Genomic DNA, 57671 nt, shown 5'->3' with positions numbered 1-57671 from the left:
TGCTCGCTTGAGATATCAAGGTTTGCATTTCTTGGCTTTTGTAAATGAAATCATCCGCGGGCTTTTGATTGCTCACGCTTTGATTGTTCTTATCTTGGTTTATCTTGGAGTTCAGGCTATATTTTGCCACTAAATCTAGCAGTTTTACATCATCCCAAGGTTTTTGTAAGTAGTCCGTTGCGCCACTTTTCACCAACGATATGGCTGTTTCTAATTGAGTCCACGCGGTAATTAGGATGATAGGCAAATCACTATTTAGTGCTTTCAAAGCAGTAAATAGTGATTTGCCTTCTTTTCCAGAGGTGATACCTTGCGCGAAATTCATATCTTGAATAACTAAATCAACACGTTGATGAGATACAGCCAACAATGCTTGTTTCTCATTCTCAGCCGTCAGCACAGCATAACCATGCAAACTTAATAACAACTCAAGGGCTTCGAGTATATCGGGGTTATCATCAACGATTAATATTTGTGGCATTTCGTTCCTTTAAAGATGGTTACCAGCTAAGCTTTTTGATTATCATTTCCTAAGTATCTTGTCAGACGTGGTATGGATGTTACTTATTAGAGAATGCATACCTCAAAAGCTGGTTCTTCGATATTAACAACCTCGAAGATGACGACCTACAAGTACCTAAGCAGTTTTCCGTCATTCCCGAAGTTATTGTCGGACGTAGCATGGATGCTACTTATTAGAGAATGCAGGATGCACATTCTCCTGAATCCAAGGTTCAAGAACTGGATCTTCGACAAGAAAACTCGAAGATGACAACCACCTACACTGTTCTAGTCGCAATCACTGGTGGAATATTACTGGTCTTTATTGCGGGGATCAAAGTTGCGATTGTACCTGCGATAAAAATGACCACACTCGCTAATATAAACAACATAATATCTGGTTTACTCAAGCTAATATACTGACTTAATAAAATATTAAACCCAAAAGCCATCACCAAACCTAACGCACAACCAATACTGTATACCAGCCAGTTTTCCGTGAGCACATATAAAAGAATATCTTTTTTACGTGCACCTAACGCACGTCTAATACCTATGTATTTTTTCTGACGCGAAATATGAAATTGTGAGTAAGCATAGCTGCTAATAGCAGTAACAAATATCATTAGCCCACAAAGCAGCAAGAACAACTCAGCTAAACCTTTATCATGGCTATAAAAGCGTTTCATATGCTCTGCCATAGTCATTATTCTGTAGATATCACGCTCGGCTTGGACTGCTAAAATGGTATCACTAACTTTATTACGCACTGCCTCCACTTGACCTGGAATCACCCTTAGTAAGTAATATCGACCAGTGAAGATAAACTCCATTACTCGATTACCAAAAACACCGTATTGCTTGTCTATGGGTAACGTCGGGTCAAGCATAATATCTTTTACCACGCCTACAATGCGACCATTATTAGTTTCTTGTCCTAGTGCCGAACCTTCACCATATAGCGCTTTTTTAAGTGACTCAGTAATCAGTACATTACCATTTTCATCACTACCAAAATCAAGTTGATCATCTTTCGTTAAAAAACGACCTTCAAGTAATGCCAATGCTAGCGTATTGCTAAGCTCCTCATTAGTGAGAAAAATCTTTGAATCTTGCAGATATAGATCACGACGAACAATTTCTGGGTCATCTAGATCATATACATTACCTAACATGCCTCTTGTATTTATGGGTAGTTGATTCATGAGTGAAACACTTTCAACACCTGAAAGTTGATTTAATTGGTGTAAATCTTGACTCACAATTGATCGATAATAGTCCAAGTTACGGTATTCACCCGATGTCGGATGCAATGAAACAATCAAGGTATTGTCTATATCTAGGCCCGTATCTTGGGCCAATTTATTGTTAGTATCCACGGCTAAAATAACACTGTTAATCAGCAAACCTAACGTTATCGCTAATTGTAAGATTAATAACCCCGTAGTAAATTTTCTTAATAATAAGGACTTAAGTAGTGCTTTAATATTCATAATTTTTCCCTATTTACTTGGTTACTTAAGTTCAGCAGAAATACTGTAACGATTAGCGCGATATAACGGGTACAGAGCACTGGCAATTGAAGTCACTAATGCCAACAACATCCCTAGTACGAGTAACTTGGGTTCTAAAACAGCGATATTTGCTAAGCGTGGTAAAAATTGCACTGATAACTTTAGAAACAACCAACTCAACACTAACGCTACCGCACCAGTAAATAAGCCTAATAACACACTCTCAGTTAAACCCTGCACCAGCATATGTCGGTTACTCGCACCAATAGCACGTCTTAAACCCACTTCAAATTTTGCTGCATGAAAGCGTGAAAGTAATAAACTACTGGCATTGAAAATACAGACAGACAAAAACAAAACCGAAGCTAAAGTAAATGCCAATACCTTTTGATCTACAACCTTATTCACTTTTAGCCACTCATTAACATTATGTAGTTCATTTTTTATTGCTAAAGGATGTTCCCCAGCATCTTTAAGTTGTTGGCTATAGTTATCTAAGTAGCTTTGCAATGCTGGCTTTTGATTCACATTTTCCAACTCAACCCACGCTTGTAAGTAATAAACATCTTTATCACGCGTTTCTTCAATGCCAGTATAATCAACTGCAGAGGAGCTGCGCGCATGTATCGACCAACCTAAATCTATTGCGGTTTCAAGTGGCGCAAATATATCATCGGTTAAGTTAAAGGCTCGTCGCTCTGTCGGATGGTAAAACAAGGGACGTAATACCCAAGGTTTCAAAACACCCACAATCGTAAGTAATTCACCATCAAGCTCGAGTGTTTTACCCACACTGTTTTTACCAGCAAATATCTTTTGGTTTAATTCATCACCAATAACTATTTCCATACCTCTACTTTTTTCAAATGCCGCTCCATAAGCAAAAGGTGCATTAGTGAGTTCAAAGAAACCTGGAGTAGTGGCTCTCACATCTGAATCAAAACGTTTCATACTATTGGACTCTGCATCCCTAGCATAAACGCCAGAGGCATAAAATATTGCGCTGCCTTTAGTTAGATTTGATTCAGCGATCGCCATAGCATCTCTATAGCGCAATATATGCATAGGCTCATCAGGTGGTTGATCATCAGGCCAAGTATTCATATTAATATGAAATAAATGAGCACTTTTTTCTGGTATGGGATCACTTGCCATAGAGTTAACTAAAGCAAGGTTTGCACACAATACGCCAACACCAATAGACAAGGTCAGAATGATTAAAAAATACAGAGTAGGAGCGCGCTTGAAGCTTTGCATTGCCAAAGTGAGGTTATAAACAAATAGACTATCACTACGCATTTTCCATCTCCTCGGCTACTGATGCACTCACCGCAGCAGAGATTGTTTTACCCTTGGTTTCTGTAGCTCGGTCTAACGGTGCGTAAATTTTGAAATCAGCAAGTTGACCATCAATCACTTGTACATTGCGATTTACTTCGCGTGCTTGGTCTGGATCATGGGTAACCATAATGATGGTAGCGCCACCTTTGTTTAGATCGTGCAATATTTCCATCACTTGGCGTGCCATTAATGAATCAAGGTTACCTGTTGGTTCATCGGCTAGTAATATTTTCGGTTCACCTGCTAACGCTCTAGCGATAGCAACGCGCTGTTGCTGACCACCTGACAACTGACTTGGCAGATACTTAAACCTTGAAGCTAAGCCAACTTTTTCTAAGGCTTGCTCAACTCTGCGCTTTCGCTCACTCGCGCTGAAACCACGGTAACGCAAAGGCATATCAACATTATCAAAAATACTGTAATCAGGGATAAGATTGTAGTTTTGAAAAATGAAACCTATTTTTTCATTTCTTAATCGCGAAAGTTCATCATCTTTTAGTCCCTGTACGCTAACACCATCTAACTCATACTGGCCTCGGTCAAAGCTATCAAGTAATCCTGCGACATTCAGAAAAGTTGATTTTCCTGACCCTGAAGGACCCGTTACCGCAACAAACTCTCCTGCTTTTACATTCAATGAAAAGTCTCTTAAAGCATGCGTTTGAATAGTATCACTTTGATAAATTCTGGAAATGTTGTTCATATTTAGCATGGTAGTTCCTTTTTATATTTCGTTTTATTTAAAAAAGATTCATCAAATGAACACTTCTTTAATTTAGTCAATTATCAATTAGTTACGCTATGATGTTCAGCCACCAAGGTAAATTTGTTCTGCTTTATTGAAATCTACATAATCCGAGGTAATAACTTGCTGGCCAACGTCAATACCCGATGTGATCTCAATATATTCAACACTACTCGTTCCAGTCGTTATAGCTGTCTTGTCTGCATAATTATCTTCACTAAGTTTGAAGATAAACTTACCACCTAAAGATCCCATAAAAGCACCGCGTTTAACCATGAGTACATTTTCTTTTTTCTCAAACTCTATACGTGCATTGATACGTTGATTTTGTCTTAATTGAATATTCTGTGAATTCTTTATTTTAGCTCTCACCGTTACTTGGTTACCTTTCACCTCAGGCGAAATGGCAATGATTTCACCGCGTACTGAAACCCCTGATATTTTCATTGAAACTTCTAAACCAATACCTAAATCATCTGCATAAAACTCTGGAACACTCAACTCCGCTTCATATTCAGATAAGTCGACAATTGTCATAATTGCAGTATTAGCGGCAATAGTGTTTTTCTGTGCAACAAGCCAATTACCTACTACACCTTTGACTGGTGCTTTGATTGCTAATTCATCATGACGACGTGACAGCTCTTCCAAGATAAGCTTTTCTTTTTGTACTAGAAAGTCTCTATGCTGTTTCTCAAATTGTAATCGCTCTACTGAAAACGATACTCTTTTTTTAGCATGCTCAAATAATCGTTTTGCATCCGCGACCGCATCTTGGCTTTTCAACCAATCAACCTCACTGATGATTTGTTTACCATATGAAATTTCTGCGCGCTGAAATTCACGCTTAGCTACATTCAACTTTGATTGTGCTGCGTTCATATTACTTTCAAGGTCAAGTTGTGCTTCTTTATCTGCTAATACACCACGATTAGCATTGATGCTCAGTTGCTCTAGTGTTGATTGTTGTTGTTTAATTAAAGCATCTAACTCAGGACTCATTAAACGAGCGACTATTTGATTTAACGCCACAGCCTCACCCGGTTTCGCTAATAACGTTATCTTGCCAATCTCAGTGCTATAAAGTTGTGGTGCATTTGCTGCCACCGCTTTACCAGAAACAACGATATCTCGAATTAAATCACCTAAGATCACGGTTTCAATATTGATGCTTTTACGATCAATGGTCGGTATTGATGAATACCACTGAGACAACGTTGGAAAAGTAACGTATGACAAAGCACATATCAGTGATAGGGTCAGCAGTATCTTCTTCAGCGCTACCTTTTTAGGGTTTGCTATAACCTCATCCTGTCCGCTTGTTCCTTGAATCATAGACTTCTACTTAATTATTTAACAATGACCAAGTATTGCAGATTCAATGCCACAAATTAAAGCAGCTTAAGTGACTGTAATTATTATGTTAAATATCTATTAAATATCCCTGAGTGTCCGAACGGACGCTGGATGTGTCCGCGACTGTCCGTATGACATAACACGGACACTAACTATAGAGGTGATAAATGGATTTGATGGTGAGGAGAGAGTCTACTAAGGTGTGATTAACATATGGAAGTTAATAACTACAAGACTAGGTTTTGATATTAATGCAGTAGACAAAAAAAGGATAATAGCTAAGCTGCAAATTATCCTTTTCAGAGTATTGTTCAGCAGTGCAGTAGCGATCGGACTAATTTATTAAGCACTAAGCGGGAATTAATCCGTTTGTAATAACTACCAATTTTTTCTGTTAATGAATTCTCTCGCTTTTTTATCTTGGTTAATTTGATTGTAAGTTTTAATCGCTCTATTTTTACCAATTAAAATTTTGATTTGATAAAAAGATTCTCTCAGAAGGGCAAATCCAGGTTTGCTCCACCAACTTCTGTTATAGAGTTTTTTAGTTGCTGCTATTGAATCTGGTGACTGCTGAGATATTATTTCGGCTAGCTTTATCGCTCTCTCAAAAGGTTCATCGTCTACATGGGTAACTAAGCCATATTCAAGCGCTTGTAATCCAGTAATAACTTCTCCTGTCATCGCAAGCTCTTTAGCTTTATCCAGTCTTAACAACTCTTTTAATGCTAGTGTTCCTCCCATATCGGGTATCAAACCCCAACGAGATTCCATTATAGATATTGAGGCGTCCGGTGTAGATATTCTAAAGTCTCCACCCAAGGCAATTTGCAATCCTCCTCCCCAACAACGACCTTTGATGACCACGATTACAGGCGCTGGTATTTCTCTCCAACCCGTTGAAACATACTGAGCTAAGTTAGCTCGCCAAGGTAACAATTTAAGGAGTAATTCAAGCGGCCCTTTTGTTGAGGACATTACCGATTTAACATCTAATCCGGAACAGAAGTCATCACCATTACCTGTAACAATTACTGTCCTAATACTTCGGTCTGCTTTCAAGCGTTTAATGGTTTTTCGGATCGCATGAAACATTAATATATCTAACGCATTACATTTATCAGGCCTGTTCAAGCTAACATAGGCTATCCCGTTACTTATTTCGAGATTCACTCTTTGTTCCATATTTTTACTAGGCATAACAGGTACTCATAATCATTAGTGGTATGACCACTAGATTAAACTATGCAATTAACGCTGTCTAATACAAAAATGCAAGACGCGAAAAAAGTAAACCTTCTAAAATAGAGTATTATTTCTATCCTACTCTCATATAAAACAATTTTGTCCAAACACATAATAAAAAATGAGGCGCTAATTAGCTTAAATTAGCTTGTATAAATTACATCCATCAATTACCATCTAGAAAAATACAATAGACTTTGTATATTACAAGGAATTCTTTAGTAATATGCTACTCCTCTTTAGATAAATTATAGGGCAATTAAAAATGAAAAAAATAGTTCGTACAACGTTAGCTGTAAGTATAGCGTTAGCTTTAACCGCTTGTAACAATGATAACAATGATCCAACTCCGACAACTCTGGATATTTCTGGTGCGGCCATTAAAGGAAGTTTAGCTGCTGCTACGGTTAATGTTTATGCTGCTAGCGATGCCGAGAGAGCTACCGTACTTGCTACTGCACAAACTGATGCAAATGGCGATTATAGCGTGCAGGTTGTTGATGCTTCAGGCGCCGAAATTATGGGTACATTCGTGGTTGAAGTTCTTGCTGACGAAGATACAACTATGATTTGTGATGCTACACTATGTGGCGATGTTGCTCGTGGTGAATCAATTCCAGCTGCTGAGCTAGTAGGTTTATCATTATCTACTATTACTTATTCAGACGGTACAGCAATAAGCGCAGATGTGAATTCATTAACTACAATGGCGACAGAAACTATTTTATCTTCAGCTGCTATTGAAGGTTCAGCTATCGATTTAGCAACCATTTCTGCAGCTGACTTTTTAGAAGTCCAAAATGATACTTCTGAGATTATTGGTGCTATTTTAGGTGTTGATCTTTCAGCAACTAACATCTTTGCTATAGACATTGTTGATGCGTCAGTATCGGCTGATGTTTCTACTGAAGATTCTATTACTGCAACATTAACACTAATTAATGCCTCGTTAACAAGCTTAGATGTTGCCGATGGTTCTACATTATCAGCTGCTATTAACGACTATGTGAATGCTGTTGAAACTGTTACTGCTGCATTGCTTGTTGACCCTGAAGTTGACCTAGGTACTGCTAATTCTGCAGCGCTTGCAACTATTAATGCTACGCAAACACAAATTTCAGATGAAGTAACTATGATTTCAGCTGAAATCACATCAGATACTGGTGTTGAAGTTCCTACTGAAGAAGTTCCTATGGAACTTGATGAAGACGCTCTTGGAGATACTGTTGGTGATATCATCGATGGCACTGGTGGTACTGGTGGTACTGGTGGTGAAGGCTAATCTATTAATATTATAATAGATTAATAAAACCCGCCTATTTGGCGGGTTTTTTTTCATTCAAACTTTTATTATTTTACAATTTTTTGTGCTAATTCACTTGCTAGGATTTATTTAAATGAAGCGCTGTATTCTTTTGGCATTGGCTTTGCTACCTTCTATTACTGTTACTGCTGAACCTGAGGCAACCATGTCTTTTCAAGGTTATAGTGGTTTAATAAACACTCCCACGGCTACATTATTCGAAGAAGGTAAATTTTTCTTTCAATATGGTAATCAGGTAGAAACGAGAACTGGTGCGGGTTACCGCAATGGTGATAATTATAACTTTGGTGTTGGTTTGTGGAAATATGTCGAAGTTTCAGGACGACTAGCCGATTACAAACACGGCAGTGAAGATGGATTAACCGATTTATCAGCTAATATTAAATTGGGGATTCCTTTTATTCCAAAAGATTGGTTTAGTTTAGCTGTCGGCATACAGGATGTTGGTGGTGCAGCCAACTTCTATGACGCTAAATATGCCGTAGCCTCAAAAAATATTTTTGAGGCTGTTAATTTATCCCTTGGTATTGGAACAAGTGTTTCAACTGAAGACCGACTTAATGGTTTCTTTGCTGGCATTGAATGGCAACCTTATAATTGGGTTAAACTCTCAGCTGAGTATGATGCAGCCGACACTCAATTCGGCTTACATTTATCATCTCCTAAAGGATGGCTTTACAGTGGTGTCCAATTAACTTCAGACATACTTGTTTCGAGCACTAACCAAGCACTAAAGGATGATTTTTACTATGGTTTAGGTTTTACAATTCCTCTTGGTGGAGAAGGGAATCAGAGTAACAACAATAATCGTATGACGGCTAGTTCGCATGAGTCTTCGCATCTGGATGATTTGGACTCTGGTGCGGCTTCACCTTCGGGCACTGCTGAACGATTACGAGTAAAAGAGTTACTAGTAAAAGAAGGCTTTGAAGCGATTAGCATAGGTGAAACTGATGGTAATACGCTATACGTAGAGCTTGAAAATCACGTTTATAATCGTAACCAAATAGATGGACTCGGTGTTGTTCTAGGTGTTATCAGTAAACAAGTTCAACATAATTACGCGAATTTTAAGCTTGTATTAAAAGAGCGTCAAATACCTATTTTGGTTGTTAAGGGGAGCCTAGCAGAATACGATGCTTTTTTACGGGATAATCAGCCATTGAAACTCGATATATCCACTGATACCTTTGGTAGTCAACGTAGAGATTCCACTCTAGATCTTAATGATGCTAACAGTATATGGTTTAAACCTCGTTTTACTTTTTGGCCTGGTCTTGTCACGAGAGTGGGTACAGAGTTTGGCACATTTGATGCATCTCTGGCATTGATTAGTCATGTCGAGGTGCCCTTATGGCCAGGCGCCGCAGTTACTGCGCAACATACAAAACAAGTTGCAGAAACTAAAAACTTCGAAGATGGCGAGTATTTTTCTGATTATAAGCAAAAGACAGGACTGAAAGAGTACAGCTTCCATCAAACCTTTTCATTACCCTATTCCATAAAGAACATGTCTTCTGTGGGAAGGTACAGAGATACTTACGATTACTTATCGAATGAAGTACGCTGGCAAAGCTATGGTGGAAGCCATAAAATCAACCTATTTACAGCACGGTATGAAAATCAAGAACCACCTGAAAGAGAACATTATAATGGTTGTAATATTTTATTTCCTGCTTGCTGGAAAGAAGCGGAGCCCCTACAAAGAGATGTCGTAATTGCTAAGTACCTATACTACAACGCACATTTCAACGCCTCTGCAGAAATGCAAGTAGGGCAATTTTGGCAACAAGATAAAGGCGTCGTTGTTAAGTTAGAGAGAATGTTTGGCGATGTTACCCTTAACCTGACCTATAAAGATACTAAAGTTGATAATGAAGAAGCTAATCAATTCATTGGCCTAGGATTTTCTATTCCGTTAACACCACGTAAAGATTACAATAATAAATACTTCCAGGTAAGAGGTAAGCCTAAATGGCGATACTCAGTGAATACATTGGTAGGAAAAGACCATAATAGGCTAACACCAGGCACTGGTGACACCTCTCAGAGGTTTTATAACCTTGATAGTGCATTTTATAATAACAATCGCTTAAGTAGCGAATATATTTACGGAAATGCTAATCGCTTAAGAGAAGCGTATTATCACGCGCGTTAACTAAAAAACTAGCTGCCTATTTTAGATCAATACAAGATTTAGAATAGGCAGACAACCAGCTCCTCATAATCCCCCTTTTGTTCTTTCTGAATATTAATCATTAAACACAAACCTATTACGCTTATACTAACGTGCCCTTATTAACACTTCATAACAGCCCTTCTAGTGAATAATGTGTATTAGTGGCAAGCCTTTAATTTAATTTCCTTGCTCTTTTGAAGCTCTGCAGTAATGAAGAAGGTTAGGTACAACCATAATAAGTAGGCGGGAATTTATTCGCGCTTTTACTAAACATCAGAAAGTAAAAAAGCTATGGTGTTAGCTATGGGTTTATCGTGTACACAGTACAATTTAGAAGTGGAGAATGCACCACTATCACATAGGCTTAACTAACATCAGTCACACAACAATCGGCGTAACAGCGTTCCACTTCTGAAGCACTGTGGCAAAGAAGACGAATATATTCAGGTAGGGGCACAATATGCAGGCGGGAATTTATTCGCGCTTTTACTAAACATCAGAAAGCAAAAAACCCGTAGCGCAAGCGATGGGTTTCCTTAATAGAAGTTTAGCAATGTCCTATTCTCACATGGGCTTAACTAGCATGAGTCACACTACCATCGGCGCAAGGATGTTTTACTTCACTATTATTGGAGTTTATTAAATGCCAGACAGCAAAAAGCCCGACTCTTTCGAATCGGGCTTCTCTAGTACCTAAGTACAAATTAGAAGTTTAGCAATGTCCTACTCTCACATGGGAACTCCCACACTACCATCGGCGCAACTGCGTTTCACTTCTGAGTTCGGAAAGGGATCAGGTGGGACCACAGCGCTATTGTCGCTAAACAAAAAGGGGACAATCTTAGAAAGCTTGCTCAATGAGCTATAAATATCGTTTTGTTCTTTATTCTTGGTTCAAGTAACACGTAAGTACGTGATGTTTTCTGTGTCAGTCTTTATACAAATCACTTCAGTATCACTTTTCAGCAAAACTACTTGGGTGTTGTATGGTTAAGCCTCACGGGTAATTAGTATCAGTTAGCTCAATGCCTCGCAGCACTTACACACCTGACCTATCAACGTTGTAGTCTCCAACGACCCTTTAGGGAGCTTAAAGCTCCAGTGAGAACTCATCTCAAAGCCTGCTTCCCGCTTAGATGCTTTCAGCGGTTATCAGTTCCGAACGTAGCTACCGGGCAATGCCATTGGCATGACAACCCGAACACCAGTGGTTCGTCCACTCCGGTCCTCTCGTACTAGGAGCAGCCCTCTTCAATTCTCAAACGCCCACGGCAGATAGGGACCGAACTGTCTCACGACGTTCTAAACCCAGCTCGCGTACCACTTTAAATGGCGAACAGCCATACCCTTGGGACCGACTTCAGCCCCAGGATGTGATGAGCCGACATCGAGGTGCCAAACACCGCCGTCGATATGAACTCTTGGGCGGTATCAGCCTGTTATCCCCGGAGTACCTTTTATCCGTTGAGCGATGGCCCTTCCATACAGAACCACCGGATCACTATGACCTACTTTCGTACCTGCTCGACGTGTCTGTCTCGCAGTTAAGCTGGCTTATGCCATTGCACTAACCGTACGATGTCCGACCGTACTTAGCCAACCTTCGTGCTCCTCCGTTACTCTTTGGGAGGAGACCGCCCCAGTCAAACTACCCACCAGACAGTGTCCCCAAGCCCGATAAGGGCCCTAGGTTAGAACATCACGCATACAAGGGTGGTATTTCAAGATTGGCTCCACCACATCTAGCGACATGGTTTCAAAGCCTCCCACCTATCCTACACATGTAGGAGCAATGTTCACTGTCAAGCTATAGTAAAGGTTCACGGGGTCTTTCCGTCTAGCCGCGGGTATACGGCATCTTAACCGCAAATTCAATTTCACTGAGTCTCGGGTGGAGACAGTGTGGCCATGATTACGCCATTCGTGCAGGTCGGAACTTACCCGACAAGGAATTTCGCTACCTTAGGACCGTTATAGTTACGGCCGCCGTTTACCGGGGCTTCGATCATCAGCTTCGTCCGAGGACTAACCGAATCAATTAACCTTCCGGCACCGGGCAGGCGTCACACCGTATACGTCATCTTTCGATTTTGCACAGTGCTGTGTTTTTAATAAACAGTTCCAGCCACCTGGTTACTTCGACTACTCTTCGCTTACACCGCAAGGGTTTAACGTTGAGCAGCGTACCTTCTCCCGAAGTTACGGTACTATTTTGCCTAGTTCCTTCACCCGAGTTCTCTCAAGCGCCTTAGTATTCTCTACCTAACCACCTGTGTCGGTTTGGGGTACGGTTCCTATATATCTGAAGCTTAGAAGCTTTTCCTGGAAGCATGGCATCAACAACTTCAACTCCGTAGAATCTCGTCTCGTATCTCAGTGTTAATGAAGACCCGGATTTACCTAAGTCAACCACCTACATACTTTCACACGGACTACCAACGCCGTGCTTGTTTAGCCTACTCCGTCCCTCCTTCGCAATATATAGAAGTACAGAAATATTAATCTGTTTCCCATCGACTACGCGTTTCCGCCTCGCCTTAGGGGCCGACTTACCCTGCCCTGATTAACATGGGACAGGAAACCTTGGTCTTTCGGCGGGGGAGTTTTTCACTCCCCTTATCGTTACTCATGTCAGCATTCGCACTTCTGATACCTCCAGCAAACTTCTCAATTCACCTTCAACGGCTTACAGAACGCTCCCCTACCACTTGAACCTAAGTTCAAATCCGCAGCTTCGGTGACTAGTTTAGCCCCGTTACATCTTCCGCGCAGACCGACTCGACTAGTGAGCTATTACGCTTTCTTTAAAGGATGGCTGCTTCTAAGCCAACCTCCTAGCTGTCTATGCCTTTCCACATCGTTTCCCACTTAACTAGTACTTTGGGACCTTAGCTGGCGGTCTGGGTTGTTTCCCTCTTCACAACGGACGTTAGCACCCGCAGTGTGTCTCCCGCATATCACTCATTGGTATTCGGAGTTTGCAAAGGGTTGGTAAGTCGGGATGACCCCCTAGCCTTAACAGTGCTCTACCCCCAATGGTGTTCGTGCGAGGCTCTACCTAAATAGATTTCGGGGAGAACCAGCTATCTCCCGGCTTGATTAGCCTTTCACTCCGACCCACAAGTCATCACCGCATTTTTCAACATACGTGTGTTCGGTCCTCCAGTTGATGTTACTCAACCTTCAACCTGCCCATGGGTAGATCGCCGGGTTTCGGGTCTATACCCTGCAACTAAACGCGCAGTTAACACTCGCTTTCGCTACGGCTCCCCTAATCGGTTAACCTTGCTACAGAATATAAGTCGCTGACCCATTATACAAAAGGTACGCAGTCACCCGACTAAATCGGGCTCCCACTGCTTGTACGTATGCGGTTTCAGGTTCTATTTCACTCCCCTCACAGGGGTTCTTTTCGCCTTTCCCTCACGGTACTGGTTCACTATCGGTCAGTTAGTAGTATTTAGCCTTGGAGGATGGTCCCCCCATATTCAGACAAAGTTTCACGTGCTCCGTCCTACTCGATTTCACTTAAAGGTTGCTTTTGTATACGGGACTATCACCCTGTATCGTTGTCCTTTCCAGAACATTCTACTAGCACCCTATAAGCTTAAGGGCTGATTCGCGTTCGCTCGCCGCTACTAACGAAATCTCGGTTGATTTCTTTTCCTCGGGGTACTTAGATGTTTCAGTTCTCCCGGTTCGCTTCGTTACGCTATGTATTCACGTAACGATACCTACCTTATGGTAAGTGGGTTTCCCCATTCGGACATCTTTGGCTATAACGGTTTTTATCACCTCACCAAAGCTTTTCGCAGATTAACACGTCCTTCATCGCCTCTAACTGCCAAGGCATCCACCACATACGCTTAGTCACTTAACCATACAACCCTAAGTAGTCTCATCCGAAGATTTGAAAACGAAGTACGCCCCGGAGACTAATCCAAGGCAATTGTAAAGTCTGACATTTTCACGTACTCAGTATATCCGAAGATATACGATGAGTTACTTGATAAGACATCATGCTCTTGCGAGCAGTATGAATTTGATAATACATCCTTGGGGGGATGCACTATCACCATTACCACATTCACGATAAGAGAATGAGATAACAGCTTGGTATTTATAATCATGTAAACAACAGCGCGACACCGTGCTTACCTTATAAATACCGATATTTATATCAGCTTTCCAGATTGTTAAAGAATTCAAATTAGCACGCATTCGGCATAATTCGTGGTTTAAAAAACCAAATTTAAAATCACTTTAAAAAGTGTATTTAAATTTGGTCTCTTTCTTTAGTAAAAGATACAAGATGGTGGAGCTAAGCAGGATCGAACTGCTGACCTCCTGCGTGCAAGGCAGGCGCTCTCCCAGCTGAGCTATAGCCCCATCAGGGTATCTTTCAATTTGTTATCATGTAATTTGTGTGAACACTCGTGAAATACAATCCGAAAACTGATTTCCATTAAGCAATTTTACTTCAAGATAAGGAGGTGATCCAACCCCAGGTTCCCCTAGGGTTACCTTGTTACGACTTCACCCCAGTCATGAAACACAAAGTGGTGACCGTCCTCCCCGAGGGGTTAAACTAGCCACTTCTTTTGCATCCCACTCCCATGGTGTGACGGGCGGTGTGTACAAGGCCCGGGAACGTATTCACCGTAGCATTCTGATCTACGATTACTAGCGATTCCGACTTCATGGAGTCGAGTTGCAGACTCCAATCCGGACTACGACAAGCTTTGTGGGATTCGCTCCACCTCGCGGTATTGCTGCCCTCTGTACCTGCCATTGTAGCACGTGTGTAGCCCATCCCGTAAGGGCCATGATGACTTGACGTCGTCCCCACCTTCCTCCGGTTTATCACCGGCAGTCTCCTTAGAGTTCCCGCCATAACGCGCTGGCAAATAAGGATAGGGGTTGCGCTCGTTGCGGGACTTAACCCAACATTTCACAACACGAGCTGACGACAGCCATGCAGCACCTGTCACAGAGTTCCCGAAGGCACAAGTCTATCTCTAGTCTCTTCTCTGGATGTCAAGGGATGGTAAGGTTCTTCGCGTTGCATCGAATTAAACCACATGCTCCACCGCTTGTGCGGGCCCCCGTCAATTCATTTGAGTTTTAACCTTGCGGCCGTACTCCCCAGGCGGTCAACTTAGTGCGTTAGCTGCGCCACTCACGGATCAAGTCCACAAACGGCTAGTTGACATCGTTTACGGCGTGGACTACCAGGGTATCTAATCCTGTTCGCTCCCCACGCTTTCGTTCCTCAGCGTCAGTATCTGTCCAGGTGGCCGCCTTCGCCACTGATGTTCCTTCCAATCTCTACGCATTTCACCGCTACACTGGAAATTCCACCACCCTCTACAGTACTCTAGTCTACCAGTTCAAAATGCAGTTCCAAGGTTGAGCCCTGGGCTTTCACATCTTGCTTAATAGACCGCCTACGAACGCTTTACGCCCAGTAATTCCGATTAACGCTTGCACCCCTCGTATTACCGCGGCTGCTGGCACGAAGTTAGCCGGTGCTTCTTCTGTTGTTAACGTCACAGAATGCAGCTATTAACTACACCCCTTTCCTCACAACTGAAAGTGCTTTACAACCCGAAGGCCTTCTTCACACACGCGGCATGGCTGCATCAGGCTTTCGCCCATTGTGCAATATTCCCCACTGCTGCCTCCCGTAGGAGTCTGGGCCGTGTCTCAGTCCCAGTGTGGCTGATCATCCTCTCAAACCAGCTAGAGATCGTCGCCTTGGTGAGCCATTACCTCACCAACTAGCTAATCTCACTTGGGCTAATCAAATGGCGAGAGGTTCCGAAGAATCCCCCCCTTTGGTCCGTAGACGTTATGCGGTATTAGCAGTCGTTTCCAACTGTTGTCCCCCACCATAAGGCATATTCCCAAGCATTACTCACCCGTCCGCCGCTCGTCAGCAGATAGCAAGCTATCTCTGTTACCGCTCGACTTGCATGTGTTAAGCCTGCCGCCAGCGTTCAATCTGAGCCATGATCAAACTCTTCAATTAAAAATCGTTTGTGTAACCTCATCGCAAGCGATGTGTTACTGCTCAATGAATTCTGTCGTGATACCAACCGAAGTTGATATCGCATTACATAGTCGCTACCTATCTAACTAAAGATAAATAACTATATTTATTTGCATGAACATCATTCATTAAGCGTTTTTTTGTTCTCCCCGAAAGGAAAACTATGTAAAACAACATTAATGTGAGTGCTCACACAAATTGCATGATAACTAATTGTTAAAGAAAAGGTCTGTTCATATTGCTATGAAAGACAGAAGATAATCGCATTCGTTATCTTCTTAACCTCAGGCCTTGCCTGAGTGAGGTGCGCATAATACGCCTCTCAGTTTTATTGTCAACACTTAGTTTCATAAAGAAAATAAGTATTTTATAAAACAGTATTTTTTACATTAATCGCTCATTTATCAGGCAATTAAGTTAACAAATAGTGTTTCTCAAGTAGCCCGTCACAAATGTAACGGGCTTCTCGTGTGCCGCAGCACAAATTAGAAGTTTAGCAATGTCCTACTCTCACATGGGAACTCCCACACTACCATCGGCGCAACTGCGTTTCACTTCTGAGTTCGGAAAGGGATCAGGTGGGACCACAGCGCTATTGTCGCTAAACAAAAAAGGTACAATCTTAGAAAGCTTGCTCAATGAGCTATAAATATCGTTTGGTTTTCTTGGTTCAAGTAACACGTAAGTACGTGATGTTTTCTTACCTTTCGGTCTATGTCAGTCTTTATACAAATCACTTCAGTATCACTTCTCAGCAAAACTACTTGGGTGTTGTATGGTTAAGCCTCACGGGTAATTAGTATCAGTTAGCTCAATGCCTCGCAGCACTTACACACCTGACCTATCAACGTTGTAGTCTCCAACGACCCTTTAGGGGACTTAAAGTCCCAGTGAGAACTCATCTCAAAGCCTGCTTCCCGCTTAGATGCTTTCAGCGGTTATCAGTTCCGAACGTAGCTACCGGGCAATGCCATTGGCATGACAACCCGAACACCAGTGGTTCGTCCACTCCGGTCCTCTCGTACTAGGAGCAGCCCTCTTCAATTCTCAAACGCCCACGGCAGATAGGGACCGAACTGTCTCACGACGTTCTAAACCCAGCTCGCGTACCACTTTAAATGGCGAACAGCCATACCCTTGGGACCGACTTCAGCCCCAGGATGTGATGAGCCGACATCGAGGTGCCAAACACCGCCGTCGATATGAACTCTTGGGCGGTATCAGCCTGTTATCCCCGGAGTACCTTTTATCCGTTGAGCGATGGCCCTTCCATACAGAACCACCGGATCACTATGACCTACTTTCGTACCTGCTCGACGTGTCTGTCTCGCAGTTAAGCTGGCTTATGCCATTGCACTAACCGTACGATGTCCGACCGTACTTAGCCAACCTTCGTGCTCCTCCGTTACTCTTTGGGAGGAGACCGCCCCAGTCAAACTACCCACCAGACAGTGTCCCCAAGCCCGATAAGGGCCCTAGGTTAGAACATCACGCATACAAGGGTGGTATTTCAAGATTGGCTCCACCACATCTAGCGACATGGTTTCAAAGCCTCCCACCTATCCTACACATGTAGGAGCAATGTTCACTGTCAAGCTATAGTAAAGGTTCACGGGGTCTTTCCGTCTAGCCGCGGGTATACGGCATCTTAACCGCAAATTCAATTTCACTGAGTCTCGGGTGGAGACAGTGTGGCCATGATTACGCCATTCGTGCAGGTCGGAACTTACCCGACAAGGAATTTCGCTACCTTAGGACCGTTATAGTTACGGCCGCCGTTTACCGGGGCTTCGATCATCAGCTTCGTCCGAGGACTAACCGAATCAATTAACCTTCCGGCACCGGGCAGGCGTCACACCGTATACGTCATCTTTCGATTTTGCACAGTGCTGTGTTTTTAATAAACAGTTCCAGCCACCTGGTTACTTCGACTACTCTTCGCTTACACCGCAAGGGTTTAACGTTGAGCAGCGTACCTTCTCCCGAAGTTACGGTACTATTTTGCCTAGTTCCTTCACCCGAGTTCTCTCAAGCGCCTTAGTATTCTCTACCTAACCACCTGTGTCGGTTTGGGGTACGGTTCCTATATATCTGAAGCTTAGAAGCTTTTCCTGGAAGCATGGCATCAACAACTTCAACTCCGTAGAGTCTCGTCTCGTATCTCAGTGTTAATGAAGACCCGGATTTACCTAAGTCAACCACCTACATACTTTCACACGGACTACCAACGCCGTGCTTGTTTAGCCTACTCCGTCCCTCCTTCGCAATATATAGAAGTACAGAAATATTAATCTGTTTCCCATCGACTACGCGTTTCCGCCTCGCCTTAGGGGCCGACTTACCCTGCCCTGATTAACATGGGACAGGAAACCTTGGTCTTTCGGCGGGGGAGTTTTTCACTCCCCTTATCGTTACTCATGTCAGCATTCGCACTTCTGATACCTCCAGCAAACTTCTCAATTCACCTTCAACGGCTTACAGAACGCTCCCCTACCACTTGAACCTAAGTTCAAATCCGCAGCTTCGGTGACTAGTTTAGCCCCGTTACATCTTCCGCGCAGACCGACTCGACTAGTGAGCTATTACGCTTTCTTTAAAGGATGGCTGCTTCTAAGCCAACCTCCTAGCTGTCTATGCCTTTCCACATCGTTTCCCACTTAACTAGTACTTTGGGACCTTAGCTGGCGGTCTGGGTTGTTTCCCTCTTCACAACGGACGTTAGCACCCGCAGTGTGTCTCCCGCATATCACTCATTGGTATTCGGAGTTTGCAAAGGGTTGGTAAGTCGGGATGACCCCCTAGCCTTAACAGTGCTCTACCCCCAATGGTGTTCGTGCGAGGCTCTACCTAAATAGATTTCGGGGAGAACCAGCTATCTCCCGGCTTGATTAGCCTTTCACTCCGACCCACAAGTCATCACCGCATTTTTCAACATACGTGTGTTCGGTCCTCCAGTTGATGTTACTCAACCTTCAACCTGCCCATGGGTAGATCGCCGGGTTTCGGGTCTATACCCTGCAACTAAACGCGCAGTTAACACTCGCTTTCGCTACGGCTCCCCTAATCGGTTAACCTTGCTACAGAATATAAGTCGCTGACCCATTATACAAAAGGTACGCAGTCACCCGACTAAATCGGGCTCCCACTGCTTGTACGTATGCGGTTTCAGGTTCTATTTCACTCCCCTCACAGGGGTTCTTTTCGCCTTTCCCTCACGGTACTGGTTCACTATCGGTCAGTTAGTAGTATTTAGCCTTGGAGGATGGTCCCCCCATATTCAGACAAAGTTTCACGTGCTCCGTCCTACTCGATTTCACTTAAAGGTTGCTTTTGTATACGGGACTATCACCCTGTATCGTTGTCCTTTCCAGAACATTCTACTAGCACCCTATAAGCTTAAGGGCTGATTCGCGTTCGCTCGCCGCTACTAACGAAATCTCGGTTGATTTCTTTTCCTCGGGGTACTTAGATGTTTCAGTTCTCCCGGTTCGCTTCGTTACGCTATGTATTCACGTAACGATACCTACCTTATGGTAAGTGGGTTTCCCCATTCGGACATCTTTGGCTATAACGGTTTTTATCACCTCACCAAAGCTTTTCGCAGATTAACACGTCCTTCATCGCCTCTAACTGCCAAGGCATCCACCACATACGCTTAGTCACTTAACCATACAACCCTAAGTAGTCTCATCCGAAGATTTGAAAACGAAGTACGCCCCGGAGACTAATCCAAGGCAATTGTAAAGTCTGACATTTTCACGTACTCAGTATATCCGAAGATATACGATGAGTTACTTGATAAGACATCATGCTCTTGCGAGCAGTATGAATTTGATAATACATCCTTGGGGGGATGCACTATCACCATTACCACATTCACGATAAGAGAATGAGATAACAGCTTGGTATTTATAATCATGTAAACAACAGCGCGACACCGTGCTTACCTTATAAATACCGATATTTATATCAGCTTTCCAGATTGTTAAAGAATTCAAATTAGCACGCATTCGGCATAATTCGTGGTTTAAAAAACCAAATTTAAAATCACTATAAAGTGTATTTAAATTTGGTCTCTTTCTTTAGTAAAAGATACGTGATGAGTTGGTGGAGCTAAGCAGGATCGAACTGCTGACCTCCTGCGTGCAAGGCAGGCGCTCTCCCAGCTGAGCTATAGCCCCATCAGGGTATCTTTCAATTTGTTATCATGTAATTTGTGTGAACACTCGTGAAATACAATCCGAAAACTGATTTCCATTAAGCAATTTTACTTCAAGATAAGGAGGTGATCCAACCCCAGGTTCCCCTAGGGTTACCTTGTTACGACTTCACCCCAGTCATGAAACACAAAGTGGTGACCGTCCTCCCCGAGGGGTTAAACTAGCCACTTCTTTTGCATCCCACTCCCATGGTGTGACGGGCGGTGTGTACAAGGCCCGGGAACGTATTCACCGTAGCATTCTGATCTACGATTACTAGCGATTCCGACTTCATGGAGTCGAGTTGCAGACTCCAATCCGGACTACGACAAGCTTTGTGGGATTCGCTCCACCTCGCGGTATTGCTGCCCTCTGTACCTGCCATTGTAGCACGTGTGTAGCCCATCCCGTAAGGGCCATGATGACTTGACGTCGTCCCCACCTTCCTCCGGTTTATCACCGGCAGTCTCCTTAGAGTTCCCGCCATAACGCGCTGGCAAATAAGGATAGGGGTTGCGCTCGTTGCGGGACTTAACCCAACATTTCACAACACGAGCTGACGACAGCCATGCAGCACCTGTCACAGAGTTCCCGAAGGCACAAGTCTATCTCTAGTCTCTTCTCTGGATGTCAAGGGATGGTAAGGTTCTTCGCGTTGCATCGAATTAAACCACATGCTCCACCGCTTGTGCGGGCCCCCGTCAATTCATTTGAGTTTTAACCTTGCGGCCGTACTCCCCAGGCGGTCAACTTAGTGCGTTAGCTGCGCCACTCACGGATCAAGTCCACAAACGGCTAGTTGACATCGTTTACGGCGTGGACTACCAGGGTATCTAATCCTGTTCGCTCCCCACGCTTTCGTTCCTCAGCGTCAGTATCTGTCCAGGTGGCCGCCTTCGCCACTGATGTTCCTTCCAATCTCTACGCATTTCACCGCTACACTGGAAATTCCACCACCCTCTACAGTACTCTAGTCTACCAGTTCAAAATGCAGTTCCAAGGTTGAGCCCTGGGCTTTCACATCTTGCTTAATAGACCGCCTACGAACGCTTTACGCCCAGTAATTCCGATTAACGCTTGCACCCCTCGTATTACCGCGGCTGCTGGCACGAAGTTAGCCGGTGCTTCTTCTGTTGTTAACGTCACAGAATGCAGCTATTAACTACACTCCTTTCCTCACAACTGAAAGTGCTTTACAACCCGAAGGCCTTCTTCACACACGCGGCATGGCTGCATCAGGCTTTCGCCCATTGTGCAATATTCCCCACTGCTGCCTCCCGTAGGAGTCTGGGCCGTGTCTCAGTCCCAGTGTGGCTGATCATCCTCTCAAACCAGCTAGAGATCGTCGCCTTGGTGAGCCATTACCTCACCAACTAGCTAATCTCACTTGGGCTAATCAAATGGCGAGAGGTCCGAAGATCCCCCCCTTTGGTCCGTAGACGTTATGCGGTATTAGCAGTCGTTTCCAACTGTTGTCCCCCACCATAAGGCATATTCCCAAGCATTACTCACCCGTCCGCCGCTCGTCAGCAGATAGCAAGCTATCTCTGTTACCGCTCGACTTGCATGTGTTAAGCCTGCCGCCAGCGTTCAATCTGAGCCATGATCAAACTCTTCAATTAAAAATCGTTTGTGTAACCTCATCGCAAGCGATGTGTTACTGCTCAATGAATTCTGTCGTGATACCAACCGAAGTTGATATCGCATTACATAGTCGCTACCTATCTAACTAAAGATAAATAACTATATTTATTTGCATGAACAGCATTCATTAAGCGTTTTTTTGTTCCTACCTAGTAAAAGATAGAGAACTATGTAAAACAACATAATGTGAGTGCTCACACAAATTGCATGATAACTAATTGTTAAAGATGAACTTCATAAACTATGTTTAGAAGTAGATAAGAGTCGCATTCGCTCTTTATCTGAAGCAAACTAAGTTGAACTTAATTTGCGTTGCTCGTTGCTGTTGCCCCGAAGCAGGAGGCGTATAATACGCTTCCGAGTTTTGATGTCAACATTTATTTTAAATTATTTTGAAAAACATTTAAAACTTCAAGTTAACTTACGTTATTTCTCGCTAAAGCGAGTAGATAACGTATCAAAACAGTTCTTTGGGTAACCCCTTGGAACTGGTGGCGCATTTTAGAGACTTTTCACTTTTGATCAAGGGTTATTTTCATCTTTGTGTTTGTTCGGTCAGTTATTGAACACATAGCTTTCTTATTGGGCTATATGGCACGATCATAAAGGATCATCCATCGATTTATAGCAAAATCCTCATTTATTAGATTACCCTTAAACTAGTCCTCGACACCCTCAGATGTCACTATATAGCCAGTTAATAACATTACTTTTATGTAGTAATAAAAAAAACCGACACTAAGGTCGGTTTTTTAAAGTTATCAAAATGATCATCAGGTATAAACAAGCTCGATCTCAAAGGTGATCTAAGCTCTTACCTATCGATCAAATTAGTTAGCTGTTTTCTTGTTCACGTTCTATCGCGCGATAAGCAATATCAGTTCTAAACTCTACACCTTGCCACGAAATTTGATGTAGCAACTCATAAGCTGTCTGTTGCGCCTCTGTGACGGTATTACCTAATGCTGTCGCACATAATACACGACCACCATTAGTCACTACTTCACCTTGCTCGTTTAACTTAGTACCTGCATGGAAGGTCTTGGCTAATACATTGTTGTTTGTATCTAGACCTGAAATAACATCACCTTTAGGGTAATCCGCTGGGTAACTCTGTGCTGCAAGTACAACACCCACAGCAGCACGACTATCAAACTCAATCGTTACTTTGTCTAACTCACCACGTGTAGCGGCTAAACATAATTCAACTAAGTCTGATTGTAAGCGCATCATGATAGGTTGTGTTTCAGGATCACCAAAACGACAGTTATATTCAATAACGTTTGGTGTACCGTCTTCAGCAATCATTAGACCAGCATATAAAAAACCACTGTAAGGTGCATCTTCGTTAGCCATACCTTCAACCGTTGGCATAATAACTTCGGCCATAATACGATCATGAATTTCAGGTGTTACTACTGGTGCTGGAGAATATGCGCCCATGCCACCCGTGTTAGGACCTAAGTCACCATTTAACGCACGTTTATGATCTTGGCTTGTTGCCATTGGTAAAACATTTTTACCGTCAACCATTACGATGAAACTTGCTTCTTCACCTTCAAGAAACTCTTCAATCACTACACGATGACCAGCATCACCAAAGGCATTACCTGCGAGCATATCTGTAATCGCATCTTCAGCTTCAGTTAATGTCAGTGCAACGATAACGCCTTTACCAGCAGCTAAGCCGTCGGCTTTAACAACGATTGGTGCGCCTTGTTCACGAACATAAGCCAATGCTGGTTCAACTTCAGTGAATTTTGCGTAACTACCTGAAGGAATTTTATTACGAGCTAGGAAGTCTTTAGTAAATGACTTTGAACCTTCAAGCTGAGCCGCTTTAGCACTTGGGCCAAAAATAGCTAAACCTTGCGCTTGAAAAGCATCAACAACCCCATCAACAAGTGGTTGTTCTGGACCAACTATAGTTAAGGCAACGTCTTCACTTTGAGCAAAAGCAACTAAGGCAGCATTGTCACTAACATCAATAGCAACATTCTCTAATTTTGCTTCAGTAGCTGTACCCGCATTACCTGGGGCAACAAACACTTTAGTAACCTGACTTGATTGAGCCGCTTTCCACGCTAATGCATGTTCACGACCACCGCCGCCAATAACTAAGATTTTCATATGTTTTTCCTATAAATTTTCTTTTACGCTAAATCAGCAACTACTTGGCTGGTTTAACAAATTTTAATGTCATGCGATCGCTTTCGCCTATCGCTAAATATTTTGCTCTGTCCGTTTCACCTAAGCGCAATACTGGTGGTAAAGTCCAAACACCTTTTGGGTGAATAGCTAAATCTTTTGTATTAGCATTAACTTCACTCGAGCCAGCAAACCTAAAACCAGCCGCTTTGGCTTGTTTAATAGTGTGTACTTCAGATACGTAGCCTTTTGCTTTTTCAGGGCTAACACCTACTGGTAATCTGTGCTCAACAATACCTAAAACGCCACCGGGCTTAAGTGCATTAAAAGCATCTTTGAACACTTGCTCTACGCCAGCATCTTTCCAGTTATGAAGATTTCTAAACGTTAAAATTAGGTCAGCTGTACCTTGTGGTGCTAATTCACTTTCTTGACGTGGTGTGAAGTCTGTTAAAACAACTTCACTGAACACAGCATCGGAAGCAAGTTTCTTCACTAATTTTTTGCGAGAATTACTGTAATAGTTATCTTCACCCGTATCAGGGTAATGGGCACCATATAGCTTACCGGTACCTTTTAAGGCTGGAGCAAGTATTTCAGTATACCAACCACCACCGGGCGTAATTTCAACTACAGTCATATTGGGTGTAAAACCAAAAAAGTCTAACGTTTCAATAGGATGACGGTATTGATCACGCGCTTTGTTTTTAGCGGTACGGTGATCGCCTGAAACAGCATTTTCAAGTGCTTTTACTGAAGCAGTATTTTCGAGTGCATGAGTGTCATGCGCCATAGCAGATAAACTTAATGCGCTACAGCTTAGGGTTATTGCAATAGCAATTGATTTAAGCGAGTTTGATTTAATTGTCATAACTATTTTCCTTGTGATACCCATCTCACTAACTATGTGTTCATTTCTACTTGTTAAAATAACCTATTACTTCGTTATTTATTTAATAATTAACGCTGCATAGATGCAGCTTATTAGACAATGCTGAAGCTTATTGTCCTGAACAACTAGTTATTAAAACAAATGCCTTGTATTTGGCTATTTTTCCTACGTATAAAATAGATCACCTAATTAATGAAACTGGTATGAAATTATTAGTATTTAAGTCGGTATATATTATATAGCGATTAATGTATTAATTAACGGCAATATTTATAACAGATTTAAAACAAACAAGCAGTGTTGATTGTATTTCCATACTAATTTTCATTGTAAGTAAATAAATCAACACTGCTTTTCTGTACTTCTATCTCACTTTAAGAAAGATTCTTTAAGCTGTTAATCTCAATTTATAGGAAAAAGCACGGAGCTGACGTTAGTCAGTGAGTACATTCGACAACTAAATTGTGCCTAACAGCGACAAGAATCAATCTTAATGGCGGAAGTGACGCATACCTGTAAACACCATCGCGATGTTATGTTCGTCTGCTGCTGCAATAACTTCGTCATCACGCATAGAGCCACCTGGCTGAATTACAGCAGTAATTCCTGCTTCAGCTGCAGCATCTAAACCATCACGGAATGGGAAGAATGCATCAGAGGCCATAACAGACCCTTTCACTTCTAAGTTTTCATCAGCTGCTTTAATACCCGCAACTTTCGCTGAGTATACGCGGCTCATTTGGCCTGCACCAACACCGATAGTAGAGCTGTTTTTAACGTAAACAATTGCGTTAGATTTAACAAATTTTGCTACTTTCCAACAGAATTGTAAATCACGCATCTCTTCATCAGTAGGTTGACGTTTAGTTACAACAGTTAAGTCATCACTTGTTACGCGACCTTGATCTGTGTCTTGTACTAATAAACCACCGTTAACGCGTTTAAAATCAAAACCTGTGGTTTTATTATCCCACTGGCCACATTCTAATAAACGTAGGTTAGGTTTAGCAGCAACAATTTGTGCAGCAGCATCTGAAACGCTTGGTGCAATAATAACTTCAACAAATTGACGAGAAACAATTGCTTCAGCCGTATCTGCGTCTAACTCACGGTTAAACGCGATAATGCCACCAAAAGCAGAAGTAGGATCAGTTTTATAAGCGCCTTCATAAGCCGCTAAAATATCATCACCAATAGCAACACCACATGGGTTAGCATGTTTAACGATAACACAAGCCGGTTCGTCAAATTCTTTAACACATTCTAATGCCGCATCAGTATCAGCAATGTTGTTATAAGATAAGGCTTTGCCTTGTAATTGGGTCGCAGTAGAAACTGACGCTTCTTCAGGATTTTCTTCTTTGTAAAAAGCAGCATCTTGATGAGAGTTTTCACCGTAACGTAAATCTTGAGTTTTAATAAACTGGCTATTAAAAGTGCGTGGGAACTTAACTTTGTTTTCTAAAGAAGCTTTAGATTCAGTTTCGCCGTACGCTGGTAACATTTTACCAAAGTAGTTAGCAATCATTCCGTCGTAGCTAGCTGTATGCTCGTAAGCTGCAATCGCTAAATCAAAACGTGTTTTATACGTTAAAGAATCATTGTTGTTATCTAATTCAGTTAATACTCGCTCATAATCGCTAGCATTTACAACAATAGTCACGTCTTTATGATTTTTAGCTGCTGCGCGAACCATTGTTGGTCCACCGATATCAATGTTTTCGATGGCATTTTCTAATGAACAGTTTTCATCACTAACTGCATTAGCAAACGGGTACAAGTTAACCACTACCATATCAATTGCGCTGATACCGTTTTCGTCCATTACGACTTCATCAATACCACGACGCGCTAAAATGCCGCCATGTACTTTAGGGTGTAACGTTTTAACACGACCATCCATGATTTCTGGGTGACCAGTGTAATCTGAAACTTCAGTTACTTTGATGCCGTTTTCGGCTAATAATTTTGCTGTACCGCCAGTAGAAAGAAGATCAACACCTTTCTCACTTAGACGTTGAGCAAACTCAACAATACCTGCTTTATCAGAAACACTTAACAGTGCACGTTTAATTGGACGTGGAGTATCCATCTGTTTATTTACCTTCTTTGTTGTAACTTACTGCTAACTTGCCGCCGATGTGCCGTTAACTTGCATGGCTACATGATTATTTAAAGTGATTTTCAATGTTTTAAAACATAAAAAGCACCCGAGGGTGCTTTTCATTAAAATTCGATATTAGTTCATACCGTATTTTTTAAGTTTCTTGCGTAACGTACCGCGGTTGATGCCTAGTAAGTTGGCAGCGCGTGTTTGGTTACCGCGAGTGTACATCATAACTTCTTCTAACATTGGCGCTTCAATTTCGCTCAATACAAGGTCATACATATCATCAACATCGTTACCATTCAATTGTGATAAGTAGTTGCTGATTGCGATTTTAGCTTGGCTACGTAATGGAGAAGTTTTTGTTTGTGTTTGAATATCGCCAGTGATAAATGGAGAAGAAACATTTTGTTCGAACATATGATATAACTCTTTCTTTTGTTAATAAAAATAAAATAAAACTACAACAACTTGAACTCGCCCTAATAAGAGCCAGTAGTAAAGTCATCAAAAAATTTGTCTAACGTCACCAATTGTTCATCGGTAGACGTTAAACTATTAAAAATAGCCCTAAACGCTTTGCCTTGGTCAATAGTAAACGCTGTGCTAAAACCGTCTAGGGTCTCAACTAGGTTTTGTACATACCAAGAAACATGTTTTCTGGCGATCATCACACCTTTGAAATCGCCGTAAAACTGATGTAACTCCATAACGTGTGCCAATACAATTGAACGAACTTCGCTCAATTCGGGTGCAGACATCTTATTACCCGTGGCCAAGAAATAATTAATTTCTCGAAAAATCCACGGACGACCCTGTGCACCACGACCAACCATTATGGCATCCGCGCCCGTATGGTCTAAAACCTGTAGTGCTTTTTCAGGTGACGTAATATCACCATTTGCCACTACCGGAATTGAAATAGCCAATTTAATTGCTTTAATAGTGTCGTATTCCGCATTGCCTTTATAAAAGTCATTACGTGTACGGCCATGCACTGCGAGTGATGCTATACCACTGTTTTCAGCAATTTTTGCTATTTCAATACCATTACGGGTATCTTCACACCATCCTGTGCGAATTTTTAGCGTGACCGGTATATCTACCGCGTTCACCACTGACTGAACAATACGCTCAACCTGTGCTGGTTCTCTTAACAAAGCAGAACCCGCTAATTTCTTATTTACCTTTTTTGCCGGGCAGCCCATATTGATATCAATAATCTGTGCGCCGTTATCAGCATTTACTTTGGCAGCAAACGCTAACTCATCAGGACAACTTCCGGCAATTTGTACACTGCGGATACCCGCAGCATCACCATGCAGCATTCTCAATTTAGACTTTTCGGTGTTCCATACTTTCGGATTTGACGAAAGCATTTCGGACACTGCTAAACCCGCGCCCAATTGACAACATAATTGTCTAAAAGGTTGATCGGTGATCCCTGCCATAGGGGCAAGCATTACCTGCGAATTAAGTTGATAAGTACCTATTTTCATACTGCTGTTTTTTTGAGCTACCTTTCAAAAGGGCGCTAAGTTTACTCGTTTTTATTTCAATTGAAAAGCATAGAATTTGAACAATATTTGATTTTTTTCACCTTTTTGATATTGACATTTATTAAAACATTAAAGTGAGCGTTAATCGTACGATTTTCGAATAATTTTGTTGACAAAGTTGATAAAAAAGATAAAGCCAAATATGTCGAAAACTTAGCTCGAACAACGCCTGCAACTGTGGCAAAGTAAAATTACTGACTCTTACCTAAACTAATAATAATTATAAATATAATGACAACACTTTTAAGAATTCCCATTACTAATGTATTTGGACAAGGTGATTACAGCGTAACTTTGCACCTTGGTAGTGAAAAATCCCCCGTTAACCTGCTGCTCGATACGGGTAGTAGTACGCTTGTAGTAAAAAGTACGACTTACCAAGCTAACCTGGATAAAAAATTAACACCGAGTACCGCAGTTCAAGAAGTTAATTACGGTGTTGGCGGTTGGAATGGCCCGGTTATATTCACCAGTATTAATATTCATGAGCATTGTCATAAATCTGATCATCCGCAAAGCATTGCGAAAAGCCCAAGCATGAATTTAAGTAATGCGCCCGTTGCACTGGTGCATTCTGACAAACAAAGTAAAACATTCGGCGATGCCGATGGGATTTTAGGTTTGGCTTACCATCACCTAAATAAAAGTTTTGATTTTAGCGATTATTTTACTGAACATAAGATTACCCCTGCGCTGAGTTACCCGTGGCCTTTTAGTCATGAAGTAAGTGAAGACTTGGTTAGTTTTAAAAAACTGATGTGGAAATACCCAGAACATGATGTAACGCCCTACTTCACCTTATTGGAAGAACAGCAGCTGAGTGCTAATAAATTTGCTTTCTACAGTAAACGTTCTGCAATACATGTTAATAAGAGCCACTCAAATAAGATTAACAAAATACCCTCAGACGAGTTAGCCAAAGATCCCTTGAACAAAGGTTTATTAATATTAGGGGGAGGTGAAGAACAAACCGACTTATACCAAGGTGAATTTCAAAGTATCAAGGTTGAGCATGATGTTTATTACAATGTGGACCTTAAATCCGTTCAGGTTGGAACAAGCCAGCCAGTAATAGCTGAGCCGCTTAACCAGAAACATCTAAAAAGTTATTTCACTAATGCCATTATTGATACCGGTGCCGGTGGTATCGTACTTACGGCTGAAATATACCAACAAGTGATTAATGACCTTATTGCTTATAACGCTAACTTTGCCCAATGTTTAGCGCCTTTTAAAGAAATGAGCGCACAACTTGTCGGTATAGATATAAATGAGCTGAAACTAGAGCAATGGCCAACAGTATATTTCAATTTTGTCAGCGAGCCAGCAACCGCTAATACCGAAGAAAAAATTGTACAACTTGCTTGTACGCCAGAAACTTATTGGCAAATTAATACGCCTAATTATGACAAAGCGTGTTTTCGTTTACTAAGCCAATTACCGCAATGGCCAAATCAAAGCATTATTGGCTTACCACTGTTAAATAACTATTACGTGGTGTTTGACCGATCTAAAGATAAAACCGGCGTAGTGAAGTTTGCACAACAAAAAGAGTAAAAAAGGTATTAAGGCTAGTTTAAAACTGCATAATTATTAGATAATTACTCCTGCATTATCTAATAACTATATCAATGACACGTTCTATTAAGTAACTACATGAATGACATAACTACAATATTAAATATAGATATAAAACGAATAAGAGAAATAAATGTATAGTTTTACCACTGAACGATTAATGATAAGACCGTTAAGAGCAGAAGATGAAGTATTTTACTGCCAGCTATATGCTGACTCAAAAGTAATGGAAAACATTGGTAAAACCATAACAAAAAAGCAGGCCCGTCAATGGTTCAAGCGGGCATTAAAAGCATTGTCCAGCCCTAAAAAATCAGTTGTTACCCTAGCAATAGTTAAGAAATCTACAAATAATATAATTGGTATTCAAGCATTATCTTGGCAAAATACTACTCAAATACTAAAACCCTGTAGTCAAAAGCTTGTACAAGCAGAAATTGGTATTATGTTAACGACCAAAGCACAAGGTCAAGGTTTCGGCAAAGAAGCGATAAAGGCTTTAATGGCATATGGCTTTGTCTACCATTCCCTTGATAGGATCAATGCTTTTTATGCTAAGAAAAACTTAGCTTCAGAAAGACTTTTCAATAGTCTACATTTTATTTATGACCTTAGTGCACAAAACTGCAACTCTCAGAATAGCTACCAATACTTTAATAGCCCTCAATTACGTAAAAATATAATATCTAAGTAATCGCTAAAAAGACCAATACCCAAATATCAGAAAAATAAAGTAAATTCCATTGCTTTAATAATCAATTTATTACTTAGAGGGGAAAGCGAAGACTTTATCTACATAAAGATAATCACTCACTCCAAAATGATAAAGGAAATATCAATGTCAGGTAGTCTGTGTTGTGTTGTGACAAGCATTGCTATATATACAAGAAATGCGGGCAAAAAATCGCTCTATACTAAGCTTATTTTTACAACATAATTTAAAATCACATTAAAATGTGATTTAATCATCAAGAAATTAAAGTACATTAGCTAGAGTAGATGATGAACTAACAATATAGATAACAAAGCAGTAGCTAATTATTAATTGATTTCAACAACAACAACAACAACAACAACAACAAACAGTGAGCATAGCTATGAGCAAAGTGATTAAAGCGTTAGAGAAAATGGGTCAGGATTCTAGTCTAGATAATGAGCTAGCAATTACACTATTACTAACATCTTTAAAGATAAATACAAATCAAATTGAAAGCATCATCAATAATGATATCGCTTCACTCAAGCAAGAATTAGATATCTGCCCAGATATAAAATGTTTCATAATTCCTGCTGAAGATGATGATGAAACTAACGATGAGCAAGAATCAGCAGATGAAAGTAATAATTTAGCTATTGGCTTCTAAGCTTACATAAGTGAATAAGAACATTTTAACGTTTTTCATCATTATCAGCTTTTTTACAACGGCTAATGCAAGTGCTGATTTTGATGCAAAGTTGTCTCTAGCAGATAGTATTAGAAGTAGTAAGCCGCAAGAATTTTCTGTCATAATTAAAGGACTAAACCAAGAAAAAAGCAAGTTATCAACCGCCCAATATCAACACCTTAAGTACCTCAATACCTATTCATTAATGTTTCAAGGAAAGCTTGATGAAGCTATCTATTTAGCCAAAGAAATTATCATTTCAGATGCTAATGAAACGTTAAAGTTCAGAGCCAAAATCAGTCTAATGAATATATTTGCTAATAGGCAGAATTGGACGGAAGGGTTAACCAATTTATCAAGCCTCCTAAAAGACCTACCCTCAGTAAAAAATGAAGACTTTCATCAATTGGCCCTAGTGGCGGCTAGCATGTTTTATAATCAACTTGGGCAATATCAACTAGCTCTTTCTTATGCAAAGAAGATAGAGGCTAGAGCGGGCCAAAATAGAAATCAATGTCTTGCAAAAGGCTTTATCGTTGAAGCTTTATCAAAGTCACATCAATTATCGACTAACGACCCCATCATTGAACAAGCTATTGAAGTTTGTCGTAAAAATAATGAAATTCTTATGGTGAGTTTTATTAATTCTCATATTGTTAGAACATATATTTACAACGAGCAATTTATAAAAGCGATCGAATTGTTAAATGCAACTCTACAGTCAACCGTTAATATCAATTTCTCTAGGATAACAGCTGAATATTACTCTTTATTAGCAAATGCATATTGGCAAACCAACGAATTAGCTAAAGCACAATACTTTGCCCTAAAAACACTAGAAAGTAAAAATCAATTAAGCTCCCGAAAAGCAAAAATATTAGCTAACCACCTGCTTTATAAAATATATAAACATCAAAATAATTTAGAGCTCGCACTAAGTTATTTTGAAGTTTATAGCGAATTAGGTAAAGAGCACCTAAAGGGCGAAAAAGCCAAGCACTTCGCATTCCAACTGGCAGAGCACCAGAATATTGAACAAGAAAGCAAGATTAAATTACTCAATGAAAAAAATTCTTTATTACTCAGTGACCAAGCATTAAGTAAGGCCAAAGTTGTCAATATTCAGTTAATGATTTCTATCTTAATGGTGACGCTCGCTTTATTAGTATTATGGGGAGCTCGTTTGTTAAAAGCACATAAACGTGTAAGAGAATTGGCCGAATATGATCCGTTAACCGGAATTTATAATCGAGGTCATTTTACCCATGTGACCAATAGCGCCTTAAAATATTGTAAAAATGCTCAACAAGACTTGTCTGTGATTATGTTCGATTTAGATCACTTCAAAAAAGTTAACGACTCTTTTGGTCATGCCTGCGGTGACTGGGCATTAAAAGAGACCATAAAAGTTTGTCAACGTATTGGCCGTAAAAATGATATTTTTGCCCGCTTAGGTGGTGAAGAATTTTGTTTGGTATTAACATGTTGTACTATTGATGTGGCAATGCTGCGCGCCGAAGCTTGTCGTGCGGCAATTGAAGAAATAATTACCGAAGAATCTGGGAATGATTTTTCAATCACTGCTAGCTTTGGCGTAACTGATATCAAACGTTCTGGATTTACTTTAGACAAGCTATTAGCGGATGCGGATATGGCCGCTTACGCATCAAAAAATGCAGGCCGTAACAGAGTCACTCTGTTCGAAGTACCTTACACAGCTAAAGCAAATAAATTAGATGACTCATGGAACTATAACTAACCTTTTTTTCTAATGTATTCCCCATAACATGTATACCCATTACCATTATTTCATCACAACGCCTTGAGTTGAAACATATCAAGCACTCTGGAAAATGCATATTCAATGGTAACGGGTATATATTCAATTGAAGAGTTTTTATGCACGCCTTTACTACTGAACGGTTATTAATCAGGCCGTTAATCTCGGAAGATGAACACTTTTATTGTTATCAATACACTGACAAAAAAATGATGCGCATTGTTGGCGAGCCGCTAACCCAAGAACAAGCCAGTGCGGCATTTCATCGTGCATTAAAAGCCAATAACCTAGAACAAGATACCGTACGTACTTGGGCAATTGTCGATAAAGCAGCAAATGACATTATTGGTACTCAAGCATTATCTTGGTTAGCCACGAGACAAACGACCAAACCAAGCTCCTCCCCTATTGAGCAAGTAGAAATTGGTATTATGTTAGCCACTAGAGCTAATGGGAAATTATTACCTGAAGAAGCAGTATCTGCCATCATGGAATACGGATTTAAACAGCTCAATATTGGTAGAATTAATGCATTTTATGCTAACAAAAATAGAGCTACCCAACGTATATTGAAAAAAATTGGTTATATATTCGAACCCTGCTTGCAAGATAACACTACCGACAATGGTTACCAATATTTTGAGCAACACCAGTGGAGTGGTGTGATAATTACTCAACTTTTCCCCGAAGAAATCGAGATAAAAGAACCTACTGTTAATGATTAGCGATTAACTCTATAAATACGATTATAAACTAATATACTCGTTGCCCCTTGTGCTTGCTTCTGCTAATTTGGTTACAAAATAATAACAACTTTACCTCTTGCCTTTTTAGTAAGCAACGCACAGTAGTTATCGTTAAATTATCAATAAAAAATAAAAAGGAATTTATCATGTCAGGCAGTTTAGTGTGTGTTGGTACTGGCATGACGTTAGGCGCTCACATTAGCCCTATTTCTCAGAGTCATATCGAACAAGCTGATATTGTATTTTCACTGATGGCCAATGGTTTTGCCCAAAAATGGCTTGAAGGAATGAATACTGATGTTCGCTGTTTGCAGGGTTTCTACCAAGAAGGTAAAAATCGCAACATTACCTATAACGAAATGGTTGACGCTATTTTAAACGAAGTGCGTAATGGTAAAAAAGTGGTTGCTGCTTTTTACGGCCACCCTGGTGTATTTGCCTGTGTTGCTCACCGAGCAATTAAAAAAGCCAAATTAGACGACTTCCCCGCTTCGATGGAGCCCGGCATATCTGCAGAAGATTGTCTCTATGCAGATTTAGGTATAGATCCTGGAAAAACTGGCTGCATGCATTATGAAACTAGCCAGTTTATGTTTTATAAGCGTAATATTGATACTTCTGCCCATTTAATATTATGGCAAGTCGCGCTTGCTGGTGATAAATCTTTAGGAAAGTTCTCTACAGGAAAAGCTTATCGCCAAGTATTAGTTGATTTACTGCTGGAACATTATCCCCGTGATCACGAAGTTATATTATATCAAGCAAAAGGCATTGCCATTGAGCCGATGCGTGAAGACAAAATACTGTTAACTGAACTTGTTGATGCTGATTTGCTGATGCAAACCACTTTGGTGATCCCGCCATGTAGTGCAATGCAAGCCAATGAAGAATTGTTAGCTAAGCTCGCAAAAATTGACAAGCAAGAAGAGCGTAATAAAAACCGTCCTGCTTTAACCTTGGTGTTATAAGTAATAAATAGAGTTACGGTAAATAAATTTATCATTAAAAATGGAGTAAGTACTATGAGTAAAGTAATTGAAGTATTAATGCAAATGGCGAGTAATGCCGAGATGAGCAACACAAAGTCACTCGCTGAGATGCTAAGCAATGCTAGCCTCACTCAGGCTCAAGAATTCGCTATACAAACTAAAGACATGGATGCTTTAAAAGCAGCGACTTATAACTTACCTGAAATTAGATGCTACCCAATATTACTTCCTGACGATAAAAGTGAAGAAGTAAGCACTGTAATTAATAACACCGTAGTTAACTTTTAATCGACTTAATTTAAATTAAAAACAAATGAATAATAACTGCGTTTTAAAGGAATTAAAAAACAGTCTTCACCTTAAGGTGCAGTCATTATTTTTGTGTGTTTTTATTAGTATTTCCGTAGGACTAATTACAACCTCCCCCCAAGCAATTGCTGAATCCTTTCAATATGAGAATGATCAAACAGATGTACTGAAATTAAAGTTTAGTTCAGAGTATATCTCTGAAAAATTACTTATAGCCGACAGAAATAGACGCGAAAACCCAGTACTATATAAAAAAATCTTAGCTGAGTTGGCACCATTAGAAAAATCATTTACTCGTGATCAACACTCTTATTATCAGTTTCTTCAAGGTTACTTGGCCATTTACCATGGAGATTATGAGCAAGCCGATAAACTCTTGTCTGAGGTTCTAAATTCTAGTGCCGATAAACTTATGAAGTTTAGAGCAAACTATACCTTGATTAATGTTGCTGCGGCCAAAAAAGACTGGTCTGACGGTTTAAGACATATTGCCGTAAACAAAGAAATGCTGCCATCTATTACTGATAAAGAGCATTATCAACTAAGTATTCTAACCGCTGTTATTTTTTATAATCAACTTCAACAGTTTGATTTAGTGCTTAAAAACATAGCGCAGGTAAAGCGAGATAATCTCCCTCAAGAACATAACTGTTTTCTCGAACAATTCTCACTTGAAGCAAAACTCAACTTACAACTAATAAAACCTGGCGATAAAAGTATTGATAACGGTTTAGACATTTGTCAGCAAGCTGGAAACAAGATAAGTACCAATATAATTCGTGTGTATCGAGCAAAGTTATATTTAAAAGCGCAGCAACCAGAGAAGGCACTTGCTGAAATATTGCCTTATTACGATGAAATCAACACAACGCTATTTCCCATGTTGATTGCGGGTATGAATAACACTCTAGCCAAGAGCAATTATCTAATAGGTAATATTAAGAGCGCTGAAAAATATGCTTTAGCGGCACTCAGGGCTAATAAAAACAATACAATTATTAAGCAGAGTGCTGATAGCTATAAATTACTTTACCAAATAAATAAATCACAAAAAAATATCGCTCTAGCGCTGAGTTACCATGAGAAATATAACGCGTTAGAAGTGGCGCATTTGGAGGACGAAAAATCTAAGCATGTTGCGTTTCAATTGGCTGAATTAAAAACGTTTGAACATGAAAACCAAATAATATTATTGAATGAACAAAATACTTTTTTAGCTGCAGAGCAAGCGTTATCAAATATTAAAGTAGCTAATATCCAGCTGATTATAACTGTGATGACTTTGATCATTATTATGTTAATTATTTGGGGTGCCCGCTTATGGAGATCTCATAAACGCGTAAAAGCATTATCTGAATATGATGAGTTAACCGGTATATATAACCGCAGACACTTTACTCAAATTGCCGTAAGTACCCTGAAGTATTGTCAAAGCGCTGAACAAGATTTAAGTCTGATTATGTTTGACTTAGATAACTTCAAAAAAATTAACGATAACTTTGGTCATATCTGTGGTGACTGGGCATTAAAAGAAACCATTAGAGTATGTGAAACCATTGGCCGTAAAAATGATATATTTTCCCGTTTAGGTGGTGAAGAATTTTGTATTTTATTACCAAGTTGTAATATTGAAGTAGCAGTTCTGCGGGCTGAATCTTGTCGTGCCGCTATTGAAAATACGATTACTGAAGAGTCAGGTAATGACTTTAGTATTACTGCCAGTTTTGGCGTAACTGATGTAGCACGTTCTGGCTATAATTTAGAGAAGTTATTAATTGATGCTGACTTTGCTGCTTATGAATCGAAACATGCAGGTCGAAATCGGGTTACTGTTTTTGAACCTCAAGAGGATGAAACAGGAAAGTCGTTAGGTAACTCATGGAGTGTTGCTCCTTAACTACTAAGAGAATTAACACCTACTCTTTGCTGAGGCATATTGGCAGTGGCACTATACTGTTCATCGCTATTTCCACCACCTATTAAGCCGGAATCTATAGCGCTTCAGAGATTACATCACAGAAATGATATTGCATTACTGTGATGACAAAATGATTCCCATCTATAACTACTTGCGTTGTCCGTTTAGGCGAACCCATTCTTCTTGTACGCTCACTGGCTCCATATCACACCATTGCCCGTAAATTGTTTGTAGTGTTTGTGCCTGTTCTTCTAATACACCAGACAAAGCTAACAGCCCTTTATCACCAACATATTCGATAATAACTGGTGCTAACTCACGTAATGGCCCAGCTAGAATATTTGCTACTACTACGTCAGCTTTGAATTCAGGCTGATCTTTAGGCAAGTATAATTCAAGTCTATCGGAAACATTGTTACGCTCAGCATTAGCAAGACTTGCTTGTAAGGCTTGTGGGTCGATATCAATACCAATAACTTTCTTGGCGCCTAACTTAAGCGCTGCTAGTGATAAAATTCCTGAACCACAACCAAAATCGACTACGGTTTTATCTTGTAGGTCTAAGCCGTCTAACCACGTTAAACATAATGCTGTGGTTGGGTGAGTTCCGGTACCAAACGCAAGGCCTGGATCTAACATTACATTAACCGCTTCAGGGTCTGGAACATCGCGCCAGCTAGGACAAACCCATAAGCGTTCACCAAATTTCATTGGGTGGAAGTTGTCCATCCATTCACGTTCCCAGTCTTTGTCTTCTAATTGCTCTAGTTTATAGCGCATTTGCTCTTTATCTGGATGAATACTTTGCAAGTAACTAATGACTTTGTCCATATCATGGCTAGCTTCAAATAGGCCCATGACGACGGTATTCGACCAGTAGATAACTTCATCACCGGGTAATGGTTCATATATTGGGGTGTCTTTAGCATCGATAAAGGTAACGGCTTGTGAACCACAGGCTGAAAGCCAATCACTATATTTTTCAGCGTTATCTTCGTTGGCGCTTAATCTTAGTTGTATCCAAGGCATTTGATTTTCTCTACTGGTATTTGGTGTTTGCTGCTACTGGTTGTCGCTGTCTCTGTCGTTAGTGCAAAGAGCCGATGTAGTTGACAAATAGTAGCAATAAATAAGCTTGATGCTAGTTTACCATCCATTACTGCTAGAGTAGGCATAAATAATACCACTTTCATTAAGTTTGACATTTTTTGTACGTAGAAAAACAGATCAAAGCAAGGCCAACGATTCAGCCATAGCTGACTATTGAGATTAAGAACAATGTGATCTTAGAATGTTTTAATACGTACAGAGTAATAATTGAATGAAGTGGCTCTAATCATAAAAAGGAAAATAATATGCTAGATCTTCTCCCTGACTTATTTGATCAATATCCGGAGCAACTTAGCCTCGCTAACCAAGCTTTTACTGATTACGGCAAGAACACTATTTTTTATGGTGAGATTGTCACCGTTTCTTGCTTTGAAGACAATTCAAAAGTAAAAGAGATATTAGCAACTGATGGCAGCGGTAAAGTACTGGTTGTTGATGGTAAAGGCAGTATGAATCGTGCACTTTTAGGCGACATGATAGCTGAAAATGCGGTTAAAAACAATTGGCAGGCTGTAGTAATAAATGGCTGTATTCGCGATGCAGGCACTATCAGAACTTTAGAGATTGCGGTAAAAGCTATTGGCTGTAACCCGATAAAAACAGAGAAGCTAGGTGTGGGTGACACTAACATTGTCGTTAATTTTGCCAATGTTGAATTTATACCCGGTTGGTATGTATATGGTGATGAAAATGGCTTAGCAGTAAGTAAATCAAAGTTAAGCGTAACAGCAGGTTAATGGAAAATTCAGTACTGAACTAAGTGCTAAATTAGGTATCAAATTCTCTATCAAAGTAATACAGATTAAGGTTTTATCTTTTCTGCTATGTTAATCTGAGCGAAATAAGATAGGTAAGTAAAAAAGTTGGCTTGTAGATGAAATATTTTCCCGTTTTTCTTGATGGTAGTAAAATTAATGCCATGGTAGTTGGCGGTGGTGATGTTGCCGCCCGTAAAATTGAATTACTGTTAAAGACCACAACAAACATTACCATAATGGCGGAAAACGTTACGGATGGTGTTGAGCGTTTAATTAACGAAAATAAATTAAACTGGTTAAAACATAACTATCAAGCGGGTTTGTTAACTAAGATTACCTTAGTGATTGCTGCCACAGATGATACCACCGTTAATGAGCAGGTTTATCATGAAGCAGTTGAATTTAATATTCTTGCAAATGTAGTTGACCAACCTGCCCTTTGTACTTATATCACGCCAGCGATTATTGATCGTTCACCTATGATTATTGCACTTTCAAGTTCAGGCAGTGCGCCTATTCTCATTCGCATGTTACGAGAACAGATTGAGAAAATATTACCGCAAGGTTACGGACGCTTGGCTGATTTTTCATTAAAGTTTCGTGATCATGTAAAAGCACGCATTAAAGGTATACGTAATCGTCGCACCTTCTGGGAAAACACCTTACGAGGTTCAATAGGGCAAGCATTACTCGATGGTAAGCATCAAGAGGCTGAGCAACTATTGATTGTGAGTTTGAAAGAAAAAATTGCCCCGCCCCAGGGTGAAATTATTTTTATTCAAACCCTTGAGGGTAACCCTGATAATTTAACATTAAAAGCCCACCGCGCTTTACAGTTTGCTGATGCTGTTTTTTATGATGATGATGTTAATATTGAATTGATTGAATATGTTCGCCGCGACGCAGAAAAATATCCTCAGAGTGTCAGTTCAACCCTTATGCTCAATTACCAACATGCGTTAGAGCTTGCCCAAGAAGGGCAACAGGTTATTTACTTACTCAGCGGTAATGAAGAATTACCCAGTAATGCTGCCTTAATTTCTAGTGGAATTAGTACCACAATCATTACCAATGGTAGCTAGTTTTTATAAAAGTCTGACAGAAAATTATAATTGCACAAATGTACTGTCAGTTTTTTTACAACCTGAATTTTTAAAACACAAAAAGTTTACAATTTAACCAACTAAATAGTCTAATAAAATTATTTATACCTAAGTAGGTATTAGTAAATAGAATGTAATCAAAGGTGGCTATAAGGCTTTCTTCTTGGTTTTTTTGAGTAAAGTGTTTTTAAAACTACAAACGAAACAATGAACTAACTTTAGCTCATTATTAACTGAGCAAAATAGTGTTATTTTAAAAGTGCGTATTGTATTAATTGCGATTAGAATACGCACAATTGTCAATAAAGTAACCATGCTAAATCCAAGGTTACCATTTAGGGTTACTCCGCTGTAGCAATAACGTCTATGTCTAATACTTCGATTTCAACTTACCTTTCCTCTTTTGTCAGTGATATTTCACACTACTCATTACCCGACTCCTTTCCCGGTAAGTTTACCTACCCATTTTGTTATAAGGCACATCCCTTAGCATTAGCGGCGAGTGAAGAGTTACAACAAAAATTGGAAAAGTTCCATCCTGTTGAGTCTGAGCAACAAGGAAGAATGTATGGGGTATTAATAGTTAAAGATACTCAAGGCTCACTTGGCTACTTGGCTGCACTTTCCGGCAATGCGAATGAGAGCAACACCGATAAGAGTAATATCGACAACGACGCTTCAATTAACTTTGTTCCTACAATACATCAAGCATATAACCAGAGTGAATTTGAGAAACAACAACAAGTTGAAATCAATGGTATTAACAAAAAAATCAACCTACTCGCAGCTAATCCTGAGATTGATAGGTTAACGGTTTTATTGGAGACAGAAACCGCTAAATCTGATGAAGAAATACAATCTCTGCAACAGCAAATGCGGGATAATAAAAAAGCACGTAAAGACCAACGTACTTGGCTAAGTACAACTGTTTTACCTGAAGATGAACACAGAGACATTAGCATTGCGCTATCTCGCGCCAGCGTAACGGATAAAAAAGCGCTGCAAGCACTAAAGCTACAACATCAAACAAAGATCAACTTAACCTCAAGTAATTTGCAGCAACTTACTAATGAAATAGAGTCGTTAAAAAACCTCAGGAAAAAGCTCTCATCAACACTGCAAAAGCATTTTTTTAAGCAATATCAAATGCTAAATAGTAAAGGTGAGAGAAAAGATTTGATTAAAATTTTTGCTGATACCTTATTGCAAAAACCGCCGGCGGGTTCTGGTGATTGCGCAGCACCAAAATTGTTACAGTATGCCTTTGAACATAAGTTAACACCGCTTTGTATGGCTGAATTTTGGTGGGGAAAACAACCTAAATCAGAAATAAGAAAACACAAACACTTCTACCCTGCCTGCCAAGGTAAGTGCCTCCCTATTTTAGGTCACATGCTTGAAGGTATGGAGGTAGATAAAAACCCTCTATTGATTAATCCAGCCGAAGGTATAGACCTAGAGATTGTTTTTCAAGACGAGCATGTTGTGGTGGTAAATAAGCCCGCAGGTTTATTATCTGTTCCTGGAAAGTCGATTAAAGACTCAGTGTATACACGTATTAAGACACAATTCCCTCAAGCAAGCGGTGGTTTGATTGTTCATAGATTAGATATGGCCACTTCTGGGTTATTAATGCTGGCACTCAATGAACGCGCCCATAAACATTTGCAACAACAGTTTATGAATAAAGAAATTAACAAACGTTATGTGGCAACTATTGAGGGTAAATTAGAAAAAACATCTGGTGAGATATGTTTACCTCTTCGTGGAGACTTTGATGATAGACCAAAACAAATGGTGTGCCATGAGCATGGTAAGTATGCTGAAACGCACTGGCAGCTTATTGAAGAAGTAGATAATACCAGTAAGTTATTTTTATACCCTATTACAGGCAGAACTCATCAATTACGCATGCATTGCGCTCACCCAGATGGACTTAACCTCCCCATTATTGGTGATAGTTTATATGGCCATAGTGCTGATAGACTTCATTTACATGCACAACGTTTAAGCTTTACACACCCCATAACTAAAGAGTTATTAACCTTTGAAGTAGCAGAAAACTTTTAATTTTAACCTTAGTTTAAATACTAAAAACAATATCAGATCGGTGAGTGTAAGACATACTGTAATTTCAACGTGTCTGACACTCGTCCTGATGCGTGCGTTACTGCAAATGGCTTGATGGCGTAAAGGGCTTTACTCCAAGTATTTTGTACAATTCTTCCGGTTTATAAAAATGGTTATCTTTTATCACCAAGGAAGTTTTTCTTAAAACTGACATGTCTGTGAGTGGGTCACCATCAATCAAAAGCACGTCAGCTGATTTACCCTCGGTGATAGATCCCAAATAATGTGCTGCTCCAACAAGTCTGGCTGAGTTTATACTAGCAATTTTAAGAACATCCATTTCAGGGATACCAGCATCAGCGTATAATTCAAGCTCACGTTGGAGTGTGAATCCAGCGATGTTATCTGTGCCAGGAACAATAGGCACCCCTTTGTCGTATAACTTCTTAACCAAAGCCGACATAGCATCAGCTCCTGCTTGGTAGTTATCCTTTAAATCATCTGACACATTCATTTCAGCACCTTTTAATTGGCGTAAAACATTAGGAGGTAAATGCTCAGCAACAGCAAGGAACTCAGGATCAATTTTTTTTCTTTCTTTTAATAGTAAACTTCTAAATGTTGATATCGTAGGGTCAATAACTGTCTGGTTATCGGCGAGTAACTGAATAAAGTCATTAAACTCTTTACTATTAATGTCTACGTCTCCCGCTTTTTCACCGATTAAGGTGAAGCGGAGTTGCTGACGAGTATCGACTTCTGTACCAGCCAAAAAGTTTAAAAACAGCATATTAATATGCTGTATTTCATCATAACCTGCTTTAACAGCTTGCTCTGCTGTCATGAATGCAGGTATATGACCACTTAAACGCAAACCTCGACTATGTGCATGTTTTGCAATGGACTCAACCCACGTAGGATCGATAGAGCTATAGAGTTTGATTTGTATGTAACCATTATCAGCAAACCAATCTATCTTCTCATGGGCTTCGGCTAATGACTTCACCGACAAACCAGCAGAAAACTCACTCATTTGGTCAAAAAAACCTGCTCTAAAAACACGATTACCAATTACCTGGTTAGTATTAAATAACCGCTCTATCGTCATTATATTGTCATGGCTGTTACCAACATCTCGAACATTTGTTACTCCCGCAGCTATATTAAGCAAACCATCACCTTTACTTAAGTGACCGTGCATATCCCACAACCCAGGTATCAAAGTCTTTCCCGAACCATCAATAGTTGGTGTGTTTTCGGGCACATTAATATTTTTAGCAACATGAGACACCTTGCCATTTTTAAATAATACATCTGTATTTTTAAGAACCACAGAATTAATTACATCGACTACTTGGGCGTTTTTAATCAACAAGGTTGTATAAGAGTGACTTAATTTACTAGAAACACCTTCGAGATATTCTTGTTCAGCTGAGTTTTGAATTACTTTTAGTTTGTCAAAATCATCTAATGTAAAACCTTCACGAATTACTTTCATAAAACCCGAGTGATCTTTAGCAAAAAAATTTCCTTGGCTGTCATACCAGCTAAAGTCAGGGGTAAAACCTAAACCACTGATAGCGTATAAGGTAACTTGCTCTGAGCCACTCTCTGCTGATAACTTAACAGTTTTTAATTCTGTTAACCTTGCAGTCCCTGACGGTAATAGCTCTATAGAGTTCCCTATATTCTTTAACATGGCTTGCACCATTAAGTTTTCAGCAACAACGGCACTATTTACCGGTAGATAAAATCGTTCACCTGTAGATTTGACTCTGCCGTCTTCTTTGTTACTTTCCCAACTAGCAATGCCATCTTGCCATTTAAACGACTCTGCAATAGCAGCACCAAATGGCGACAGGCCGGTAGACTCAAAGCTTAAAACTTGCCCCTTTTCATTAAGCTTTATTTTTTCATCAACTTTGAAAACACGATTGTTCCAACGCAAGTCCAAGCTACCATGGTATTGAGTATCTGAGACCTTTGTCATGATCTGTTTACCTGCTAATCCTTTCTCTGAATAAACAAGATTAGTAATGGATGTGTTATTGGCAAAAACTAGAGCCGATACCATGGATGAAAGCGCTAAGAGTAATCGTAAAAGTGACCAATTCATTAGACTAATTTCCGTATTTATATTGGGTTTGCCAAGTATAGTTGACTAACTAACAAATACAAAAGTGACACAAAAATCTAAATAAAACTAATGTTGACTTCAAAAAATGAGTCCACTAGAATCATCACTAGGTTGCAGAGACGCCTTTTCCGCTCAAGATGAATTCACTCTGATATCAATGATTAATCAGTTCAATACGAACTAAGTAGGCCTTGCGGAATGCCAATTTACTTAGAGGAATTGAATTGTGACTTTTCAAGAAAATCATCGGGTTTGCCCCGAACACCCCAAAACAGCTAAATCAACAGCAAAAAATAAACTCACTACTTTCAGCAAATGCACTTCTACATTCAGTAAGCTCACTTTCTTAATACTGTGCTTTGTTATATGTGATGCATACAACCTATTGTCAATGAACACTTTTACTGCAAGCTTTGAGCTATCTTCATCGAATGCTTTTTCATTTCATACAACAATTGAATTGAAGTAGGGGTCTAAAATGGAATATGCATTACAAGAAGTTAAAACCCAAGCAAAGAAGTTATTAAAAGCATTGAAGTTAGATCCAAGCTTAGTCAGAGCTATGCAAATACCTTTAAAGAAAATTGCCATATCATCACCCGAGGCGTTACAGCTAAAACATTGCCTAGGACTGGTTTCAATGGAGCTAGGTTTTAAAGATTGGCATGAAGCTCAACAGCTTTTATCTGGTAGTAAATCGCAATTGATGATGATAAACATGGGTAGCTTTTTTTACCCCAAAGGCTGTGGTGGTTTTATTAATGAATGGTTTGCCGATTACTCTCAAGCTAGAAACACCTTGGTTAACAGTCCGACGTCAAAATGGCTGTTGCCTTATAAAAATCAATTTATTGTCGTAGAGAAAGACTATATTGAAGTGTTTAAGCTAGATAAAGCGCTATTATCATCTTGGGCAGAGATAGAGCATGACATGGTGGCTAGTTATAATAGTGTAGCTTGGGATAAAATAACCTGTGCTGTGATTAGGAATAGACTGAAAGACTATTAAACCTGGTAAGTAAGCATTCACACTTTTATCGTGTGAATGCTATAACGCTGCATTATTTATGTAACCGGAACTCTGGATAATGAGTGCTTGATGTTTATTTAAAACCAATAGATTAGGTTGTAACACAGAAAAATTAGCAGGAACAACGTAGTTAAATGTCCGATCAATGTGTCAATTTTTGAGGTTATCAAGGCAAAAAGTTTATGAATAGCTGGCTATTTATCGACGTTTTAACGATGAGAACCACAAAAATGGGAATGTTGAGCAAGTGCTGCTTATCCAGAGTTCAGGTTATGTAATACCAATCCCGCTTAATAAGCGCCTGCTGCGTAAGTTAACTCGTAACTGTGGCTATATATTTCTAAAATATTTCCAAACGGGTCTTCCATGTAAATCATACGATAAGGTTTTTCACCTGGGTAGTAATAACGAGGCTCTGCCATGCGTTTTTTACCACCAGCTTCGACAATTTTTTCAACTAGCTCTTCTAAATTAGGATCTTGCACACAGAAGTGAAACACGCCTGTTTTCCAGTACTCAAAGTTATTCTCTGGGTTCTCTTGGTTTTTAAATTCAAACAGTTCAACACCAATACGATCGCCGGTAGACATATGAGCAATTTTAAACTTGCCCCAATTAGCGCCAAATACGTCGGTACACATTTCACCAATAGGGCTATCGTCTTCCTCTATTTCAGTAGGCTCCATAATCAAATACCAACCCAGCACTTCAGTATAAAATTTAACGGCTTTTTCTACTGAAGGTACAGAGATCCCAATGTGGGAGAATGTTCTAGGATATGCTTTACTCATTTTATTTTCCTCAGTTACTCAGATAGGTGTAGTTTACGACGGACGATAAATTACGTACAATTATCATAAATCATAATTATGAGTACGTTTTGTAATGATTAATCTTGTTTGGTTAAAAACATTTTGCTCCCTCGTTGATATTGGCCACTTTACACAAACTGCTGAAAAGTTATTTATGACTCAATCAGGAGTCAGCCAACATATAAAGAAACTGGAGCAGCACCTAGATACCTTCCTACTTGTACGCGAAGGGAAATCTTTTTCACTTACCGATGCCGGTGATAAGCTTTACCAGCAAGGTCAAATCTTATTAAGAAGCTCAGAAGAAATAGAAGCATCGATTAAACATGATGATCCCTTAATAGGCACAGTTAAAATAACCACGCCTGGCAGTGTCGGTTTAAAGTTATATCCCCAGCTATTGGACATACAACAATCCCATCCAACATTAGTTATTGATTATATGTTTGCGCCAAATTCAAGCATAGAACAAGACTTAATCGATAGAAAGGTGGATATAGGTTTACTTACCGAGCAGACAAAAAGCTCAACCTTAATGAGCACGCCAATAGCGGTAGAGCCCTTAGTATTAGTTACATCAAAGCAAACTCAAGTGATTAACTGGCAAACATTAATTGCTCTTGGTTTTATCGGCCATCCTGATGCTGAGCATCATACGCAACAATTATTAAGTGAAAATTATCATGAGTTTGAACATATCAATCAGTTTGAACGTACTGGATTTTCAAATCAAATCAGCTTAATTTTAGAACCCGTTAGTCGCGGTTTAGGTTTTACTGTGCTACCTCTACATGCTGTGAATGCTTTTCATAAGCAAGACGACATTGCAGTACATTTTTTAAAACATACGGTTAATGAAACCTTATACCTTTGCCAAAACAGTCTCTCCTTTGAAAATAGTCGCACGCAATATATTAAATCTCTCATCATTGATTTTATTAGTTAACACTGCTACTTACCGTCATCAAATATCTGCACTGCTGGCCAAAATACTGGGCTTACCAAACACTCAATGTATTTCAGGGATTTGTTATGATAACTCAACAAATACTGAACATAGGCGCAAATAGTGATACTGCTAAGGCCCTCGCTTTACAATTAGGAGAGAGTAAAACTACTAGTTTGATTCTTATCAGTCATGATTTTAGCGCTTACGATTCAAGAAATAACCACTTACAATCACGCCCCTATTACCCGCATTTTATCTGTACGGCATATTATACCAAGTCCATTAAGTTTGTTCCCACTCAGAGCTTACCAGCAGTTTGAGAACAAATAGGATTTTTTTGCATATAGTCTCTCTATATGAAAGAAATTCTGTGCGGTTATCGAATTGCTGGAAAGCTCCCAAAGGGCGAGTTTAAAAGACTTAAACGCTGCGTTATTGATTTTGAGAAGGGAGTGACCATTCTCTACAACCAATGCCTTGCCTCTAAGACTTTTAACTCTCGCTGAGTGAGAAGAAACTTATTGGAATTGGTATTACATAACACTTAATATTTTTGCCGTTATTGAACTCGTTAAAATATTGAAAAACTCATTTCTTTTTATAACGCCTTTCTAAGTGGTCGTAACGCGGTTTACCTTTCATCTGTGTAGCAAGGAAATAATCGATTAACCGTTGCAACATCAACACTAGAAAATCATTTATTAATCAACAAGGAAGATAATCGTGCTGGAGCGATTTGGGCTAGTTTATATCTTCAAATTGAAGCCGACAAAGCATTAACAAATTATCAAATGTTATTACAAACACAACAGTAAAGCGTTTCAGTCAATAATAATTTAGCTTTGCTATACATGGAAAAATAAGTCAAAGCGTATAAACTATCAGAAGGTAACCGTGTAGATTTAACGTAAAATTACATAGAAGTGCTCATTACTAATGAACCAATAAATGAAGCCAGAAAGCTGTTATTCCAATCTGATTAATTTATTGGTATTAAAAAACGCAACCTCAAAGTGATGCTCAAAAATAAAAAATGAAGACCTTACTCGATATGGAATAAAAAGGAATTAACATGAACGACTCCACGATGAAGTGTATCAAGCTAGCAGCGATAGTATGCATAGCTATAGGACTCTCTGCTTGTTCAGAACAAAAAACAACACAAGAGTATATTTTAGCCTCGAAAGTTTACCTTCAGAAACTTGAGTATGGTGCAGCAATAGTTGAATTAAAAAATGCGGTTCGACAAACACCAAAAGATGCTGAAGCGCGGTATTATTTAGCTAAAGCTTACTCCGAGCAAGGCAGTTATGTAAACGCCGAAAAGGAGCTAGATAAAGCAGAACAGTTTGGTTTGGAAATGAATCTGTTGCTACCTGATTTGGTTTTTATAAAATCAAAATTGAATAAAGTCGAAGAAGTATACGCTTTAATGGAAAATGTAGAGTCTTTAAATGATGAGCAATACATCGTTGTTTTAACATATGCTGGTATCACTGCACTGAATAACAAAGAGCTAGAAAGAGCTCAAGATTTTATAGCTCAAGCAAATACAATTAGTGAAACGTCTCTTTATAGTAAAATGGGAGCGGCTTATTTACTCCATGCGGAAGACAATTTTTCAAAAGGGATAGAGATAATTGATACTGTGTTGGGCGAATCGCCAGACTTTACAGAGGCACTTTTACTGAAAGGTCATTTGTTATTTTCTTCAGAACAATTTATCCAAGCAAATGGGGTATATACCAAGTACAGACAACTACATCCTTTCGCTAACAAAGTTCTTTTCTTTGAAGTAAATAGTTTGATCTCAGCTGGGGAGTATGAGCAAGCAGATGTTAAGGCAACAGAGTTAATAAAACGTTTCAAAAATTCACCCTTGGCTCATCAATATAAAGCCCAAGTTGAGTATCAAAAGAAAAATTATGAAGATGCGAGATCTTATGCAATTAGTGCAGCCCAGCAAGGGAATGAGTTTATTATTTCAAAATTGATTGCTGGTATGAGTTCTTATCAATTAGGAGATATTGAACAAGCCTATGGTTATTTAAATCAAACTGAAAAATATTTACCCTCATCCCATCCAATAAAAAGGATACTTGCTTCTATTAAAATTAAACTAGGGTATACCACAGAAGGTATTGTTCAATTAAGTGCATTAGAGGGGTTAACCACATCGGATGCCGGCTTATTTCAATCATCAAGTATTGAATTGATAAAAGCGGGAGATTTTGAAAATGCTATAAAGTTGCTAGATAAAGCATCTATCATAGCACCAGAAAATGCCTCTGTAGCAGCGCAAAAAGGCATGCTAAAACTTTCTCAAAACGATAAAACAGGTATTGCATCGCTCGAACATGCGTTAAACCTAGATCCTAATTTAAAAGATGTTGAATTTTCTTTGGCAATACAATATTTAGATAATGGACAAGAGAAAAAAGTGCGGTCTATTGCGAAAAAATGGATTGCCTCGCAAGATAACCAAGCATCTGGATATTTACTGTTAGGGATAATTCATTCGAATAATAATCTGAGTTCAAAAGCCGAAGAAAACTATCAAAAAGCGCTATCAATTGAACCTGAAAATTACACTGCACTATTTTATCTCGCCGATATTGCAGAGGATGCTGATAGGATATTAGACGCAGTTGACTATTATCAAAAAGTAGTGACTATTTTACCTGAGCATAAAGCCGCCATTCAAAAATTAAGTCGATTACAGCTCAAGCACAACAATACGTCTAACAATGTTGAATTTTTATCAACATTAGCGGCTAAACACCCTAAAAACATCACCTTAGCATTAGGATTAGCACAAAATTTACGTTTAAATAATGAATTAAAAAAAGCCATTACATTATTGGAAAGCATGTCTGATTGGGCTAGAAGTTCTCAACAATATTGGGCTATTTTAGGTGATAATTATCTTCAAGCGAAAAGTCACACCAAAGCGAAAGAATGTTTTAAAAAAGTGCTTGCTTTAAATCCAAATAATTTTGTCGCACATTTGCGCCTAATTGCTATATCTGAAGTTAAGCGTAACTACAAGCAAGCCTTAACATATACGATAAGCTCATTAGAAAGATTTGAACACAATACTCGGTTATTAATATTAAAAGCTAATTTTGAGTTATTAACCGGCGATCTAGTATCAGCTAAGAAAACGTTGAGATATCTACAAGAACAAAAAGTGTCACACCACCTTATCAATAAATTTGTTGGGGAGCTGGCGTTAGCTGACAAAGACTATCCTAGCGCTATTGATAACTTCCACGAACTGTACCAAAAAAGCCCAACAGCGTTAAATGTAATGTTATTAGCAAGAGCATTGAGCTTCAATGGTCAAAAAGCAGAAGCTGCCCAGACCATAGAGAGTTACCTTTCTAGAATGATAAAAGATCATAAAGTAAGGCTTTTATTAGCTGAGTTATATATGCAGTTTGATGAGGCTAAGGCTATCAAGCACTTAGAGATAATAAACCAAAGTGAACAAAACAATGCGGTGGTATTAAATAACTTGGCGATGCTGGAGTTGAAACGCGCTAGACCCGAGCAAGCATTGTTATATGCTGAAAAAGCGTTTGAACTTAAATCAGGCATTCATCAAATATCAGACACCTATGGTGCGGCCTTAGTGACGGTTAAAAATTTCGACAGCGCGATTATCGTGTTGCTAAATGCCATCAATCAAGGCAGTGAAGCTGAAACCACCTATGTGAATTTAACTAAAGCTTATTTAGCTACCGGCAAAACGGATAAAGTGAAAGCCCTACTAGACTCTATCAAAGATAGAACCTTCTATTCTAAAGTTCAGGCTATGAGGTAATGAGTTGATTGATAGCTTATAAAGCACCATGGACGACTTGTTTGATAAAGTGGGTACACTAATTATGGCTGCTAAAAGAGAAAATCACTAACATTAAAACTGTCAGCATTCTTTACACATTACTGGTTAAAATATGATCAATTCAAGCGATGTGATTTTTTTTTCTTTAACTTCAAGGGTTAATAATCTTGGTATGTTGATTGCTTTATAACCATAGCAAGTGTTAATAATCTTGGTATATTGATTGCTTTATAACCATTGCAAGTTACTTTATTTAAATTAATAAGGACATGATAATGAAAAAATTAATGATAGCAGGAACAATTGCAGGAACAATGATTTTATCTAGCTTTGCGGCATCTGCGGCTGTGGTGACTGCTGGAGGAATACAATGGGATGATACTACAACACATGCTGGTGGCGTTGCCATGCAAAGTAATTTTCAACAGTGGTTTACTAATAGTGCTACTGGAATGGCTAATGGAGTTGATACAATTATAACTGATGACGCAGTTCTTGGTGCTGCTGGTGCGGAATTGGTTGGTATTGGTGAGTTTTATAGCTTTGCTGATGGCAGAGATCCTGCGGGACCTCCTTCATTCTGTGTTACCGCTGGCTGTGAACTGACTTATGCTTTTGGTGGTTTAATAGCAACGGGTGTTAATACTTTTAATAGCGATAACGCATGGCTCAATATTTATATCGACCAATCGCCAGATTTTGATTCAAATACTGCTACTGATACGACCTTGTCTTCGACTGCTCATGAAAAATTTGCAGAAGCACAGAATGGCACCTTATGGGCTTCTTATACATTTGATTTCTTTGACCTAGACGGTACACTGTTAGGTGGTGAAACTGAATTTACGTTGTCAGTTGTAGGCGGATTGGCAATGGGCACGCTTGACTACAACAACATGCCATTTGGCGATCTTGGTAATACTGCTACGGCACGTTTCAATAACGATAATTCTTTGTATAGTTTTGATGGTAATGGCCAGCATGCCAGTTTTCAAGTACCAGAACCTACTTCTTTAGCTATTTTTGGCTTAGGTTTACTTGGTTTAGCAGGCGCTGCTCGTCGTAAACAAGCTTAATTATTTGCTGATAGACCTAGAAAATGTAGTAAATGCCTCTGAATAGAGGCATTTTTTATGTTTTTGTGAAACTGATAATTATTTTAAATAAACAATAGTTTTACACTTTGATGACTTGCCATTATCTTGGATTATACCGGCCCATACTTAAAATATTATTGGGATCTACTACTGATTTTATATCGTTAACGGTGTGCCAAAATGGCGAGTTCGCATCTAACAACCATTGCTGCTGATCTATGTTTAATCTATAAGGTATGTAGCCTAATTTCACTCCTTCAAGTACCAGTTCTTTCAGGCAATTGTGTGCATCTTTAACTGCATCAGGGTCTGATAAATCAAACAAAATGGGAATGGTGCTGTCAACACAATCATGTTTTAAATTGGTGAAAGTTATTAGTGGTTCAATATTAAACTTTGGGCAGGTCGCTCTAATAAAATCAACATACTCTCTCATTATGTTAGGTTTCATTGTAACTAAAGGCGCATACCAAAGCACTCCACAACCGTCTTTACCTGGAGATAAGTTATCAGCAGGGAATCTTTTTGCATTTTTATGCCGCCAATAAGCAAGCTTCAAGGCAATATTATTTGGTCGTCCTAACATGATTTCTTTACCACGCTCGAATGAAGCCAACTGCTCTTTAATAAGAGCTAAAAAGGGTGCTAATTTGAAGAGAAAGTTAGGAGTCGTATTTATTACGGCATTGCCAATAGAGAAGATAGGGCTATCAGAAAATATTTGCCGACAAGGAAGGGCTTTAAATATTCGTTTAATTTCTTTTTTAACTGTTTTGGCAACACCATTAGAGCCATAAATACTGCCCATTATAGTCCAGCTAGGCGTTTGCTGCGCTTTACTGAGTTTAGCTATATCAGTTGGTGACATGACTTTGTGTTCACCAGGATTAGGGTTTTCTGCAAACATAGACAAAACTCTTCTCTTATCCATTAAGTTGATTGAGCCGACAATTCCTTCATAATCTCTTAATATTTTTCTAATTAAAGGTATAGCTATTTCTAAAGCTTTATCATCTGGCACTTGCATAATAAAAGAAATAAACTTTTGTGGTTTTCTTGCCATTCTAATGGACATTTGGGTAACGACGCCCAAATTTGATTGTGTAAACAATCCGTCTAAATAAGGACCAAGGCCCCATTTAAAGGTCTTATCTACTGTTTTATTATGAGATTTATCAAGTTCATTTACGGCTGAGCAAAAATGTCTCGCATTCGCCCAATACCCTTGAACCGCAGTAACCGCACCAAAATGGTCTGTATATGGGGTAATGCCATAGCCACGTTCTATAGCATTGCCAACAATTGAAGCATTAGGTCCAGCTCCTGTTACCGGAACCATGAAATTATCACCATTACTTATGAAAAAATCACTCAAGAGCTGCTGTGTCACTCCTGGTTCTACTGTAACTAATCCTAAGTCTTCATCAAATTCGATTTGTGTTAAACCTGACAAATCTAAAATCACTACTTTTATATCAAGTTTAGGTGGTTGGCTGGTTCCATAGCCCCAATTTAATCCTGTACTTATTGGGTAAATGGTAAATTTAAACTCTGGCTGATTGGCTAATTCATTAGCAAGTAATAATAGAGATTCTACATCTTTTTTATCATAAGCTTTTACCACCGCTATAATATTAGTTTTTCCTTCTAAACCTTCTGTTCCTCGATGGTACGGTATTAATTCATCAGCCTGAGTAATTAATGTAGCATTATTACCTATTGCTGTTTTGATATAAGAAATACAATCCGACATATTTTATAATCCTGAAAATTGCTGTTCATCATAAATGAAAAACATGAGCCTAAGTCTATCTATCAACTAAGTTTGTATAAGGTGAGAGAGATATTTGTTGGCATAAATCACTATGTATAATAATATAAAGATCTTTTAATTCTTCCGTTAAATGCGAACTAAACCCTTCTTTTTCAAGATAAAACATAGCGCGTCGACCATGATAGTCTGTTTTATCACCCGCTTGTTTAAAAGGCAGACCAAAACGGGTCAAACGTCTGTTTAAACGAGGTTCCATCATGACAAACAAACCCACATGATTACACATAGAAGCTAGAGATAAACCCGCTAAATAAAGCCCCATAGCAATATTGGGGAAGTTTCGCCGTTCATCTTCGGAGTAGAAATTTTTAGGATCAATATTATTAATGATAAAAGGTGTGTGGTCTTCTTTTTTTCTTCGTCGAAAAGAGGCTAATACCGCAAGACGAGATATTTCACCAAAACTGCCGCGTTTGAGGGTTGTCGAGTCAATTATTTCAGGTCGGGCAGAATGTAAACAGTTTTTTTCAAACGGTAATTGGAAATTAGGATGGTTGACTGGTGGGATAACGAGTCTAATGCACCCGGCAAAGGCTCCAGTACGTCGATGCTCTAACAAGCAATGAAAAGCGTAATCATCGTATACATCTGTTTCCATTTCGAGCTCATTTTCAGGCTCCCAACCAAGTTCAGTACAATAAACTCCGTATCGAATTTTAAATGCAACTTGCCGTAACGATTTAGTATCTGCAAACCTTATTTTAAAATCAAAAGGGTGGTTCATGGTTAAATTTCCATTATTTTTCCGCTGGATTGGTATAAGGTATGAATGATATTTGTTGGCAAATATCATTATGTATAATGGTATAAAGGTCTTTTAATTCTTCAGTTAAATTTAGACTAAACCCTTCTTTTTCAAGATAAAACATAGCGCGCTGGCCATGATAGTCCATTGCCTCGCCAGCTTGTTCAAAAGGCAGGCCAAAACGGGTCAAACGTCTGTTTAAACGAGGTTCCATCATGACAAATAATCCTACATGATTACATAAACTCGCTAGAGATAAACCCGCTAAATAAAGGCCCATAGCAATATTGGGGAAATTTCGCCGTTCATCTTCAGTATAAACCGTCTCAGGATTAATTTCATTAATGATAAATGGTTTGCTTTTTTCTTTTTCTCGTCGTCTAAAAGAGGCTAATACGGCAAGACGAGATATTTCACCAAAACTGCCGCGTTTGAGGGTTGTTGAGTCAATTATTTCAGGTAGGGCAGAATGTAAACAGTTTTTTTCAAACGGTAATTGGAAGTTAGGTTGGCTGACTGGTGGAATAACGAGCCTAATGCACCCGGCAAAGGTTCCAGTACGGCGATGTTCTAGCAAGCAATGAAAAGCGTAATCATCGTATGCATCTGTTTCTATTTTGAGCTCATTTTCAGGCTCCCAACCGAGCTCACTACTGTAAACTCCATAACGAATATTAAATGCAGCTTGTCGCAACGCTTTAGTATCAGCAAATCTTATTTTGAAATACTTATTGAAATGTTTGGCAATTGAATATTCACTCATCATTCCTTCCATATATCTAAGGTGATTATTAATAGTAATCTTTGTAGTTAGCTAAAAGATAGAACAGTACACTCTTTTTTAGTATTATAATTTATCGTTAACTGTAGTATTTTTAAAGTAAAATGTCACTACCGATGGTTGGCTTAGTGTAAATCCATTTACGTTATGATAATTTAAATTTAGCGCATACTTTATTAATCGCAATGTACTTTGATAGTATGTGAATCAACGGTTATGCTCTTGCTGTTTTCTATTAGGGTATCGCGAGTAGCACCCGCATATTTTGTTTAATTACGTCACATAGCTCAGAAAGGTCATCCACTACAATATCCGCTAAACCTGCATAACTCAACGCTTTAGCATAAGTCACAAGGCAAGACATAGTATTAGCATTTTGGGCTGCTTGCAGATCATATAAGTAGTCACCTACATACAATAAGTTTTCTGGTGGGGTGTTCCAGTATTGGGCTAAATGTAATAAAGCATCAGGGGCCGGTTTAGCTTTATGATCTTCCCGCGTTAATAGGATAGGAACATCAATATTATTATTGTTTAGCTTTATCAAAGCCGCTTGTTTGCAATTTCGTGTGACAATAGCGCAAGGTATCGAGAGTTTGGACAATAATGCTAAGAGTTCATCAGTACCAGCCAACTTACTAGCGCTATTGGCATCATTGATTTCATAGTCAACTAACACTTGATGGGCATCAATTCTTTGCTGTTTCGGTAATGAGTCAACAAAATTCAATAAATCGATATTTTTCGAACAACCTAACGCTTTTCGAATATTATCAAAATTTAATGATGAAGAAACCAAGGTGTTGTCGAGGTCAAAAATAACGCCTAGCAGTTTATGTGTTAACACTATTTAATATCTCCGATTATCCGCATCATGCAATTCAAAGCAATCAACAAAACTTATCAATTAAGTGCGATCAGTGAATTAACCTTTTTGTAAAACTCATTAAAGGTCTCTTTTTTGTCAAATTGAACGTCGAATTTGCTATGAAATAATAAAGTTATGGTTAGATCTTTATAAGTTAACCAACAAGTATAACCATCAAAATCATGTTGCGCTCGAATACCCAGAAATTCATATTCACCTCCTAATTTAGTACCTTTGGTCTGTATTAAATTAAAAATGTACAAAAAGTCTTTATATTTTAATATGTTATTAGTCATAGAGATAAAACGCTATCATTTGGTGGGAACAAAAAGTAAAACATATAATGACTCCTACGGTTAAGCTAATAATAGCATTACGTAAGAACAACAAAATAAGTTCATATTGTGCCGTTCTATCATAAAAACATATCGACGTTCAACAATACTTAGAAGTAATAGTTAGAAGCAATAGCTGGGCTTATTTAAAGTGACATAATCGATAAGACCATAACAATATTTATTAATTATCAAGGGTGAAGAATGCTTTCAGATTTTATTAAACAACATAAGTTACCTGAAGAATTTAGGCTAACAGTAGAAGAGCATTACAAACCACTAGCTGATCGCATTGTTAGACTCTTTAACAAAAAAAGTAATGCCTATTTCGTCGGGATAAATGGCTGTCAAGGTAGTGGTAAATCGACACTCACCGACTTCATTGCTGAATATTTGATAGCACAATACCAACTTAATGTTGTCGTCATGTCTTTAGATGATTTTTACTTATCGAGCACAAAGCGTAATCAATTAGCAGACGATATTCACCCACTGTTATCAACTAGAGGTGTTCCAGGCACGCATGATATAACGGCCCTTAATCGGGTGTTAAGCCAATTATCAGAGCACAGAACAGGATTCTCAATTCCAAAGTTCAACAAAGCTATCGATGAACCATGTCCCCAAAGCCAATGGATCTCAGTTGAAAAACCGGTAGACATTATTTTATTAGAGGGTTGGTGT

General features: G+C 39.4%; 38 protein-coding genes, 2 tRNA genes and 6 rRNA genes (2 of these 46 only partly in view). 18 read left to right on the top strand and 28 right to left on the bottom strand.

Annotation, left to right across the window (positions count from 1 at the left end):
• The 6 genes from CPS_RS02555 to CPS_RS02530 form a co-directional block, all read right to left on the bottom strand.
• Nucleotides 1-481, bottom strand: partial view of a sigma-54-dependent transcriptional regulator gene (locus CPS_RS02555; RefSeq protein WP_011041426.1) — the beginning only. It extends 827 nt beyond the left edge of the window; only the first 481 of its 1308 coding nucleotides appear in the window; it begins with the start codon at nucleotides 479-481; the stop codon falls past the left edge of the window.
• 298 nt (nucleotides 482-779) lie between these two features.
• The gene (locus CPS_RS02550; RefSeq protein ID WP_011041425.1) at nucleotides 780-1994 is read right to left on the bottom strand and encodes an ABC transporter permease; all 1215 of its coding nucleotides are present in this window, start codon (nucleotides 1992-1994) and stop codon (nucleotides 780-782) included.
• 21 nt (nucleotides 1995-2015) lie between these two features.
• Complete coding sequence (locus CPS_RS02545; RefSeq protein WP_011041424.1) at nucleotides 2016-3314, bottom strand: ABC transporter permease; 1299 nt, start codon at nucleotides 3312-3314, stop codon at nucleotides 2016-2018.
• Entirely contained in the window at nucleotides 3307-4068 is a 762-nt protein-coding gene (locus tag CPS_RS02540) for an ABC transporter ATP-binding protein (RefSeq protein WP_011041423.1), read from the bottom strand. The genes CPS_RS02545 and CPS_RS02540 overlap by 8 nt, the downstream gene beginning before the upstream one ends.
• Before the next feature lie 96 nt (nucleotides 4069-4164).
• Nucleotides 4165-5436, bottom strand: coding sequence for an efflux RND transporter periplasmic adaptor subunit (locus tag CPS_RS02535; protein WP_011041422.1), 1272 nt, complete (start codon nucleotides 5434-5436; stop codon nucleotides 4165-4167).
• A gap of 399 nt (nucleotides 5437-5835) precedes the next feature.
• Nucleotides 5836-6657: a crotonase/enoyl-CoA hydratase family protein gene (locus CPS_RS02530; protein WP_011041421.1), complete on the bottom strand. Its 822-nt coding sequence runs from the start codon at nucleotides 6655-6657 to the stop codon at nucleotides 5836-5838.
• A gap of 310 nt (nucleotides 6658-6967) precedes the next feature.
• On the opposite strand from CPS_RS02530, the gene CPS_RS02525 reads away from it, so the two are divergent.
• Entirely contained in the window at nucleotides 6968-7984 is a 1017-nt protein-coding gene (locus CPS_RS02525; protein ID WP_011041420.1) for a hypothetical protein, read from the top strand.
• 115 nt (nucleotides 7985-8099) lie between these two features.
• Nucleotides 8100-10184: a YjbH domain-containing protein gene (locus CPS_RS02520; RefSeq protein ID WP_011041419.1), complete on the top strand. Its 2085-nt coding sequence runs from the start codon at nucleotides 8100-8102 to the stop codon at nucleotides 10182-10184.
• 731 nt (nucleotides 10185-10915) lie between these two features.
• Here the strand turns inward: CPS_RS02520 and rrf (CPS_RS02515) are convergent.
• From rrf (CPS_RS02515) to dusB, 13 genes are all read right to left on the bottom strand, one after another.
• Nucleotides 10916-11030, bottom strand: a 5S ribosomal RNA gene (rrf, locus tag CPS_RS02515).
• A gap of 161 nt (nucleotides 11031-11191) precedes the next feature.
• A 23S ribosomal RNA gene (locus CPS_RS02510) occupies nucleotides 11192-14085 on the bottom strand.
• Between the two features lie 433 nt (nucleotides 14086-14518).
• Nucleotides 14519-14594 (bottom strand) — tRNA-Ala (locus tag CPS_RS02505).
• 97 nt (nucleotides 14595-14691) lie between these two features.
• Nucleotides 14692-16236 (bottom strand): 16S ribosomal RNA (locus CPS_RS02500).
• A 512-nt stretch (nucleotides 16237-16748) separates the two neighbouring features.
• Nucleotides 16749-16863: ribosomal RNA gene (gene rrf / locus CPS_RS02495) — 5S ribosomal RNA — on the bottom strand.
• A gap of 169 nt (nucleotides 16864-17032) precedes the next feature.
• Nucleotides 17033-19926, bottom strand: a 23S ribosomal RNA gene (locus CPS_RS02490).
• A 436-nt stretch (nucleotides 19927-20362) separates the two neighbouring features.
• Nucleotides 20363-20438 (bottom strand) — tRNA-Ala (locus tag CPS_RS02485).
• 97 nt (nucleotides 20439-20535) lie between these two features.
• A 16S ribosomal RNA gene (locus CPS_RS02480) occupies nucleotides 20536-22078 on the bottom strand.
• The 16S, 23S and 5S rRNA genes sit together here with 2 tRNA genes alongside, the layout of an rRNA operon.
• An 856-nt stretch (nucleotides 22079-22934) precedes the next feature.
• The gene (gene purD / locus CPS_RS02475) at nucleotides 22935-24230 is read right to left on the bottom strand and encodes a phosphoribosylamine--glycine ligase (RefSeq protein ID WP_011041416.1); all 1296 of its coding nucleotides are present in this window, start codon (nucleotides 24228-24230) and stop codon (nucleotides 22935-22937) included.
• Nucleotides 24231-24270: 40 nt separating this feature from the next.
• Entirely contained in the window at nucleotides 24271-25119 is an 849-nt protein-coding gene (locus CPS_RS02470; RefSeq protein ID WP_011041415.1) for a class I SAM-dependent methyltransferase, read from the bottom strand.
• Between the two features lie 511 nt (nucleotides 25120-25630).
• Nucleotides 25631-27232, bottom strand: a complete 1602-nt coding sequence (purH, locus tag CPS_RS02465; RefSeq protein WP_011041413.1) for a bifunctional phosphoribosylaminoimidazolecarboxamide formyltransferase/IMP cyclohydrolase — start codon at nucleotides 27230-27232, stop codon at nucleotides 25631-25633.
• Nucleotides 27233-27379: 147 nt separating this feature from the next.
• Nucleotides 27380-27667, bottom strand: coding sequence for a DNA-binding transcriptional regulator Fis (fis, locus tag CPS_RS02460; protein ID WP_011041412.1), 288 nt, complete (start codon nucleotides 27665-27667; stop codon nucleotides 27380-27382).
• Between the two features lie 62 nt (nucleotides 27668-27729).
• Nucleotides 27730-28746 (bottom strand): tRNA dihydrouridine synthase DusB, encoded by a 1017-nt coding sequence (gene dusB, locus CPS_RS02455; protein WP_011041411.1) that lies wholly within the window; start codon nucleotides 28744-28746, stop codon nucleotides 27730-27732.
• Between the two features lie 291 nt (nucleotides 28747-29037).
• Here dusB and CPS_RS02450 point away from each other — a divergent pair, with 291 nt between their 5' ends.
• From CPS_RS02450 to CPS_RS02415, 8 genes are all read left to right on the top strand, one after another.
• Entirely contained in the window at nucleotides 29038-30363 is a 1326-nt protein-coding gene (locus CPS_RS02450; RefSeq protein WP_011041410.1) for a pepsin-like aspartic protease, read from the top strand.
• 154 nt (nucleotides 30364-30517) lie between these two features.
• Nucleotides 30518-31078: a GNAT family N-acetyltransferase gene (locus CPS_RS02445; RefSeq protein ID WP_011041409.1), complete on the top strand. Its 561-nt coding sequence runs from the start codon at nucleotides 30518-30520 to the stop codon at nucleotides 31076-31078.
• A 403-nt stretch (nucleotides 31079-31481) separates the two neighbouring features.
• Nucleotides 31482-31748, top strand: coding sequence for a hypothetical protein (locus CPS_RS02440; protein WP_011041408.1), 267 nt, complete (start codon nucleotides 31482-31484; stop codon nucleotides 31746-31748).
• 10 nt (nucleotides 31749-31758) lie between these two features.
• Nucleotides 31759-33528: a tetratricopeptide repeat-containing diguanylate cyclase gene (locus tag CPS_RS02435; RefSeq protein WP_011041407.1), complete on the top strand. Its 1770-nt coding sequence runs from the start codon at nucleotides 31759-31761 to the stop codon at nucleotides 33526-33528.
• 140 nt (nucleotides 33529-33668) lie between these two features.
• Nucleotides 33669-34274, top strand: a complete 606-nt coding sequence (locus CPS_RS02430) for a GNAT family N-acetyltransferase (protein WP_011041405.1) — start codon at nucleotides 33669-33671, stop codon at nucleotides 34272-34274.
• Nucleotides 34275-34441: 167 nt separating this feature from the next.
• Nucleotides 34442-35263 (top strand): SAM-dependent methyltransferase, encoded by an 822-nt coding sequence (locus CPS_RS02425; RefSeq protein ID WP_011041404.1) that lies wholly within the window; start codon nucleotides 34442-34444, stop codon nucleotides 35261-35263.
• 54 nt (nucleotides 35264-35317) lie between these two features.
• Entirely contained in the window at nucleotides 35318-35572 is a 255-nt protein-coding gene (locus tag CPS_RS02420) for a hypothetical protein (RefSeq protein ID WP_011041403.1), read from the top strand.
• 91 nt (nucleotides 35573-35663) lie between these two features.
• Nucleotides 35664-37490, top strand: a complete 1827-nt coding sequence (locus CPS_RS02415) for a GGDEF domain-containing protein (RefSeq protein ID WP_187148288.1) — start codon at nucleotides 35664-35666, stop codon at nucleotides 37488-37490.
• A gap of 168 nt (nucleotides 37491-37658) precedes the next feature.
• On the opposite strand, the gene prmA is transcribed toward CPS_RS02415, so the two are convergent.
• Nucleotides 37659-38540, bottom strand: coding sequence for a 50S ribosomal protein L11 methyltransferase (gene prmA / locus CPS_RS02410; protein WP_011041401.1), 882 nt, complete (start codon nucleotides 38538-38540; stop codon nucleotides 37659-37661).
• The gene (locus CPS_RS23835) at nucleotides 38522-38686 is read right to left on the bottom strand and encodes a hypothetical protein (RefSeq protein ID WP_187148287.1); all 165 of its coding nucleotides are present in this window, start codon (nucleotides 38684-38686) and stop codon (nucleotides 38522-38524) included. Before CPS_RS23835 ends, prmA begins: the two co-directional genes overlap by 19 nt.
• Before the next feature lie 180 nt (nucleotides 38687-38866).
• Between CPS_RS23835 and CPS_RS02405 the strand changes: the two genes are divergently transcribed.
• From CPS_RS02405 to CPS_RS02395, 3 genes are all read left to right on the top strand, one after another.
• Nucleotides 38867-39358, top strand: a complete 492-nt coding sequence (locus CPS_RS02405) for a putative 4-hydroxy-4-methyl-2-oxoglutarate aldolase (RefSeq protein WP_011041399.1) — start codon at nucleotides 38867-38869, stop codon at nucleotides 39356-39358.
• 137 nt (nucleotides 39359-39495) lie between these two features.
• Nucleotides 39496-40461 (top strand): NAD(P)-dependent oxidoreductase, encoded by a 966-nt coding sequence (locus CPS_RS02400; protein ID WP_011041398.1) that lies wholly within the window; start codon nucleotides 39496-39498, stop codon nucleotides 40459-40461.
• Nucleotides 40462-40848: 387 nt separating this feature from the next.
• Nucleotides 40849-42552, top strand: coding sequence for an RluA family pseudouridine synthase (locus CPS_RS02395; RefSeq protein ID WP_011041397.1), 1704 nt, complete (start codon nucleotides 40849-40851; stop codon nucleotides 42550-42552).
• A gap of 97 nt (nucleotides 42553-42649) precedes the next feature.
• On the opposite strand, the gene CPS_RS02390 is transcribed toward CPS_RS02395, so the two are convergent.
• On the bottom strand, nucleotides 42650-44668 hold the full coding sequence (locus CPS_RS02390) for an amidohydrolase family protein (RefSeq protein ID WP_011041396.1): 2019 nt from the start codon (nucleotides 44666-44668) through the stop codon (nucleotides 42650-42652).
• A 499-nt stretch (nucleotides 44669-45167) separates the two neighbouring features.
• Between CPS_RS02390 and CPS_RS02385 the strand changes: the two genes are divergently transcribed.
• Nucleotides 45168-45698, top strand: coding sequence for a hypothetical protein (locus CPS_RS02385; protein WP_011041394.1), 531 nt, complete (start codon nucleotides 45168-45170; stop codon nucleotides 45696-45698).
• A 311-nt stretch (nucleotides 45699-46009) separates the two neighbouring features.
• Here CPS_RS02385 and CPS_RS02380 read toward each other — a convergent pair whose 3' ends face one another.
• Nucleotides 46010-46510, bottom strand: a complete 501-nt coding sequence (locus CPS_RS02380; protein WP_011041393.1) for a lactoylglutathione lyase family protein — start codon at nucleotides 46508-46510, stop codon at nucleotides 46010-46012.
• Nucleotides 46511-46604: 94 nt separating this feature from the next.
• On the opposite strand from CPS_RS02380, the gene CPS_RS02375 reads away from it, so the two are divergent.
• From CPS_RS02375 to CPS_RS02360, 3 genes are all read left to right on the top strand, one after another.
• The gene (locus tag CPS_RS02375; protein WP_011041392.1) at nucleotides 46605-47477 is read left to right on the top strand and encodes a LysR family transcriptional regulator; all 873 of its coding nucleotides are present in this window, start codon (nucleotides 46605-46607) and stop codon (nucleotides 47475-47477) included.
• A 1075-nt stretch (nucleotides 47478-48552) separates the two neighbouring features.
• Complete coding sequence (gene prsT, locus CPS_RS02365) at nucleotides 48553-51306, top strand: XrtA/PEP-CTERM system TPR-repeat protein PrsT (RefSeq protein ID WP_011041389.1); 2754 nt, start codon at nucleotides 48553-48555, stop codon at nucleotides 51304-51306.
• A gap of 296 nt (nucleotides 51307-51602) precedes the next feature.
• The gene (locus tag CPS_RS02360) at nucleotides 51603-52403 is read left to right on the top strand and encodes a PEP-CTERM sorting domain-containing protein (RefSeq protein ID WP_011041388.1); all 801 of its coding nucleotides are present in this window, start codon (nucleotides 51603-51605) and stop codon (nucleotides 52401-52403) included.
• 121 nt (nucleotides 52404-52524) lie between these two features.
• On the opposite strand, the gene CPS_RS02355 is transcribed toward CPS_RS02360, so the two are convergent.
• The 5 genes from CPS_RS02355 to CPS_RS02335 form a co-directional block, all read right to left on the bottom strand.
• A complete protein-coding gene (locus tag CPS_RS02355; RefSeq protein ID WP_011041387.1) occupies nucleotides 52525-54177 on the bottom strand; it encodes an FAD-binding protein in 1653 nt (550 codons plus the stop codon).
• A 55-nt stretch (nucleotides 54178-54232) separates the two neighbouring features.
• Nucleotides 54233-54982 carry a PEP-CTERM/exosortase system-associated acyltransferase gene (locus tag CPS_RS02350; protein WP_138140226.1) on the bottom strand — a complete coding sequence of 250 codons (750 nt, stop codon included), beginning with the start codon at nucleotides 54980-54982 and terminating at the stop codon, nucleotides 54233-54235.
• A 13-nt stretch (nucleotides 54983-54995) separates the two neighbouring features.
• Complete coding sequence (locus CPS_RS02345; RefSeq protein ID WP_011041385.1) at nucleotides 54996-55766, bottom strand: PEP-CTERM/exosortase system-associated acyltransferase; 771 nt, start codon at nucleotides 55764-55766, stop codon at nucleotides 54996-54998.
• Nucleotides 55767-56019: 253 nt separating this feature from the next.
• Nucleotides 56020-56631, bottom strand: coding sequence for an HAD family hydrolase (locus CPS_RS02340; protein WP_011041384.1), 612 nt, complete (start codon nucleotides 56629-56631; stop codon nucleotides 56020-56022).
• A 56-nt stretch (nucleotides 56632-56687) separates the two neighbouring features.
• Nucleotides 56688-56948, bottom strand: coding sequence for a DUF3081 family protein (locus tag CPS_RS02335; protein WP_011041383.1), 261 nt, complete (start codon nucleotides 56946-56948; stop codon nucleotides 56688-56690).
• 243 nt (nucleotides 56949-57191) lie between these two features.
• Here CPS_RS02335 and CPS_RS02330 point away from each other — a divergent pair, with 243 nt between their 5' ends.
• Nucleotides 57192-57671 carry the 5' portion of a kinase gene (locus CPS_RS02330; RefSeq protein ID WP_011041382.1) on the top strand. 387 nt of this gene lie beyond the right edge of the window, so 480 of the gene's 867 nt are visible here — the first part of the coding sequence; the start codon lies at nucleotides 57192-57194; its stop codon lies beyond the right edge, outside the window.

The organism is Colwellia psychrerythraea 34H (assembly GCF_000012325.1).
Lineage (GTDB): Bacteria > Pseudomonadota > Gammaproteobacteria > Enterobacterales > Alteromonadaceae > Colwellia > Colwellia psychrerythraea_A.
This window is presented reverse-complemented; position numbering and strand designations above follow the sequence as displayed.

What these genes read in the sequence shown, in the direction of transcription:
- CPS_RS02440 (WP_011041408.1), top strand. Translation starts at nt 31,482, where the DNA reads ATGAGCAAAGTGATTAAAGCGTTAGAGAAAATGGGTCAGGATTCTAGT.
- CPS_RS02335 (WP_011041383.1), bottom strand. Translation starts at nt 56,948, where the DNA reads ATGACTAATAACATATTAAAATATAAAGACTTTTTGTACATTTTTAAT.
- purD (WP_011041416.1), bottom strand. Translation starts at nt 24,230, where the DNA reads ATGAAAATCTTAGTTATTGGCGGCGGTGGTCGTGAACATGCATTAGCG.
- prmA (WP_011041401.1), bottom strand. Translation starts at nt 38,540, where the DNA reads ATGCCTTGGATACAACTAAGATTAAGCGCCAACGAAGATAACGCTGAA.
- CPS_RS02395 (WP_011041397.1), top strand. Translation starts at nt 40,849, where the DNA reads ATGTCTAATACTTCGATTTCAACTTACCTTTCCTCTTTTGTCAGTGAT.
- dusB (WP_011041411.1), bottom strand. Translation starts at nt 28,746, where the DNA reads ATGAAAATAGGTACTTATCAACTTAATTCGCAGGTAATGCTTGCCCCT.
- purH (WP_011041413.1), bottom strand. Translation starts at nt 27,232, where the DNA reads ATGGATACTCCACGTCCAATTAAACGTGCACTGTTAAGTGTTTCTGAT.
- CPS_RS02550 (WP_011041425.1), bottom strand. Translation starts at nt 1,994, where the DNA reads ATGAATATTAAAGCACTACTTAAGTCCTTATTATTAAGAAAATTTACT.
- CPS_RS02350 (WP_138140226.1), bottom strand. Translation starts at nt 54,982, where the DNA reads ATGAACCACCCTTTTGATTTTAAAATAAGGTTTGCAGATACTAAATCG.
- CPS_RS02390 (WP_011041396.1), bottom strand. Translation starts at nt 44,668, where the DNA reads ATGAATTGGTCACTTTTACGATTACTCTTAGCGCTTTCATCCATGGTA.
- CPS_RS02380 (WP_011041393.1), bottom strand. Translation starts at nt 46,510, where the DNA reads ATGAGTAAAGCATATCCTAGAACATTCTCCCACATTGGGATCTCTGTA.
- CPS_RS02385 (WP_011041394.1), top strand. Translation starts at nt 45,168, where the DNA reads ATGGAATATGCATTACAAGAAGTTAAAACCCAAGCAAAGAAGTTATTA.
- CPS_RS02520 (WP_011041419.1), top strand. Translation starts at nt 8,100, where the DNA reads ATGAAGCGCTGTATTCTTTTGGCATTGGCTTTGCTACCTTCTATTACT.
- CPS_RS23835 (WP_187148287.1), bottom strand. Translation starts at nt 38,686, where the DNA reads ATGCCTACTCTAGCAGTAATGGATGGTAAACTAGCATCAAGCTTATTT.
- CPS_RS02405 (WP_011041399.1), top strand. Translation starts at nt 38,867, where the DNA reads ATGCTAGATCTTCTCCCTGACTTATTTGATCAATATCCGGAGCAACTT.
- CPS_RS02430 (WP_011041405.1), top strand. Translation starts at nt 33,669, where the DNA reads ATGCACGCCTTTACTACTGAACGGTTATTAATCAGGCCGTTAATCTCG.
- CPS_RS02445 (WP_011041409.1), top strand. Translation starts at nt 30,518, where the DNA reads ATGTATAGTTTTACCACTGAACGATTAATGATAAGACCGTTAAGAGCA.
- CPS_RS02530 (WP_011041421.1), bottom strand. Translation starts at nt 6,657, where the DNA reads ATGCCTAGTAAAAATATGGAACAAAGAGTGAATCTCGAAATAAGTAAC.
- CPS_RS02450 (WP_011041410.1), top strand. Translation starts at nt 29,038, where the DNA reads ATGACAACACTTTTAAGAATTCCCATTACTAATGTATTTGGACAAGGT.
- CPS_RS02540 (WP_011041423.1), bottom strand. Translation starts at nt 4,068, where the DNA reads ATGCTAAATATGAACAACATTTCCAGAATTTATCAAAGTGATACTATT.
- CPS_RS02375 (WP_011041392.1), top strand. Translation starts at nt 46,605, where the DNA reads ATGATTAATCTTGTTTGGTTAAAAACATTTTGCTCCCTCGTTGATATT.
- fis (WP_011041412.1), bottom strand. Translation starts at nt 27,667, where the DNA reads ATGTTCGAACAAAATGTTTCTTCTCCATTTATCACTGGCGATATTCAA.
- CPS_RS02420 (WP_011041403.1), top strand. Translation starts at nt 35,318, where the DNA reads ATGAGTAAAGTAATTGAAGTATTAATGCAAATGGCGAGTAATGCCGAG.
- CPS_RS02470 (WP_011041415.1), bottom strand. Translation starts at nt 25,119, where the DNA reads ATGACAATTAAATCAAACTCGCTTAAATCAATTGCTATTGCAATAACC.
- CPS_RS02400 (WP_011041398.1), top strand. Translation starts at nt 39,496, where the DNA reads ATGAAATATTTTCCCGTTTTTCTTGATGGTAGTAAAATTAATGCCATG.
- CPS_RS02355 (WP_011041387.1), bottom strand. Translation starts at nt 54,177, where the DNA reads ATGTCGGATTGTATTTCTTATATCAAAACAGCAATAGGTAATAATGCT.
- CPS_RS02360 (WP_011041388.1), top strand. Translation starts at nt 51,603, where the DNA reads ATGAAAAAATTAATGATAGCAGGAACAATTGCAGGAACAATGATTTTA.
- prsT (WP_011041389.1), top strand. Translation starts at nt 48,553, where the DNA reads ATGAACGACTCCACGATGAAGTGTATCAAGCTAGCAGCGATAGTATGC.
- CPS_RS02545 (WP_011041424.1), bottom strand. Translation starts at nt 3,314, where the DNA reads ATGCGTAGTGATAGTCTATTTGTTTATAACCTCACTTTGGCAATGCAA.
- CPS_RS02535 (WP_011041422.1), bottom strand. Translation starts at nt 5,436, where the DNA reads ATGATTCAAGGAACAAGCGGACAGGATGAGGTTATAGCAAACCCTAAA.
- CPS_RS02525 (WP_011041420.1), top strand. Translation starts at nt 6,968, where the DNA reads ATGAAAAAAATAGTTCGTACAACGTTAGCTGTAAGTATAGCGTTAGCT.
- CPS_RS02345 (WP_011041385.1), bottom strand. Translation starts at nt 55,766, where the DNA reads ATGAGTGAATATTCAATTGCCAAACATTTCAATAAGTATTTCAAAATA.
- CPS_RS02425 (WP_011041404.1), top strand. Translation starts at nt 34,442, where the DNA reads ATGTCAGGCAGTTTAGTGTGTGTTGGTACTGGCATGACGTTAGGCGCT.